Raw genomic sequence first — 57,671 nt, forward strand, 5'->3', positions numbered from 1 at the left:
CATCCACCCGGTGCAAGCACCAGGCTTCAGCGTTCGACTTGCATGTGTTAAGCACGCAGCCAGCGTTCGTCCTGAGCCAGGATCAAACTCTCCATAAAAAAATTATGTTACGAATGAATCCCGGCAAGACAGCCAACCAAGAATCACGGGGTGACCTCAGTTGACCAAAAAATCATGTCCACACACGCTGGCGTCACCACCCCGGCGAGGGGGTGGAGACATGTGTGTGAACATGTGATTGTCTTACCAGAAAAATAATGTTTCTGGCATCACTATCTGTTCAAACAAATACGCTATTGGATTCTCAAACCACACACACTCACCCGTCACCACACACCATCAAACATGGCGGTCTACACCGGGGGTGTCAGTTTCAATTTTCGTTGTCACCCACATCCAGTGAACGATCAACCCAAACTGTGTTTGTGCTGGTCATACCGGGTGAAAACTGTTCTCGAAGAGTTCGTTTTCTGCGGGGCAACGAGATACAACTCTAGACCAGGCCGGCTGGTGCGTGCAACTCGAAACCGGAAAACTTGGCGTGACGCCCGTCACCAGGGACGATGCGAGAGCCTCATCCCCCGAAAAACCGGGGATCGAGTGCTGCGCGAGGCCCTCAAGACAGTGCGCGGACGTTCAGGCTCCGCGGTATCCGGGCATGAGGGAGTCACTGTCGACGATCTCCTTGCCCAATGGCATGAGAGACACGGGGATGAGTTTGAGGTTCGCCCATCCCAGGGGAATGCCGATGATCGAGACGAAGAGCGGAATCGAGGTCACCACGTGCCCGATGGCCAGCCAGATGCCGGCGACGATCACCCAGATGATGTTGCCCAACGTCGTTGCGATACCCGCTGGCCTCGTTTCGATGACCTCGCGACCGAAGGGCCATAGCGCATAGTTGCCGATCCGGAAGGAGGCGATCCCCCAGGGGATGGTGACGATGAGTATGCAGCAGATGATGCCGGCGAGGTAGTAGCCGAGTGCCAGCCATAGTCCGCTGAAGATGAACCAGATGATGTTGAGCAGCGTGCGCATGTTCTCCTCGTTTCGACGATGTCCTCTTTCCAGTCTCGGTCACTGCCCGCGCTGATGCCATGAGGCTGTCCAGATATCTCACGAATGACATCCCCCAGAGCTTCGACCTCCCGAAGTCTCTACGCGCCAGTCCGAGTACCGATACAAGCGAACGACTTGTCATCGTCGACAACACGTCATTCGCTTGTACATTGCAGCTCGCCGTCGCTTACGGGGCTTTCAGTGTGCCGATGGTGAATACGACGACACCGTGCCCTCGAATTGATCAAGGACACGGTGTCGTCGGCATTCATGGAGCTCAGCTGATGATGTCAACTGCCCCCAGGGTCTTCTTTCCCCGACGCAGGAGGATCACTCCTCCGCCTTCGGTGGGGAGCACCTCGGCGAGGGTCAGGGTCTGGTCGTCACCGGTGACCTTGACGTTGTTGACGTAGGCGCCGCCGTCCTTGATGGCTCGGCGTGCCTCGCCCTTGGACTTCACGATGCCGGCAGTCACGAAGGCATCGGCAACGGGCATGCCCTCAGCCAGCTGCGTCGAGCTGACCTCACCTCGAGGCAGTTCGGATGTCGCGGCCCCCAAGGTGGAGGCGTCGAGACTGGCCAGCTCTCCCCCACCGAACAGGGCAGAGGCCGCTGCGATCGCCTGCTCGTACTTCTCCTTACCGTGGACCAAGGTCGTCACGTCCTCGGCCAGCACCTTCTGCGCTAGGCGCGTGTGTGGTGCCGCGGTGAACTCGGCCTCGATCTGCTCGATCTCCTCGAGGGACCGGAATGAGAACACCTTGAGGTACTTCACGACATCGCGGTCATCAGCATTGAGCCAGAACTGGCTGAACGCGTATGGGCTGGTGAGGCTTTCGTCCAACCACACGGTGCCGGATTCGGTCTTGCCGAACTTGGTGCCGTCGGCCTTGGTGATCAGCGGTGTGGCCAGGGCATGGACAGTGTGCTGTTCGACGCGACGGATGAGATCAACGCCCGAAGTCAGGTTCCCCCATTGGTCGGAGCCACCGGTCTGCAGGGAGCAGCCGTAGCGGCGGTGGAGTTCGAGGTAGTCGTTGCCCTGCAGTACCTGGTACGAGAACTCCGTGAAGGAGATTCCTGCTTCGCTGTTGAGGCGAGCCGAGACCGACTCCTTGGCCAGCATCCGGTTCATTGGGAAATGCTTGCCGATGTCGCGGAGGAAATCGATGGCCGACATCTCGGATGTCCAGTCGTAGTTGTTCACGACCTGGGCGGCGTTCGGGCCGCTGAAGTCGAGGAACTTCTCGACCTGTGCCCGGATCTTTTCCAACCATTCCTCGACGACCTCGCGCGGGTTGAGCGTGCGCTCTCCCGACATCCGGGGGTCACCGATGAGCCCGGTTGCTCCGCCGACGAGGGCCAGGGGGTTGTGTCCTGCCTTCTGCAGACGCGCGGCGGTGATGAGCTGGACCAGGTTGCCCATGTGCAGGCTGGGTGCGGTGGGATCGAAACCGACATAATAGGTCAGCGATTCCTCATTGAGAGCCTTCTGCAGGGCGGCTTCGTCGGTCGAAACCGAGACGAGGCCACGGGCCTTGAGTTCACTGAAGATGTCGGTCACAGTATTCCTTTCGAGTCTATTGTCAGCGTCGGCGCTGAGCCGACTCAGCCAATTCTACGGCGTGCTTCGTCCCGATCAGAACCGTTTCGGCCAACCGCTGGCCCGATGAGAACCCGGACTACGCCTCCGCTGGGTCGTGCCCTCGAAAGAAGTTTCCAACCCGATGTCGAAATCGTGAGATCGGATCCGATGTCACACTGGAAGGGCCGAGAGGCGGCCCTCCTTCGAAAGGCAGAACAATGAAGTACGTCCTCCTCATCCACTCGAACCCCGATCCATGGGGGCACCCGACCGGCGACTACCTCGCCGAGTTCCAGGCACTGTCACAGGAGCAGCAGGACAGAATCAATTCCGACTTCGAGACCATGCTCGGCGATCTCCAGGAGAAGGGAGAACTGCTGGGCGGAGAGGCTCTTGGAGATCCTGCCGCCTCCAAGCTCTATCGGTGGACCGCCGGGAAGCCGACGTCAAGTGACGGACCGTATGCAGAGACCAAGGAACATCTTGCGGGGTTCTTCATCATCGATGTCGAGTCGCAGACCCGCGCCGAGGAGATCGCCGGGGTATTCTCCGGCCCGGGCGAAACCGTTGAGCTGCGTCCCCTCATGTGAACGGTCAGCGGTGGAGACGAATGTCTGAGGGAAACAGCGAGGATGTGTGGCGTCGCGAGGCGCCGCACATCTTCGCTGCCCTGATGAGGCGATACGGTGACTTCGCTGCCTGCGAAGACGCCGTGCAGGAGGCACTGCTTGCAGCTTCCCAACAGTGGCCTGCGACAGGCGTGCCTGACAAGCCACGAGGCTGGCTGTTGCGAGTGGCTTCCCGTCGTCTCATCGACTCCTTGCGTCAGGAAGGGGCCCGACGCGAGCGCGAGCAACGGACATTCGGCGTCGGCTTCTGCGACTTCGCGAGGATTCCGGACCCGATCATCGAGGACCGGGACTCCTCGCTCGACGTCCTCGCATTGTGCTGCCATCCCGAACTCACCACAGAATCGCAGGTCACTCTGGTGCTGAGAACTCTTCTCGGCTTGAGCACCCAACAGATTGCGGCTGTGTTCCTCATTCCCGATGCGACCGCCGGACAGAGGATCAGCAGAGCGAAGGCGACGATCAATGACCACCACAGGCGATTCCCTGCCCCAGCCTCACTGGCCGACCGGCTGTCGGCCATGCTGCACGCGCTCTATCTCATGTTCACTGTCGGCCACAGCCGCCCATTCGGCGAAGAAGTGCTCGACCAGGAGGTCTCGGATGAGGCCATCCGTCTGGCGCGTCGACTCCATGCAGAACTTCCCGGGGAATCGGAGACGGCGGGCCTGCTTGCCCTCCTTCTGCTCAGCGACGCCCGTCGACCGGCCCGGACATCGGCGGACGGCGATCTCGTGAGGCTCGAAGATCAGGACCGCGGCCTGTGGGATCGGGCGGCGATCGGCGAAGGGATCGCGTTGCTCGAAAGTGCACTGCCGTTCGGCCCAGTCGGGGCCTACCAATTGCAGGCAGCGATCTCCGCCGTCCACGCCGAGGCGACGACCTGGGCAGAGACCGACTGGCCGCAGATCATCGAACTCTATTCGATGCTCGCGCGTATCGCTCCGTCGCCGACTGTCACCCTCAACTTTGCTGTGGCCGTCGCTGAGGTCAACGGTCCGCAGCCGGCGCTGACTATGGTGGAACCGCTCAGGTCTGACCCGCGGATGAGTCGCAGTCACCGCTTGCATGCGGTTCGGGCTCCGCTGTTGGAGGCACTCGGGGATCGTGAGGCTGCGCTCGAGGCCTACCGGAGCGCCGGCAGACTGTGCACGAACATTCCCGAACAGCGGTTTCTCAACACTCAGATCCTCCGCCTGAGCGCCCAGGACCCGACGAGCGAGCGCTGACGGCCGCCGGGGCCTGGCCCGAGGCGGACAAACGCCTGGGTACTCAGCCGCTCACACGCTCCGAGCCGAATCGGCGAACTCGCGCAGACGTGCAACCTCGGCCTTGGCGTTGGCCAGCTGCTGGTCCACGGCGGACCGGGCAGTTCCGCCCTTGGAGCTGCGGGAGTCGATCGACCCGAGCGTGGTGAGCACTTCGCGGACGTCTGGCGTCAGGTGTTCGGAGATGCCGGCGAATTCTTCGTCTGTGAGATCCCACAGCTCGGCATCCTTCGACTCGGCCACCTGCACGCATTCCCCGGAGAGTTCGTGAGCGATGCGGAAGGGCACGCCTTTGCGGACGAGCCATTCGGCGATGTCCGTGGCCAGGGCGAATCCGCGCGGTGCCAGGTAGGCCATGCGTTCGGTGTTGAACTTCAGCGTGGCGACCATGCCGGTGAAGGCCGGGAGCAGAAGTTCGAGGGTGTCGGTGGCGTCGAAGACCGGCTCTTTGTCTTCCTGCAGGTCGCGGTTGTAGGCCAGCGGCAGGGCTTTGAGCGTTGAGAGCAGCCCGGTGAGGTCCCCGATGAGGCGACCGGACTTTCCGCGGGTCAGCTCGGCGACGTCGGGGTTCTTCTTCTGCGGCATGATCGACGAGCCCGTTGAGTACGCATCGTGGAGGGTGACGAAGGAGAATTCCTTGGTCGCCCAGGCAATGACCTCTTCGGAAAGTCGGGAGAGGTTGATGCCGATCATCGTGGTGATGAACAGGTATTCGGCGAAGACGTCGCGACCCGCGGTGCCGTCGATCGAGTTCTCTGCCGAGTCGTTGAAGCCCAGATCTGCGGCCACAGCCTGTGGGTCGAGGCCCAAAGATGATCCGGCCAGGGCCCCCGAACCGTAGGCGGAGATGCCGGCGCGCTCATCGAAGTCGACGAACCGGGCGACGTCACGCAGCAACGGCCATGCGTGGGCCAGCAGGTGGTGGGCCAGGAGCACAGGCTGTGCGTGCTGCAGGTGGGTGCGACCGGGCATCGGCGCTTCGGGGTGCTCTTCAGCCTGGGCGATGAGGACGTCGACGGCGTCGAGGACCAGGCTGGCCAGATCACGAGCGTGATCGCGCAGGTACATGCGTCCCAGGGTCGCGATCTGGTCGTTGCGGGACCGGCCGGCACGCAGTTTTCCGCCAAGGTCGGGTCCGGCGATCTCGATGAGTCCGCGCTCGAGCGAGGAGTGGACGTCCTCGTCCGATTCGGCTGCGACGTATTCGCCCGTTTCGACGCGGCGGCCGAGTTCGTCAAGTGCGTCGGTCATGCCCTGCAGCTCGTCGTCGCTGAGCAGACCCGAGCGGTGCAGCACCTTTGCATGGGCCTTCGAACCGGCGATGTCGTAGTGGGCCAGGCGCCAGTCGAAGTCCGTCGACTTGCTCAGCGCGGCCAGTGCATCGGCCGGGCCGTCCGAGAATCGTCCGCCCCATAGGCTCAGTCGTTCGCTCACAAAAGGTCCTTCCCCACCGTTGTCGCTTTCACGTCACCGGTCCATTCGTCATCGTTCGTTGTCATTGTCTCAGGCTTCAGCCCTCGCCGAGGCCGCCGGCCGCGTATTCGAGGAACGTCTCCGCCAAGGCTTGTCCCCCGACTGTGGAGTCGGCAATGACGAGAACAGTGTCATCGCCGGCGATGGTGCCGAAGATCCCAGTCATCGAGGAGCGGTCGATCGCCGAGGCCAAATATTGGGCGGCTCCGGGCGGGGTGCGCAGAACGACCATGTCCTTCTGCGCTGCTGCGGAGACGAGGAGCTCCTCGAGCAGTCGTGGCAGCTTCGCATCCAGGCTGTCCCCCGTGGACTGCTGCAGGCTCCGGTCCCCGCCCTCACCGGGGACGGCGTAGACGGATCCGGCGGTGGACCGGATCTTCACGGCCCCCACCTCGGCGAGGTCGCGTGAGAGTGTCGCCTGGGTGACGGTGATGCCCATCGTTGACAGGTTCTCGGCCAGGTCAATCTGGGAGTGCACGGATTTGCGGGTGATGAGATCGATGATCTTCTGCTGCCGCGCAGTCTTCGTCAGCGGTGCCGAGTTCGTCGGTGATGTGGCGTTCTCGCTCATCGCTTCTCCAGCAGGAATGTCATAAGCGCCTTCTGCGCGTGCAGGCGGTTCTCTGCTTCATCGAAGACCACCGAGGCGGGGCCATCGATGACCTCGGCCGTGACCTCTTTGCCCCGGTAGGCCGGCAGGCAGTGGAGGAAGATCGGGTCGTTGCCCAGGTTCATGAGCTCCTGGGAGACCTGGTACTTCACGAAGGGTGAGGCTTCGTCATCGCGCCCGGTCGAATCCTGGCCCATGGACACCCAGGTGTCGGTGACGAGGACATCGGCTCCCTGGGCGGCAGCCACGGGGTCGTCGGTGACCGTGACGGATCCGCCGGTGGCCTGGGCGAGTTCGTTCGCCTCGGCGATGATGGCCTCGGCCGGCTGGTAGTCGGCGGGGGCGGCGATGCGCACGTGCATGCCGGCGTTGACTCCGCCGAGGACGTAGGAGTTGGCCATGTTGTTGGCCCCGTCGCCGTAGTAGGTCATGGTCTGACCGGTCACGTCGCCGCGGTGTTCGCGGATGGTGAGCAGGTCGGCCAGGATCTGGCAGGGATGGTAGTCATCGGAGAGTGAGTTGATGACTGGGACGCTGGAGTTCTGAGCCATCTCTTCCAGACCTGCTTGGGCGTAGGTGCGCCAGACGATGGCCGAGACCATGCGCGACATGACCTGGGCGGTGTCGGCGATGGATTCCTTGTGTCCCAGCTGCGCCTCACCGGGGTTGATGATGAGCGGCTGCCCGCCAAGCGCCGCGATCCCGGCGGCGAAGGACACGCGGGTCCTCGTTGAGGTCTTGTCGAAGATGACGGCCGCGGTCTGCGGTCCGGCCAGCGGGGTGCGCGAGTACGGGGCTGCCTTGAGCTCAACCGCGAGGTCGAGGACTTGCGACTGTTCGGCCGGGGTGAGGTCGGTGTCCTTGAGGAAATGCCGTGTCATGGTGTGTCCTTTGTCAGTCTGTGTGGGGCAACCGGGCTGTGAGGGTCGATGACCCGGTCGCCGAGGTGGCCGCTAGGTGGGCGGCGAACGTGTTCAGCCGTGCAGCAGTCCGGGCAGGGCGGTCAGGAACGGTGCGAGATCGTCTTTCGTGATGATCAGCGGTGGTGCCAGGCGCAGGCGTCCGGGTGCGACGGGGTTGATGATGAACCCGGCCTCGAGCGCGCGGGCGGCGGTCGCCTTCTCGTCGAGTCCCTCGGCCAGTTCGAGCCCGAGGAGGAGACCGGTGCCGGTGACCTTCTCGATGCCGTCGATTTCCAGCAGCTGTTCGGTGAGCCATTCGCCTGTGACCCGGGTGTGGGCGAGCAGCTTGTCGGTCTCGATGGTTTCGAGTACGGCTAGTCCGGCGGCGCAGGCGATGGGGTTTCCGCCGAAGGTGGTCCCGTGTTGTCCGGCTTCGAGGAGTTTGGTGTTGGCATCGCCGACGGTGATGGTGGCCCCGATCGGCATGCCCCCGCCCAGACCCTTCGCCGAGGTGATGATGTCGGGGACGACGCCTTCGCCGATCTCCGGGTCCTGGTGGGCGAACCACGATCCGGTCCGCGCCACACCGGACTGGACCTCGTCGAGGACGAGGAGTGCCCCGGCCTCGCGGGTGAGTTCACGAACCTTGGTGAGATAGCCAGCCGGGTGCTGCCGGACTCCGACCTCGCCCTGGATGGGTTCGATGAAGACGGCGGCAGTGGTGTCGTTGATGGCGGCGGCGAGCGCGTCGACGTCCCCGTAGGGAATATGGACGACGCCGGGCACTCCGGGTGCGAAGGGTTCACGGTAGGCGGCCTTGGCCGTCAGTGCGAGCGCGCCCATGGTGCGACCGTGGAAGGCACCCTCGATGGCGATGATGATCGGGCGTGATCCACCCCCAGCACGGCGGGCCATCTTGAAGGCGGCCTCATTGGCTTCGGTGCCGGAGTTCGAGAAGAACACGGCCGAACCGCTGGGCAGGTCGAGGACCTCGTGAAGTTTCTCAGCGAGTGCGATCTGCGATGGAGAGGTGAAGAAGTTCGAGATGTGGCCCAGGGTTGACGCCTGCTCGGTGATGGCTTTGACCCAGGCGGGGTGGCAGTGGCCGAGTGCGTTGACGGCGATGCCGGCGAGCAGGTCGAGGTACTTCTTGCCCGAGGCGTCCCACGCGTGCACGCCCGCTCCGCGGACGAGGTCGAGCTGGGGTGAGCCGAAAACCGGTGAGAGGACGCGGGAGAAGTCATCGCGCCAGGTCTGGGCCTGATCTGTCACAGCGTTTGTTTCATTCATCGTTCGTCTCCTCCGTACTTGTCTCGTGCCCCTCGCCCTTGTGTCCGTCACCCAGCGGTGCGGGTTCGACGACGGTGTCTTCGACCATGGTGCCGATGCCCTCGGAGGTGAAGACCTCGAGCAGCAGTGAGTGCGCCATCCGGCCGTCGATGATGTGGGCCTGCTGGACCCCGTGCTCGATGGCCTCGAGGGCCGCGGTCATCTTCGGGATCATGCCCGCGTCGAGGCTGGGCAGCAGTTCGCGCAGCTTCTTCGGTCCTATGCGTGAGATCAGGCTCGAGGTGTCGGGCCAGTTGGCGTAGAGGCCGGGCACATCGGTGAGCATGATCAGTTTGTCGGCGCGCAGGGCTTTCGCCACCGCCGAGGCGGCGAGGTCGGCGTTGATGTTCAGGGGCTTGCCTGCTTCACCGTCGATCTCCGAGGCGATCGAGCAGATGACGGGCACCCGCCCGGCGTCGAGGAGCTCGGTGAGCACGGTGGTGTTGACTTCGGCGATCTCACCCACCCGGCCGAGGTCGATGAGTTCACCGTCCACCTCGGCGTGGGTCTTGTGCGCCAGCAGCAGGTCTGCGTCTTCACCGGAGAGCCCGATGGCGGCGTTGCCGTTCTGGTTGATGCGGGAGACGATGTCGCGGTTGACCTGACCGGACAGCACCATGCGGATGACCTCGGCGGCTTCCTCACTCGTGACCCTCTGGCCGGCCTTGAACTCGCTTTCAATACCCAAGCGAGCCAGCATCGATGTGATCTGGGGGCCTCCCCCGTGGACGACGACGGGACGGATGCCGGCGAAGCGCAGGAACGCGATGTCGTCGGCGAAGGACTGCTGGAGCTCCGGGGAGATCATCGCGTTGCCGCCGTATTTGATGACGATGGTTGCGCCGGCGAAGGTTTTGATCCACGGCAGCGCCTCGGTCAGGGCTTCGGCCTTGACCTGGGCTGCGGCGAGCCGGGCGGCCGTGGACTTCGTGGACATGTCGTGTGGGTTGCTCATGTGGAGTAGGCGCTGTTCTCTTCGACGTAATCGTGGGTGAGGTCCGAGGTCCAGACCGTGGCGGTGTGGTCACCGGCGTGCAGGTCGATGACGACGTCGACGTTGCGCTCGAATTTGACCTTCTCCGGGTCCTCATACGGTCCCGACGCTCGGCACACCTCGGTGCCGTTGATGATCACGTCGATGGCCGTGGGGTCGAATGTCGCCGAGGTGGTCCCGACCTGGGCGACGACGCGTCCCCAGTTCGGGTCCTGACCGAAGATCGCTGCCTTGAACAGGGCCGATCGGGAGACCGATCGAGAGACCATGACAGCGTCGTTTTCGCTGGCCGCACCCTGGGTGGTGATGGCGATGTCGTGGTGGGCGCCCTCGGCATCGACGTGAAGCTGGTGCATGAGGTCGAGGCAGAGTTCCTGGACGAGCTGGCCGAATTCGGCCTCGTCGACAACCGCCTCGTGGGCCCCGGAGGACATGAGGATGACGGTGTCGTTCGTCGACATGCACCCGTCGGTGTCAAGGCGGTCGAAGCTCTGACTTGTCGAGGCCCGCAGAGCCTGATCGAGCACAGCCTGGTCGACCTTCGCGTCGGTGGTGATGACGACGAGCATGGTGGCCAGTCCGGGTGCGAGCATGCCCGCGCCCTTGGCCATGCCGCCGATCGTGTACCCACTGCTGCCCTCTCGGGTGGCGGTCTTGGCCACGGTGTCGGTGGTCATGATCGCCTCGGCGGCGTGCTCGCCTCCGGCCACCGTGTCCTCGGCTGCGGCCACGAGTGGCGGGAGGTTGTCGATGATGGTGTCGCGGAAGTCCTGACCGCCGACGCCGATGAGTCCTGTCGAGCAGACGAGAACGTCTTCGGCCGCTGTGGCGGTGCCGGCTTCGGTGAGGAGTTCGGCGGTGGTCTGGGCGGTCAGGGTGCTGGTCTCGTATCCGAAGTCACCGGTGTAGCAGTTGGCTCCCCCGGAGTTGAGGACGACGGCGCGGGCCTGGCCGTTCGCCGAGACCTTCTGGGACCAGAGGACGGGGTTGGCCTTGCAGCGGTTCGAGGTGTAGACGGCGGCGACGGCAGTGTCGGGGCCGGTGTTGATGACGAGCGAGAGGTCTTTGGTCCCGCTGGGTTTGAGTCCGGCGGTCAGGCCGGCGGCCGTGAAGCCAAGTGGTGAGGTCACGCTCATGGGGCGACTCCTTCAAACGGAAGTGCGGTGGTCTCGTCGAGACCAAGGGCCAGGTGAATGGACTGGAGGGCTTGGCCAGCGGTGCCGCGGACCAGGTTGTCCAGGGCCACGACGACGAGGATCCTCTCCGCACGTTCATCGACGGTGAACTGGATGTGCGCGAGGTTCGAACCGGTGGTCGACGAGGTGCGCGGCCACTGGCCTTCGGGCAGGACCCGGACGAAGGGTTCGTCGCCGTAGGCCTGGGCGAATGCCTGGCCAAGCTGGTCTTTCAGTGCAGCTGCGTCGAGGAGGCCCTCGGCGGTTTTCGGTGCGGACTCGACCGCGTCGGCGGTGATGGTGGCGAGGATTCCGCGGGCCATGGGCACGAGTGTCGGGGTGAAGGAGATTCGTGTCGGCCCCTCGGCAGCGTCAGCACCCAAGGCTGCGTTGAGGTTCTGCTCGATCTCGGGCACGTGCCGGTGGGTGCCGCCAGTGCCGTATGGAGAGGCATCGCCGAGCACCTCGCCTGCTGTCAGGTGCGGCTTGAGCGCCTTACCGGCCCCGGAGACTCCGTTGGCCAGGACTGCGTTGAGACCGGCAGGTGCGGCCAGCCCGGCCTGGATGAGCGGGGCAAGCCCGAGGGTCACGGCGGTGACATTGCAGCCGGGCACGGCGATGCGCTTCGTGTCCTTGAGTCCTTCGCGCTGCTTCGTGCCGTCAGCGGTCAGCAGCTCCGGCAGCCCGTAGGTCCAGGTGCCCTGGTGCTCCGAGCCGTAGAACTTCTGCCAGGCGGCGGTGCTGATGAGCCGGTGGTCGGCGGCGAGGTCGACGATGAGCGTCTCGGGGCTCGACTCTTCGAGCTCGGCGGCGATTGCTCCGGACTGTCCGTGCGGGAGAGCGAGGATGACGACATCGTGGCCGGCGAGCACCTCGGTGGTGGACTCCTTGACCACGAAATCGGAATATCGGGCAAGATGGGGTTGATGTCGGCCGAGCGTCTCGCCCACGGAGGAATGTCCGCACACCGTGGTGACGTTGAGATGAGGGTGAGTGCTCAGCAGCCGGAGGACCTCTCCCCCGGCGTATCCGGTGGCACCGGAGACGGCAACCGTAAGATCATTCATATGTATAACTATACCAGCACATTAAATTATATGCAGGAGGCGTGATGACCCAGGCTATTCAGGCGATGCGAGCAGGTGGACCCGAGGTTCTCGAATTCAACGAGATCGACACCCCTCGGCCCGGTCCTGGTGAGGTCCTCGTTGACGTCGCGGCCGCGGGCGTGAACTTCATCGACACCTACCGTCGCTCCGGCACGTATCCCATGAGCTACCCGCACATCGTCGGCTCTGAGGGCACCGGTCACATCGCCGAGGTCGGCGAAGGTGTCGAGAGCTTCTCCGTCGGCGATCGCGTCGCCTGGCACGAAGGCCCGGGATCGTACGCGACTCAGGTCGTCGTCAAGACCGATAACCTGCTGCGGGTGCCGGAGGGTGTAAGCACCGAGGTCGCTGCCGCGATGCCGCTGCAGGGACTGACCGCTCAGTACCTGGCCACAAGCTCACACGAGATCAAGCCCGGCCATACTGCACTCGTCCATGCCGGTGCCGGCGGAGTCGGACTGCTGCTCACCCAGATCATCAAACACTTGGGCGGCAACGTCATCTCGACCGTGAGCACCGAGGAGAAGGCAGAACTGTCCCGCAAGGCTGGAGCCGATGAGGTGTTCCTCTACGGCGAGGGCGTCGACATCACCGCGAAGGTCAAGGAGCTCACCGACGGTGAAGGAGTCGAGGTCGCCTACGACGGAGTCGGCAAGGACACCTTCGATGCCTCACTGGCCTCGCTGAAGCCACTGGGTTCGATGGTGCTCTTCGGTGGGGCCTCGGGCCAGGTGCCGCCATTCGACATCCAGCGCCTGAACGCCTCGGGTGGCATCTTCCTGTCGCGGCCGTCGCTGGCGTGGTTCGTCCGGTCCTCGGAGGAACTGGCAAAGCGTTCGTCCATGCTCTTCAACGGCATCGAGCACGGCTGGCTGAACTTCCGGGTTGGTGCGACATTTGCGCTGGCTGATGCCGCTGATGCGCACCGCGCGCTTGAGGGACGGGAGACTACGGGCAAGGTTGTGCTGACGGTGTAAGCGGCTAGGTCAGTCAGCGGGGCGATCGCCGTCAATGCAACTACGGCCGCCCAAGAGATATTGACCTAGCTGCATGACGGGTTGTATCCATACCGTTAGATCGGTGTATTTACGGACGCATACGAACTCGGTCAACCAAGAACGTACCGACAGTGTAGGTGATTGCGAAGTTCCATCTGGAGCTCCTTGTGAACTGCACAGGTGGCCTGTCGCCGAGGTCCACTCGACACCTCACACCAGAGACTACTTCTGCATATTCAGGATCACTACCAGTAGCATGAGGCTTGTCACTCCTTCACTCCCTTGATAGAAGCAGGCACATGCATGAGTAATCTCGGTCCTTTCGTCTGGTCAATCGCCGACCAGCTTCGCGGCGTGTACAAGCCGCATCAGTACGGCAGCATCGTTCTGCCATTCACGATTCTTCGTCGCCTGGACGCCCTGATGGCAACGAATCGAGACAAGATGCGAGACCTGGCCACGAAGCACACTGGCGGTGTTCTCGACGCACAGATGCGCAAGGCGACGGGGCTCTCGTTCTTTAACACAAGCCAGTATGATTTCGACCGACTGCTGAAGGACCCCGATCAGCTCCGAGAGAACCTGATCGAGTACGTCACGAGTTTCTCCTCCAACATCGACGTCTTCGAACAGTTCGGGTTCGAGCAGGTCATCAATACCCTCGAAGAGAGCAACCGCTTGTATCTCGTAGTGGAGAAGTTCGCAGGTGTGAACCTGCACCCCAAGGCCGTTTCCAACGCCGAGATGGGTGACCTGTATGAACACCTCATCTACAAGTTCGCAGAGGCCTCGAACGAGGAGGCAGGCGAGCACTACACGCCCCGTGATGCGATCCGTCTGATGGTCGACCTGCTCTTCGCTGAGGAGCAGGAGTCCCTCCTCGGAGAGGGCGTCGTGCGCACGGTTTACGACCCAACCGCGGGCACCGGCGGCATGCTCTCGGTCGCAGAGGAACGTCTGCATGAGCGCAATCCGAATGCGCGACTGTCCCTGTATGGGCAGGAAATCAATGGCCAATCATACGCGATCTGCAAGTCGGACATGATCTCCAAGGGCCAGGACATTGGCAACATCCGACGCGGAGACACCCTCATCGATGACCACTTCTATCGGCGCACCTTCGATTTCTGCCTCTCAAACCCTCCGTACGGCGTCGACTGGAAAGCCGCCGAGAGCTTCGTGAAAGAAGAGCACCGCACCGGTGGTATCGGCCGGTTCAATGCCGGTCTCCCCAATGTTGGTGACGGACAGATGCTGTTCCTCCAGCACCTGGTCAGCAAGATGCGACCGCCCCATGAGGGCGGCGGCCGCGCCGGCATCGTCTTGAACGGTTCGCCGCTGTTCACCGGGGCCGCCGAGTCCGGACCGAGCAAGATCCGTCAGTGGCTGCTCGAGTCCGACCTCGTGGATGCCATCGTCGCGTTGCCGACCGACATGTTCTTCAACACCGGCATTGCCACATATATCTGGGTGCTCGACAACGCTAAGAAACCTGAGCGTCAAGGCACCGTTCAACTGGTTGATGCGACGGGCATGTGGACCAAGATGCGCAAGGGCATGGGCTCGAAGCGCCGCGAAATCCCCGCGGCGCACCGCGACGAGATCGTGTCGCTCTACGACGCCCACGAAGATGGCGAGGCCTCGAAGATCCTGTCCACGAACGAGTTCGGCTACTGGACGATCACCGTTGAGCGCCCCCTGCTCGACGACGACGGTGAGATCGTGCGTGACCGCAAAGGCAAGCCGAAGCCCGACGCCAAGAAGCGCGACACCGAGAACGTGCCGTTCACCTACGGCGACAACACCGAGGGTGCCGACGGCAAGGACGCCACCATCGAGGCGTACTTCGCCGCCGAGGTCGCGCCTCACGTCCCCGATTCCTGGATCGACGAGAAGAAGACGAAGGTCGGCTACGAGATCCCCTTCACGCGGATCTTCTACAAGTACGTGCCACCACGTCCTCTCGAGGAGATCGACAAGGACCTCGAGGCGAAGATTGCCAGGATCCTCACCATGCTGAAGACGGTCGAATCATGATGACAGTTGAGCCATATCAGCTTGCACTTCCTGAACGCTGGGAGACTGTACCCCTAAAGTTTCTAGCCACAGTCGAGACTGGCACAGGAGATACACAAGACGCGGATCCTGATGGGACGTTTCCTTTCATCGTTCGTTCACCTGATCCGCTCGTGAGCTCTTCCTACTCCTACGACACCGAAGCTGTATTAACTGCAGGCGATGGGAATGTCGGGGAGATATTTCATCACATGCGAGGCAAGTTTCACGCACATCAACGCGTGTATATCTTGCATGATTTCTACCGCATCGTCCCCCGATATTTCTACTACTTCTTCTCGACCTTCTTCCAGTACATGGCGAAGGGGGGCGAAGCCCGGACAACCGTAGATTCGGTTCGACGGTGGATGCTTACTGACATGCCGTTCGCAGTACCCCCTCTCGACGAGCAGCAGGCGATCGCTGACTACCTCGACCGCGAGACGAAGCGGATCGACGAGCTGATCGCCGAGCAGCGCGGCCTCATCGAAACACTGCGTGAACGACGTGATGCTGGGTGGGCTTCGCTGTACGAGGCGGCAATGTCTGCCGGACGCATGGTTCAGATTCGCCGGGTTCTCGAGTCTATCGTGGACGGTCCGTTTGGGTCGTCCCTAACAAGCGCACACTATTCGGACGAAGGTGCCCGCGTTATTCGTCTCGGCAATATCGGAGTGAACAAGTTTCGCGACGAGGATCAGGCGTTCATTCCGCTAGATTATGCTGCGAAGCTTAGCTATCACGCAGCACAACCTGGAGACGTGGTAATTGCGGGACTCGGTGACGAGAAATGGCCTTTGGGTCGCGCAACGGTGTTACCCGATATAGGTCCGGCCATCGTGAAAGCCGACTGTTATCGGGTGCGCCCGAACGGTTCGGTAACCGCGGGCTACCTTGCTTGGGCACTTTCGGCTCCGGCGTCAAGGCGACAGATTTCGCTTGTGGCGCGGGGGGCCACTCGAGCAAGATTGAACACCTCCGTGGTGCGCGAAATTACTATTCCGGTTCCAAGTGTCGAAGAGCAAGTGAGAATCGTAAAAAAGGGAAAGGAGGAGGACTCCAGTATCGACGCCCTCATCGCAGGGTCGGAGGACCTCATCGCCTTCTCGCAGGAGAGGCGTGCAGCGCTGATCACGGCGGCGGTCACCGGCCAGATCGACGTGAGGACGGCTGTCTGATGGCACAGCACAACGAGATCGAGTTCGAGCGCGAGCTATGCGAGCACCTCGGCGCTAACGGCTGGCTGTACTCCGAGAATGACGACCTCTACGACGTGGAGCGCGCGCTCGTTCCGGCAGACGTCTTCGCGTGGCTTCAGGAGACGCAAACAGCTGCGTTCGAGAAGTTCGTGAAGCCCGGCTCGCCGGATGAGGACAAGCGCCGGCGCATGCTGCTGGACCGTCTTGTTGCCAGCCTCGACAAGCCGATGACGGACCGTGAGGGTGCGCTGCGCACCCTCCGTAAGGGCTTCAACGTCGCGGGAATGGGCGCTGGATCCGCGAAGTTCGACATGATGCAGGCGCGCCCGGAGACAACGCTGAACCCGGCCACGCTGGCTCGCTACGATGCGAATCGTCTGCGGGTGATGCGCCAGGTGCACTACGGCGACGCCAACAAGTCGATTGACCTGGTGTTCTTCCTCAACGGCGTCCCAGTGGCCACAGCCGAGGTCAAGACGGAGAACACACAGACCGTCGAGAACGCGAAGTCCCAGTACAAGGCCCGTTCCCTTGGCGCGAAGGGGACGAAGCCCTATGCGTTGCTCGGCAACGGCACCCGTGCGTTGGTGCACTTCGCAGTGTCCGAGGACGAGGTTTGGATGACTACGAAGCTCGACGGGCCGAGGACTCGGTTCCTGCCGTTTAACCGTGGCACTGAAGACGGCGGTGCCGGCAACGCGCTGAACCCGGATGGGCAGAGGACAGCGTACTTCTGGGAGCAAGTTCTGCAGCGCGATGCGTGGCTTGCGATCTTGTCACGTTACATCTGGATCTCCGAGTCCCGCACCAAGAACCAGTCCGGCCGGCAGAAGCGTTCCTACACGCTGATCTTTCCCCGGTTCCACCAATGGGACGTCGTGGAGAAGCTCGAGCGTGCAGTCACAGCCCCTGAGCCGGACCGCCGATTCCTCATCCAGCACTCTGCCGGGTCGGGCAAGACCAACTCCATCGCGTGGACCGCACACCGTCTGGCGCGGCTACAGGTCGACAACAAGAAGCTCTTCGACTCGGTCATTGTCGTCACCGACCGCAATGTCCTCGATGCGCAACTGCAGGAAGCCATTCGGCAGATCGATACCGACAACCAGTCGATCGTCGCCACGATCGACGACAAGACCATCCGTGACTCCGGCACGGGGTCCAAGTCCGGCGCACTCGCCCAGGCGCTCGAGTCGGGCAAACTGATCGTCGTCGTCACGATCCAGACCTTCCCCTTCATCCTCGACCAGCTCCAAAGCGCCGATGCGTTCACGGGTAAGAAGTTCGCCGTCATCGCCGACGAGGCGCACTCCTCCCAGTCGGGCCAGACAGCAGCGAAGCTCAAGAGCGTCCTAACCACTGAGCAGCAGGAAGAACTCGCTGAGACCGGTGAAGTCGAAGTCGATGCAGAACAAATGATGATCAACCGCATGCTGTCGAACGAGCTCAGAGCTCGAGCAAGCCATGAGGGAATCTCGTTCTTCGCCTTTACCGCAACGCCGAAGAAGAAGACGCTCGAGCTCTTCGGCCATCGTGACAACGACGAGACCGAGCCCAAGCCGTTCCACCTGTACTCGATGAAGCAGGCGATCGAGGAGGAGTTCATCCTCGACGTGCTCCGCGGGTACCGCACGTACAAGATGTACTTCGACCTGGGCGAGAAGGTCCGAGGCTCACTCGACATCGAGGTTGAAGAGTCGAAGGCGAAGAAAGTCGTCATGCAGTGGGTACGGGTCAACCCCACAACTATCGCGCAGAAGGCGGCAATCATTGTCGAGCACTTCCGTGACAACGTTGCCCACCTGCTCGACGGGACTGCCAAGGCAATGGTCGTTTCCCCCAGCCGGCTTGGCGCGGTCCGCTACAAGCGCGAGATCGACCGGTACATCAAGGCGCAAGGTCTGGGCTACGGGACTCTCGTGGCCTTCTCCGGCACCGTAGAAGATGCCGAAACCAGTGCTGAGCTCGGACTGGAGACTCTGACGGAAGGCACCATGAACGGTGCTGCGCGAGACTTGCGGATGGAGTTCAAGAGTGACCAGTACCGGGTGATGATCGTCGCGAACAAGTTCCAGACAGGCTTTGACCAGCCGCTGTTGTGTGCGATGTACGTCGACAAAAAGTTGTCTGGCATTACGGCTGTGCAGACCTTGTCTAGGTTGAACCGCACCCATACGACGTCGAAAGGCACGAAGAAGACCGCGTTGACCACGCAAGTCGTGGACTTCGTGAACGATCCTGCTGAGATCCAGGAGGCGTTTGAGCCCTACTTCATCGACGCACAGATCGATGAGTCAACTGACCCGAACTTGATCTGGGACATCATCTCCAAACTCGATGGCGCAAATATCTACGAATTCGAAGAGGTCGAGCAGGTCGCAAGTGCCTTCCTCCTCGAAGGTACCGGAAAAGGGTCGAAGGTCAACGGCAAGATTGCTGCCGGTTTGGGTCCAGCGAAGAAGCGCTACCGGAATCGGTCAAGGCATGCCGAAATGCAAGACGACCGGATCGAATTGGACGAGCTCGAGCTGTTCCGCAAGAACACGACCGCATTCCTGAGCTTCTACGACTTCATGACCCAAGTCATCGACTACGAAGATCTCGATTTGGCGAAGAAAGCCATCTACCTGCGACTGCTTGCACCGCATCTGAAAGACACCGAAGTGTCGGAGACTATCGATCTCACCGACGTTGAGCTAACACGGCTCCAGCTTGTCGAGGAGCAGCCCGTCGACATCGACATCTCCGCCGGCGGTACTGTCACTGGGGCATCAGCGGTCGCGAGTGCGGAACCACGGGACCCAAACATGGTCGCGCTCCTCGAGGTCGTGCGTGAGCTCTCGACGATGATCGGCGAGTCAGAGGAGACCACTCAGGGTGCGGTGGCGACCATCCTCGCCAAGCTTGGGGAAGATGAGATACTCGTACAGCAGGCACAGTCGAACAGCGAGTCACAGTTCGAGGAAAGCCCAGACCTCCAGGCAGGCACCGATGAAGCGGTGCTCGGTGCCGGAGACGTGCTGAGCAGGGTCAGCGAGATCATCTTCGCTGGTGATGCTCACGCAGAGCGTGCACGCCAGCTCATCGGCCGGGCGTTCTACAAATCTCAACGTTTCGATCTACATCCAACAGACATCACGTTCGACGACCACGCATCGTTCGAAGGAAATAACATATCAAAGCCCGCGACCAACGCGGCCCGAAAGTAATTGTCGCTCCCTGCCGTCGCTTAGCTTATAGCGGATCATTCAATCCACAATCAGCTACCTCCAGTCCCCAACTTACTGTCGCGCAGAGAATCATCGAAGGGCACATCGAAGTCGAAACAAGCACGTCTGATGCAGTCGAGGTGGTCGGAGAGTTTCTTCGTCGAAACCGGCAACGGCAGGAAAACCCCCGATGAGCGAAAACCCAGAAGAATCGACTTCAACGGTCACGAACTCGTCACAGACAATGGACTTCAGGCGGGATGAGTAATCTATGACAGTGGCCGACCCTATACTGATATCATCCCCCGTTACATTCATTGTCAAGCAGCAGCCGGGGTCTTCTGTTCATAGAGGGCCCCGTGCTTGACCATCGCCAACAGAACATTGAGTCGACGACGAGCCAGGAACATAACAGCCGCGTTATGGCGTTTGCCCTCGGCCCGTTTCCGGTCGTAGTAGGCCTTCGACAAGGGATCATGACACGACGCCACCCAGGCTGAGTGAAACAACGCGTTCTTCAACCGTTTATTTCCTGCCCTGGACGGGAACTCGCCCCGGATCGAGGTCCCCGATCGGCGGGTGACCGGAGCAATCCCGGCATACGCTGCTAAATGACCGAGAGTCCTAAACGAAGAGAAATCACCGGCTGCCAGGAGGATCTGTGCCGCAGTCTTAACGCCGACTCCCGGCATGGACGTTAAGACCTGAGTTGCACAGGTTAAGTTACCCTGGCGGGAGTCAACGTGATTGGGCGGTCGGTAGCGCGTCGAGGATTTGCCGCGCCGCCGGCTGGATATCTGGGGCGAACGTGATCTCCTGATCACCAATGACGCCCGTGAACTCCCGCAACGGACGCAACGTCGTGGTGATCTTCTTCAACGACACCCCTGACGCGTCTTGCATAAACCTCGCTACACCCAAAGCAGTGAACACGACCGTCAGGTGAGCCTCGATCGCGTCCCGGGTCCGGTGAAACATCGGCCTGGCATCGAGATCTGTCTTCGACATCCGAAACGACTGCTCGACATGCCAGAGGTCGTGATAGCTGCCGATGACCTCCCCTGCCGGCATGATGGTCCTTGGAATATTGGTGACGTATCCCTTGAACCCGGACAGCTTCATCGCCCGGGCGTAAGCCTTCTCATCAAAGACTTTCTCCGCTCCCTTGGTTTTGACGAACCTCGCTGATTTCGGTTGCGTGTCTCCCTCGATGATGCTGATAGCACGGTTGCGCTGCAGATTCAGAGTCTGTTCGTCACGCATCGCTCACTTGCGTCGGTACTGCCACACAGCCCGCCACGCATCGGGAAATGCCTTTGCGTCCCAGATAGGTTCCGACCTTGTTTTTGTTCGGTCAGAGTCGAGTCGTCTCTGGCCGCGAGGAGTGATCGTATCGATGACGGTCTGGTCATCGGCCCATTCGCCGTTCCAGTGGAAATACGTTGCCAGGTCGTGTGGGGGCCTTGACCTGCTTGGAACCAACAATGAACCGCAGGCCTGCGTCATCGAGTTCTTTCAAATTCTTCGACAAAAGCATTCCGGCATCGGCAGCCACGACCATATCCGATACTTGGTGGCGGTCCTGGAAGCGTTTGATCACAGGGATGATCGTGTGGGTCTCTGCTTTGTTGCCTTCGAAGCACCCGATCTCTAACGGGGACCCTGTTCGATCAACGAGGAGGCCGACAACGATCTGCGGATCGACTCGGCGTTCTTTAGAGTATCCGACCTTGCGCAGACTATCCTCTTTCTCTGCCTCAAAATATAAGGTGGTGACGTCGTAGAGGAGGAGACTGATCCCCGTCGTAGCCACTGAGTAGTCGAAGCACTTGCCTGCGATCTGGTCGCGATAGTTGTGGTCGCGGGCGCGTTTGAGACACGTCAGGAACGTGTTGCGGTGGGCAGTATCGACGCCGAGTTCGGACAGGACTCTCACGCTGTTGGATTTCGAGGTGGGTTCGATCAGGCGGGCGAGGACGAGTTGGAAGAAGGCTTCGTCATCAACAGTATTGAAACCCAAATGTTGGTAGGCGGTACGGATCGTATCGACGATGACTTGTGAACGGCTCGACTTCACGACCGCGGGTGCTGTGGCTGGTTTGTCAGTGTGGTCGAAGTCGAGGATTCCTTGGCCGGGGTGGAGTTTGTCGCGGCCGATGGCCATGAGTGCTGCGAGTTCTTCGGGAGTTTGGGCTGAGGCGAGGTGCTCGACGATGCGGTAGCGTCCACCTGTTTTGTCCGCGATCTGCACGGCGGTCGCCCCCGAAGCTGTGGGGACTTTACGCACGAATGGGCTCATGGACCCACTTTAGTGTCGATTCTAGTTACCCAAAAACGCGAGCTATAACTCGCTTACCAGGACAAACATTCCACGAGACCGTGAAATCAGCGGTCACCTGTGCAAGTCAGGCGCCATTGTCGGCGCCACCAAAGTGGCTCTCGCCCCTGCAATGCAAAATCTGTCCGAAGCAACTTCACAGCAGTCCGGCGAAGTCTTCAATAATCTCGTCTGTCGCTTCAGCGATGCTTTCGAAGGCATGGGACAATCCCAGGCAACTGCAATGCGGTCCGCTTCCGAGGAGCTGGTCGATTCGGTCTCATCGTTCAGTGGCCAGATAGGCGAGGCGCTCGAACGCATCGAATATTGTATAGAAGCAGTGTTCGGTAGCGCACGTGTAACAACCCGGTAGCATCGATGCGCGATCGGTAGCAGCAAATAGGCTTGACGAAATGAGTCTCTGCTTGCGTCGGCCCGTTCCGCCGTCGGTGGTGTTTGCAGGGTGGTGAACGGCCCGGGATCGCAGCTTCTCGGTGATACATGCCGACGGGGACTCATGCAGTGTTGATGGGACCCTCGCAAATGTTTAAAGCGGTCAACACCGTCGGGTTTACCAGTGGCTCTATCAGGCCGTTCTGACGACGAGCCACTGCGAGATGCACTCGGCCTGTGCAAGAACTGTCGCGAGGATCGCGGCACAGTGGGATGTAGTCAAGAGAGGTTGAGCCGAGAGCGCTGCCCTCTTTATTACAGCGTGACTTGTTTCAGTCGTGCCGATTTTCGTGGGTATTTGTGCACTATCCACTCCGCGCATGTTTGCTACCAGTTCGTTACACATGCGCTACCCGAAGGCCCGTCTATACACGAATATTCAAACAACCACGAGCAATGCGGACGCGACAAGCTCGAGTATCAGCCAGATGCTAGCTGCAGCACAGGAACAAGCCGCACAAGATCGCGAAATTCACTCGATCGCTTCAGCTGCGGCCAGGGACCAGGCGCAAGCTGACCGGCTTGCCCACGCTGAGGCGTTTGCTCAGCTGCCTACAACCTCGGCGGATTCACTGGCGCGCTTCAAGACGGAGGCCAGCGAACAAACAGATGTGCTTCAACGCCAGCTAGGAGAATTGGCGGACGCTGCAGATGACCAGCAGAAGTCTCTTGAGCCGAACATTGGACAAGGGACTGATCCAAGGATCGGTGACAATTTGGGTGTCACGCTGCGAGTGCAGGTGACTCACTAATCACTTCGCGCTCGATCGGTGTCACTACCACGTGCCGCGAGTCGAAACAATAATGATGGAATTACGCATTAAATCGAAACCCTCGGCAAAACAAACAAGGACTCCGAGGATCATTATTAGCAGCTAACCCCTAAGCCAACTAATAAACCAACGAAAGGTCAGTCTCAAGCGAATCCAACTCACTCCGCAGCTCCCGGAAAAAATGGTAATCAATTTCGGTTTCCGACATGGAGGTCAGTTGACTATCCGAGTACCGGAAGATCAGTTTCAAAGTCCTCTGGCGCTCCTCGGAAGTATACCGGTCAAAATCGGCTACGTATCCAGATTTATCTCTCTTTAACGAGACGGCCTTTCGATAACTCGAGATAAAATACTTAGCAGATATCTTACGATAAAGACCAGCAGTCTTCAAGCGCCCCCTCACAAAATGATCTAATCTTCGCAGTAGCGAAAAATCATCTATCAGCGAAAAATAGTGAACCCAACCACGTCGCTGTCCGTCTAGAACGCAGCCGGATATTGAAATATTCAAATACCACTCTAAACGCGAATTGCATTCACCCTCCCAGACAGAGCTGCTCACGCCCTTAGGTCGACTAGCCACGTCCCGACCGTGTGCCAGAATCGACATCGCGATCCTTGACTTCAGGCGATTGACAGTCTCATCACGAACGCTCACTCTGGAAGTTGAAAGCGAATAACCCAAAAAATCAACGGGACTCGACAGTTGCCCCCAAGTGCTCTTTGAATCGTCACGCTCAAGATCGTGCGTCCGCAAGCCCCTAGCCATCAATGCCGAAGAGATTTGACGGTATATCTTTCGGTGCATTTGTCGTTCGGTGAGCACAAATATGTCGTCGATGTAGCGAAAGTATCGAATTCCGTCCTCACCGCCAAACATACGGTCGACTTCCGAAAGCACCATTTCAGCCAAAACGTTAGAAACTGAAAGTCCTTGCGGGACGCCACATACATTAACGGCGCCACGGGACTTTGCTTGCATACCCAAAGTCGGAGTAGTCACCGCCGCACGAAGGATCTTACGAGCTGGTTCTACTTCGACATATCGGTCTAATGCGGAAAAAAGCGCAGTATGACCTATTGACGGATAGAAATTCCGGACGTCTATCCGGACAAAATGGCGAAATCTGCCCAAGCGTATGCAGTCGGCCACCTCACGCACCTTGTCCTGCGAAGGTTTACCGCGCGAATCCGATACGGTCTCACGAATAAATCTACTCAGACTCTTTAATGGCGCACGATCACGGGCAGACGGCACCGAGATTACTCGCGGCTCCCTTAACGCACCACGAGACTTCAGTATTTGCTTATATGCAATGAAATTCCAGTTGCCACTTAACAATCTCTGACTGGTGCGCAACGCCTCAGCAGGAGCAATTTGAAAAAATTGCTGAGGCGACAACCCGTCGCGGCCCCTGACGGTGCTCCTATGCGCCTCAAGTTCCCAAGTCTCCAACAGCTTGTCCGGAGAGACCAGGTTCCGATACAGATGCGTTGGATCAACCTTACTCATCTAAGCAACCATGCAATCATAGGTATCAGCAATCCCAGAAACAGGACTGATAGCCCTATGGGTAGATACGAGAATCCACCACTGATCAGTACGTGGAGTCGTGCAGAAAAATCCAGCTTATAAGCACCTCGGTGCTGATCCTTGTTGTTATCGACTACTTCCTGTTGCGCCAGTTTCTCTTTTTGCAGTATTTCCATTTTTGCTTTTTGATAATCAGCGTCACTATGGTTCGGAAGTTCATTGAGTATTTGCTGATATCGATCTTCTAATTCTTTGACTTCAGGTTTCATTTCCTCTTTTGCGTGATCTATTTCATTCCAAAGAGTCTGAAGATCGCGGTATCCTCGAAAATACATCTCAGATTTTGCCGCATAATTAGAACTAGTCACCAATAGTGATGCCGAAAGTGTACCTATGCCGACGATCACAAGCATGACCTGACCTTTGTGACCGAAGGCATTTGAATCTTCGAGGAGAACTATCGATACCATCGACGTAATAATTGAAGAAACCACCAGGAAGGTATTCCACGTAAGCGCTCTTCTTTGCATTCTCTTAGCCGTTTCGAGCCTTGAGTAGAACGTGTATTTCACCCGGTGATTCAGTCCATCAAGCATTCGTTGCGAGTCTATGCCCAGCCGCCCCCGACCATCGTCGGTTTGGGGACCTATGCCACCACTATTCATTGCTGCTCCTTCTAGGAGCCCTGGTCGCACCTAGTACGACTGCGTCTCCGCGGAAAATACTCAAGCTACACAACTCGGCTTCGCTAGACGGCTGAGCTTGATTATTGTAACAGACTTCGTCGGCAGTATAAGACAGTACGCCCCGTCGTGCGCAGATTGAAGTAGGCTGTTTTCTTTTATCACCCGTTCGCTTGAAGCCGCAATCTGACCGACGGCTTGAGCGGGTAGCTCGCAAGCTCGGCGTCGTTTTGTATTGCCAATGGTTCGATTCTGCCACTCCTCCAATTGATCGATGGCGGGTGAGCGTTTGATGCTCACTCGAGCCCCTGGGATGGGGTGATGGAGCACATTAGTTTTGAACGCCGGATTTTGAGTATGCAAGTAGCCGCTGACAGTACATTGCGTGATTTTCGCTTCGCGGACTGACACTGGGTAACGGGTGGAGGTGCGGTGACCTCCACAGCTAAGAATCATACTTTTGACTAAATTTGCGCTATTTGCTCGTATGCATCTGAATGCGGCCCCTAGGAATCTATTCAACTTTCAAGCTGACCAGCGATGGCTCTAATCTCCATCCAGCTTTGTCGCTCGAAGCATTATGCGCCGAGGGTAAGCTGCATCTTCGGTGGTGTAGGTCTGGCTCATCACCGTGAACCACGTCAACGCGGTGGCTCGGATCAGGTTTCGACTTCGTTAGCTGGATCTACGGTCTCCGGTCGATGCTCTACTCCGAGTTGAATGATTTCTTGACCGCAGCTTTGCTGGTTCGTGGTTCCACTATTTGAGCTTTCTGGATTCTCGCGTGCTCATTCCTTCACTCTCTCAACCTTCCCAACAAGGAACACGTACGACAGCACACCGACAACGGTGATCGCAGCCATGTAAACGAATGCAGGAGCGAAGTCGATGTCGGTGACGAGGAAGCCGATGACGATCGGGGTGGCGATCGATGACAAGTTCCCGATGAAGTTGAACATGCCTCCGGTCAGACCCAGTAATCTCTCAGGCGCCAGAGCGGACACGAGCGACCATGTGATTGAGGCGAAACCGTTGCCGAAGAACGCGATCGACATGAACACGATGACCAGCGCAGTCGAATCCGTATAGTTCGCGCCGAGCATGAACACTGTCATCGCAAGACCTATGATGATCGGCAGCTTGCGGGCAGTGCCAAGTGTCAGTTCCTTCTTGACCATGAGGTCCGAGACCCACCCGGACAGCAGCACACCGACGAGCGCGGCGATGAACGGCAGGGAGGCCATAAAGCCCGACTCGATGTAATCCATGCCGCGATAGTCGACGAGGTAGGTGGGGAACCAGGTGAGGAAGAACCACAGGGTCGAGGTCAGGCAGAACTGGCCGATGTAGATGCCCCACAGCTTTCGCCGGGAGAGCACCACCTTCACATCCGACCATTTGAGCTTCGGCTTAGTCTCCTTCGTCGCACCTGATTCAATGTCGACCAGTCCCCCGCCGTCGGTGATGAGGTCGATCTCGGCTTGGTTGACTCCCGACTTGTCACGCGGCTCGCGATAGACGAACCACCAAATCGAAGCCCAAACGACGCCGACGACACCGGTAAGGATGAACACCCAGTGCCATGTGAGCACTGTCTGCAGCCACGACAGCACGGGGGTGAGCAGCGCGAGGCCAATGAACTGCCCCGAGGTGTAGAAGGCGATGACCCGCCCGCGCTCACGCTCCGGGAACCATGCCGTGGCCACTTTGTTGTTGATCGGGTATGCCGGAGCTTCGAACCCGCCGACCAAGAGCCGGAGGATGATGAGAGCGACGAACCCGCCGGACATACCCATGAACAGTGTGGCCAGGGACCACAGCGCGAGGCAGGAGGCATAGAGCACCCGCGGCCTCACCCGGTCGACGAGCCACCCACCGGGCAGCTGCATCGCGGCGTAGGTCCACCCGAATGCAGAGAGCAGTAGCCCCTGCTGGCCCGTGGTGAGATCGAACTCTTGGGAAAGTGCCGGCATCGCAATGGACAGGTTGGCACGGTCCATGTAGTTGATGACGACGGTGATGAAGAGCAGGAGCGCGATGATGTAGCGCATCCGTGTCGGCCGCGTGGCCGTGTGCTCAGCGAGTTTCGTCATGAGCTGGTGTCTCCGATCTCTGTGGCCGCGCTGTCTACCCGAATCGGGGCACGCAGCAGGAGCAGATAGGCAATCCCCGCGATCACCGCGACAACGGCGCCGAGGACGAATGGAATGAGGTAGGAGCCCGTTGTCGTCACCAGCACGCCGGTGAGCCAGGGCGAGAGCGAGCCGGCGAAGTAGCCGCCGAAGTTCTGGATGGACCCCAACGATGCGACACGACTTCCGGTCACGACATCAGCGGGAATCGACCACCCCACGGCACTTAGTGCTCCGCAGAAGAACAGAGCCAGGCTCATCGCTGTCAGCTGCAAAGCGAAGTGGCCGTTGGTGACTCCGACGAGAATCGAACAGATAGCGAGCGCCCCACCGTAGACGGCAGCAATCCGCCGCTTGCAGGCAAGAGGCGTCAGATGAGACCGCATCCTCGAGTACTTCGTGGTGAACCATCCGCCGAGGATTCCGCCGATGCCGCCGACCGCGAACGGAATTGCCGTGTACCAACCCAATGCCTCATCAGCGACGGAATAGATGTCGTTGAGCATCAGCGGGAGGAAAGTCACGAAGATGTTGAGGGTCCACACCACAGCGACGAATCCCAGCACCATCGCCCAGGTCTGTGGCTTGGTGAAGAGACGCAGCCAGGGGATGTGGCCTGTCGGAGCGTTGTTGTCTTCTTCTCTCGCTCGGATGTGTTCGAGTTCAGCTGCTGAGACCCTGCGGTCGTGTTCCGGGGAACGATAGAAGACCCAAAAGCCGATCGCCACGATGATGCCGAGCACACCGAGGATGACGAACATGGCACGCCACCCGAACCCGAGGATGAGGAAGGTGAGAATCGGTGGTGCCACTGCCGGGCCCCATTTGCTTCCTGAGTCGTAGACTCCGACTGCCGCTCCGCGTTCCCTCGGCGGGAACCATTCGGAGACGATCTTCGCCGAGGTGGGTGAGACCGGAGCTTCGAAGACGCCGAGCAGGACGCGTGCGATCATGAAGTGCCACAGGTGGTGGCCGAATGCCATGAGTGAGGTCGCGATCGACCAGAAGCCCAGGGCAATGACGTAGACCGGCTTTGCACCGAGGCGGTCGGTCAGCCATCCGCCGGGCAGCTGGAAGAACGCGTACGTCAGAGAGAACGCGGTACCCAGCAACCCGATGTCGGCAGCGGTCAGCCCCAGTTCGTCGATCATGTGCGGGGCCGCGATCGACAGCGATGATCTATCCATGTAGTTGATCATCATGGCTGCCAGCAGCCAGCCGAGGATCCACCACCGGGCTCGCCCCGGCGAGGCAGCACGACGTTGCTTTGTCACTGCAGTCTGTGAGTTCATCCTTGAACGTCCTTCTCTCTTACCGAATACGCCTCCTCACCATTCCGCGAAGGAGCCGTCGCTGTGACGCCAGATGGGGTTGCGCCACCGGTGTCCTTCGGCCGAGCGTTCGATGACGTACTCCTCATTGACCTCAATGCCGAGCCCGGGTCCCGCGGGAATGTCAATCATGCCGTCGTCGTAGTTGAACACGGAGGGGACGGTGACGTAGTCGAGCAGGTCGTTGCTCGTGTTGTAGTGGATGCCCAGGCTCTGTTCCTGGATGAACGCGTTGTAGCTTCCGGCATCGATCTGCAGGCAGGAGGCGAGCGCGATCGGGCCCAAAGGGCAATGCAGCGCGAGCGCGACATCGTAGGCTTCGGCCATCATCGCGATCTTCCGCGTCTCGGTGATGCCGCCTGCGTGGGAGACGTCGGGCTGGATGATGTCGACGGCACCGGAGGCGATCACCTCGCGGAAGTCCCAGCGGGAGAACAGTCGCTCCCCCAGTGCTATCGGCGTCGGCGTGTTCGCCATGACGTCACGCAGCGAGCCGAAATGTTCGGAGAGCACAGGTTCTTCGATGAAGAGAAGTCGATAGTGTTCGAGTTCCTTGATTAGGACCTTGGCCATCGGCTTGTGTACACGTCCATGGAAGTCGATGCCGATACCGAAATCGTCGCCGGTGGCTTCCCGTACAGCCTGTACGTTTTCGATGACCTGGTCGACCTTGGTATAGGAGTCGATGAACTGCAGCTCTTCGGTCGCGTTCATCTTCACGGCGGTGAACCCGCGATTCTTCGTCTCCAGTGCTGCCGCCGCTGTGTCGCCGGGGCGGTCTCCGCCGATCCATGAGTAGGTGCGGATCCGATCCCGGACCTTCCCGCCGAGCAGCTGGTGCACCGGCTGTCCGAGCGCCTTGCCCTTGATGTCCCACAGCGCTTGGTCGATGCCTGAGATCGCGCTCATGAGGATCGGCCCACCGCGATAGAAGCCGCCGCGGTACATGATCGTCCACAGATCCTCGATATTCGCGGGGTCCTTGCCGATGAGAAGGTCGGAGAGTTCATCGACGGCGGCGGCCACTGTGGCGGCTTTGCCTTCGATGATCGGCTCGCCCCAGCCGACGATCCCTTCATCCGTCTCGATCTTGAGGAACAGCCACCTCGGCGGCACGGTGTACGTCGTCATCGACGTGATCTTCATTGGTCTGGCCTTTCGTCTGGTGTAGTCATTGGCTTGTCGTCGTTGGGGTCAGTGGGCCTGTGCCCACGCCGAGGCGATCGCCTCGGCCCGGCTATGTACGTCTTCGGGGCGGTCGCCTCGGCGATAGAGCGAGGAACCGAGGCCCAGGCCGGCAGCACCGGCGTTGCGCCATTCGGCAGCGTTGTCGGCTCCCACTCCTCCGACGGGAAAGAGTTCGGTGCCGGCAGGAAGGACCTCGCTCCACGCTTTCATACCGCTGATCCCGACCGCCGAGGATGGGAAGAGTTTGATCTTGGTGGCGCCTGCCTTGATGGCAGCGAACGCCTCGGTCGGGGTCGTGGCTCCCGGGTACGGGGTGAGCCCCATCCCGAGCGCGGTCTGGATGACTTTGGTATCGGTGTCGGGTGCGACGATGATGCGGGCACCGGCTCGCTTGCAGTCGCGGACCTGCCGTGCGGTCAGCACAGTGCCAGCACCGATCTCCACCTCATCACCGAAGCGGTTAACCAATGCCTCGATCGAAGCCAAGGGTTCCGGTGAGTTGAGCGGAACTTCGATGGCGGAGAATCCGGCGGCGACGATGCCCTCGGCGATGTCGAGGATCTCGTGCGAGTGGACCCCGCGGAGGATGGCGATGAGGCCGGTGGGAACTGTGTCAGTCATTGGTGGTCTCCTTGGTCGGCACGAGGCCGGATTGTTCGGCGATGCGGAAGAGTCCGGTGGCAGCGGCGCGCGGGTCCGCTTCTGTCGTCTGTCGTCCGTGTCGGCGGAGGGCGCGTGAGTATCGCATTGTCAGGTCTTCGGTTCCGCAGACGATGAAGGGGGTGGCAGAGTCGGCTGTTGTTGTGAGCTGGCCGGCTACCTCGGCGCCGAGGAGCATTCCCGAGAGATAGTCGTTGATTTCCTTGGCGTGCAGTCGTCCGTCGAGGGCCCAGGTGCGTGCGGAGAAGATCGAGGAGGTGAGCGCGGCTGGGTCGTCAGCGCCGACGCTCAGTCCCCAGTCGAAGGCGTCGGGGTGGAAGTCATCGGTGGGTTCGGCCAGGCGGCTGAGGATCGACGAGGTGCTCAGGAGGCCGAACATCTCTCCGCTCATCGAGGTGGAGAAGTCAGTCACGCGCTGGCCCTGGCACTTCACCCATTTGGTGTGCGTGCCGGGAAGCATCACCGTGGTCGCGTCGACCTGCTCTGTATCGAGCAGGCCGAGCAGTTGGGTCTCCTCTCCACGGATGACATCGGGGGCAGTGACTTCGGTCGATGTCTTCTGCAGCCCGGGGACGATGTGGAGTTCGCCTATGGACAGTTCGACCGACGTCAGATGCCTGCCCAGGGCAGAAAGTTCGGAGGGTAGATCGAGGTATCCAGCCTCGGCGACTCCCTGGGTCGAACCGATCATTCCGCAGGCGAGGAGAGGGAGGTGGCCGTGATCGCTGAGCCAGTCGCCGATGGCGGCGTGAGCGATTCGGGAGAAGTCGCCTTTGAGGTCGCCGGTGTCCGGACCGACGGCCATAATCCCGTCTGATCCGTTGCGTTCAGCGAGGACGCCTCCGTCGTTGCCGATGAGGAAGGCTCGCAGTGAGCTCGTCCCCCAATCGAGGCCAATCATCTGCGGGGCCTCGGGTGGTGCCAGTTTTGCCATAAGAGCCACTATGGGCAGGCGTTCCACCATGCGCCACCAGTGTCCCTATATGTGGGATAGGTGACATACTGGGGCGATGATCGAAGATTCTGGAACCGTTGTCAGCGATGCGATTCCCCAGGGCACTCAGACATTGGCCAGAGGGTTGCAGATCGTCAGCTCCGTCGCCCATGGGTCCACCACGTTGAAGTCCGTTGTCGACACCACCGGAATCGGTCGGTCAAGTGCGCACAGGATGATCCAGCTGCTGGTGCACATGGGTTATCTGCGGCACGGTTCACCGGGAGAGTTTCGTCTGGGACCCACTCTCATCGAGTTCGGCTTCACCGCGCTCAATCAGGATCCATTGCCTGTCGTCGCTCGGGAGAATCTTGAGGCTCTGGCAGCCCGGACACAGGACACGATTCATCTCTCCGTCGAGGATGGCGAGTCGGTGCTCTATCTCCACAAGATTCCGGGCACCCGTGGGGCCGAGATGCGCTCTCGCATCGGCCACCGAATGCCGATGACTCGCACCGGTGTGGGGAAGGCACTGCTCTTAGGTCAGGAAGATCGGTGGGAACGGATGTTCACAGCCGAGAATCCGGGGACAGACGCCTCGGCGGTGGAGGCGTTCGTCAATCGAATGCACGGGTATACCCACGACGGTGCCTCACTCGACCTCGAGGAGAACGAACCAGGAATCCGGTGCGTGGCCGCCCCGATCCGGGACGGCAGCGGAAGCATTGTCGCAGGAGTCTCGCTGTCGGCCACTCGTCCCTACATGCCGAAGGAACGGATGCAAGCGCTGGTACCGGTGATGAAGTCTGCAGCGAGGGAGATCTCTCTGAGGCTGGGGTATACCGGTGATCGCATTCGGGAATGACGTTCAAGCACACGGTGATTGCAAGACACTTTCGCTCTACATTCTGCCTGAACCACAACCTCGTGTCAGAAGTCAGCTGTAGTGTTAGGAATAATCACTTACTCAAAGAACGGATCGAAACATGACAGTCACCGACGCCGAGGTCAATGCCCTGGTCGAATACTGCGAGGCACACCTCGGCGATCCGAATCTGTGGACAACTCCGGTGGGTTACCCGAACAGTCTGGCGTTATGCATCATCGATTCAATTTACTCAACAGGGTCCCACTACTCGTCTGTGGTCAACGTGATCGAACGCTACACGGCTTTGCGCGGGACACGAGACGGGGCAAAAACGCTCGCGCAATCCATTCAGCATGCTGGAGGTGCGCGCGAGTGGGCGACGTCAATTGCCCACAACCTCAAACCTGCACACACGGGACCCGGAGCGCCGCTGAAGGCCGAGATTATCGAGCAGGCCGCCGAGCTTATGAGCAAACTCGGAATCGACACGGTTCCCGACCTCGTCTCTCAAGTGAACGACAGCCCGCTCGACAACGAAGTTCTTCGTGGATGGAAACGCCTCCCCAGCCAAAGCTCTGGGGTGACCTACAATTACTTGCTTATCCTAGCGGGCTTGCCCTCCGTCAAGCCTGACCGGATGGTTCTCCGATTCCTCGCACAAGCTCTAGGTGAGGAATCGGAGCTGGACGGTGCCCGTGCAGTTATGCTCATTACAGAAACAGCAAAGTCAATGAACGTTGATCCGCGCGCTCTTGACCACATAGCGTGGAGAGCAGCTTCCGGTCGCGAACTCATTGACTGAGAGCATTGCCAGCTCAAGCAAGAACGCCTTTTCGATCCAAGTTCTAAAGCTGATAAGCGTGACTCACGAAGTCCCAATCAGCACACAGACTGAGTCCAAAGCTCAGCCCAGACGAGCACAGACGAACTTCCTCAAAGAGATGATGAGACATGTCCGACCCCCAAGAAGTCAACACAGTCGAGCACAACCTCCGTCGGCGTTGGCATAATGCCCACATCGCGCGATTCGAAGCTGAGCATGATCTGCGTGAGCAATCGTGGAGAGAACGCCGTATCACTCCGCATGCTGACGAGGCCAGACCTCACCTCGATGCTCTTCGCCGCACACGTGATCTCAGCGCGTTCCAACTAGCGACAGACCGATGGGTTCGCAGTTTTGATTCCGGGTACTCAGGAACAGGGGGACAGATGGTCATCAACCAAATCAACAAGATGGCTCCTGACCCTGACGAGGCTGTGGATGTGTTGCTTGAAGCTCTCTCGACCCCCACCGATCTCCAAGGCGCGATAGACAAGATTCAACTTCTTGCGGACTACATCCAGACAATTCAAGTTGGTTCACATCCCGGCCCCAAGCGGGCACCTTTTGTCGCATCCTACTATTGGGCACTAGATACTCCTGAGGCATGGCCTGTGGCTTGGCCAAAGTCGTCGGGGTACCTGGAGTATTGCACTGGCATTTCCCAGTATGTCGATGAGGGCAGCAGGTACGCGGCTCTTCATGGATTCGCGTTCGCCGTTGACGGTGACCCTTTGCGGCTCGAACAGGTCGCAGCCTGGTGGGCCGATGAACGACCGATAGTCATTAATGACGTCCTTTGTGATCGCGCGAATCTTCGCGAAAAAGCCGATAAGCAGCAAGATGACCCTAACTACTACCTCAATAACGCTCATGCCCTCCTCGCTGTTGCGCAACACATCGGGCCGACTCTCGAACGTAGTGTCTCAGAAACTTGCGAGCGAACATTAAAAGCTCGTAAGCCTTCCTTGAGGTGGGACCAGATTTGGCCGCGTGGCGACTTATGGGTCGATTGGAGGGTCCCTGGCTCGTATGGTCTCAGCGTACGAGTGTGGCTCAACAGTCGCGGTATCGCTATCGGGCTGCGTCCCTATCTTGATGCAGACTCCGGCGCAACCGAACGGTCAACGAAATTGATCAACGCCCATCCGATTCCTGGCTACAGAATTTTGGCAGGCGGGGCATCCAAACTTGGAGAGGACGTAGGATTCCACGGAGGAGGAACCGGCGAGGTCATATATGCACGATGGATTAATCGCGACCAGTTCGTCGACACTGATTTTGAACAGGAGATCCTGACCGCCGCGCAAGATGTCTCTCCACTTATCGCGGAGTTGAGTGGCGATTCGGTCAAGGACGACTCTTCCGATGATATTGCCGTCTGGGTATCAGAATTTAAAGAAAATACTGGATACCCAACGCCAGGCCACGAACAGGACACTGCGGATCGTCGAGATTTTGCCAGACTACTTGATCCTGAAGAACTGGCAATTGGAGATCGTACCGACCTGCGCAGAATCTGGAGCTCGGGACGCTACGGAAGTACCGGCCCGATGTCTGCGTTGAACAAAAGCATTCGAGACGCGGACGAAACCGAATATCGGCGAATTCTCGAGACAATCACATATCTATGCTGGGGAGACGATTCTCCGGCCAAAAGGATCGATAAGATCCTCACTGAACCAGCACTTCGAGTCCGAGGGCTTGGCGAATCGGCGATGATGAAGATGCTCGCAATCACCCACCCAGAGCAGTTCATTACTATTTACACATTTACCGGCCCAAAGGGAAAACTGAAGATGCTGAAGCTTCTCGGGATCCCCGCTCCAAACTCCAACTCGCCGGGTGAGAATCAGGTTATCTCAAACGATGCCCTGCGGTCCCGTCTAGACCGCTATTTTCCAGGTGATGCTTTAGGCATCGGAGTCTTCCTCTATTGGCTTGCAGAGAAGGACAACGAACCAGAATTCGAGCGTGCAGGCGATCCGCTAGACGAACTGGCTGAAGAGCTACTCGTCGACCGCTCATTCGTCGAAGACATCACCCAGCTAATCGAGGATAAGAAACAAGTCGTATTCTACGGCCCGCCTGGAACTGGTAAGACTTATTTCGCCAGGAAGCTTGCCGAAGTCCTGGTGCCTGATGCTGAACGACGCTCTGTCGTTCAGTTCCACCCGTCCACATCGTACGAAGATTTCTTCGAGGGCTACCGACCTGACACCGATGCCGACGGAAGCATGGTTTATCGCCTGCAGCAGGGTCCGCTCGCCCAGCTCGCAGCCCGAGCGCACGGGGCACCCGGTCGAAGACATCTAATGATTATCGACGAGATCAACAGGGCCAATTTGCCTAAGGTGCTTGGCGAACTACTGTTCCTTTTCGAGTACAGAGACACACCGGTGCGTACCCTCTACCGTCCTGATGAACCATTCGAGCTTTCAAAGGACATTTGTTTCATCGGCACAATGAATACCGCGGATCGCTCAATCGCATTGATCGATGCAGCGCTACGACGACGATTCCACTTCATCCCCTTCTTCCCCAATCAGGGACCGATGTCGGGGCTTCTCGACAGGTGGCTTCAACGGGAGGGAGAACCAGCCTGGGTTGGAGAACTAGTCGCCCAAGTTAATGACGAACTGAGTGTCGAACTGGGCGGTCCCCACCTCCAACTCGGGCCTAGCCATTTCATGAAGAAGGGTCTCGATGAAAAGGTCGTTCAACGTATTTGGCAATACGATATCGAACCGTTCGTCGAGGACCAGTTCTTTGGCGATGCCGCTCGGATCAACTATTTCCAATTTTCGCAAGTATGGTCGCGATTCAGCAACCTAGCTTCGGAGTCCATAACCGAGGATGTTGACAGTGATGAAAGCAGTCTTTGACGAACATGACTGTGGTGCACGAGTACGAGTCCCGGGAAATGAGTCTGACACGAAATCAAGCTCTTGGCCTTCAACAAACAGGCTTCGTCGAGGTCGCTCCTTCTTCTGGCGATCGCTGGAAAGTGACTGCCACTGCATACGTCGGGTCGCTGGTTGTGGACGGTTTCAAACTCTTGGTTCGTCCCAAGATCAATCCCGAAAATCTCTTCCTTCTTTTAGAGCCAGGGCTACCGCCTAAGGCATGGAGACAGGAAGCATTCGACTACGATGCCAGTTCAGACCTCCTGCCGGCGGTAGTCTCATTCTTTGCGCGCACAGTCGAGACCACGCTTCGCCGTGGAGTCCTCCGATCCTATGAACCCCGGGAAGAATCGCTTGTTGCTCTGCGCGGTCGTCTGAATACGTCCAGTCTGTTCAATCAAGCAGGTCTGCTGACACCTGTCCCTTGTTCATATGACGACTTCTCCGAGGACGTGTTCGAGAATCGTGTTCTCAAAGCAGCCATTCGTTTGGCGTTGAAAGTGCCTCGATTGGCTTCAGCCGTACGGCAGAGACTCATGCGACAAATCATTGCCCTCGAACTGGTCTCCGATGTCATCGTCAGACCTGAGAACGTTGACTCCATTCATTTCTCCAGACTCAATGAGCACTACAAACCTGCGCTGGGGCTTGCACGACTGCTTCTTGCCAATCTCACTCTGACCGACGGACACGGCACTAACAATGCATCATCGTTCATGGTCAACATGAACGACTTGTTTCAGCGATTCGTCACAGAAAGACTAAGAATTGCCCTCCGTGGACACCTTTCCGTCGTCGACGAACCGACTGTTCATTTGGGTCTCGCAAAGCAAGTACCGATGCAACCCGACCTCGAATTCCGCAACTTGAGCAATCAGTTAAGCTACGTGGGCGATATCAAGTACAAGATCTCCAATGACGCCCGAGGAAGGAGCAGCGACTATTACCAACTTCTCGCTTACACGACTGCCATGGACCTTCCCGAAGGAGTTCTGATCTATTGCCGACGGAAAGGAAGCAAAGAACAACGCACAGTAACTGTCAGGAATAACAGCAAACGGCTGGTGTTGCGTTCGGTCGACCTGACTGGGAGCTCTCAAGAAGTCGATCATGCAATGCAAGAGACCGCAGAGGCGATAGTCATCGCGGCTCGTCGATGACTGCGTCGCAAACACACTGTTTATTCGTCGGCGCTTCAGGTTCAGCGCTACAGATTGCTCACGTGCATCTTCAGCTACAAGTCCAAAGGCCGGATTGGCACGAAAGATTGCGCGTCTATCTGGGCCTAAGACGATCTGCTCGTGTCCACTGAGGTCCGAAAATTATCGACTACGAGTCGATCCTTTCTCAAACACCGCATCACACACCGACGAACTCCCGAACCGCCGGCAGCTCGCGACGTGACTGCGACAGCCCCATACGATGAGCCGCGGCGAGACGCGAGAGGCCGCGGGTGCCGTTGTCGACCGGCATCCGTTCCGGAGCAAAGACGTGACCCCGCCCCTCGGCTTCGAGAGCGAAGATGCGGTCACGCGTTTCGTTGTAGCGCTCCCACCGAGTCAGCAACGCCTCGCCCACCGCCGGGTACCGACGAAAGATGCTTCGGTAGATGGCGGGAAACCGCTGCGGTGCCTTCCGGTATGAGCGCTCCTGAGTGAGGACGATGACGAACTTCTCGAAACCTTCGCGCTGGGCCTGGCTCAGCGCGATTCCACCGTCCTCGCCCATCGCCCCGTCGACGTAGAAGTGTCCGTCCAAGTGGACCGGCGGCATGAGACCCGGCATCGTCGAGGAGGCACGGACGCGAACCATGAGATCTTCGATGTGCGGTGTGTCCTTCCGCGTCCACACATCCTCGTCGCCGAACTCCGCGTCGAATACGATGTCGCTGGGTTCGACCGGAATGACTCCCAGGTGAATGACAGCGCCTCCTCGGGGGCGACCCGCCTTCTGACACAAATCTTCAGCGTCGTCGAAACCGCTCCGGACTGATTGCATGAGGGTCGACTCCAGATGGTGTCCCAGGTTGCCCCTGCAACTGGGCATGGACAATCGCCGAAGTAATGGGGGCAAGGACCAAACCTTGCTGACCGTGGCCGGTTGCTACCGACAGTCCAGGGTCGCGGGTCCGTCCAACAGCAGGAAGACCATCGGCAATGCATGGGCGAAGTCCCGCCCAAGTTTCCAGGACCGTGCGAGAGGAGAGACCAGGGAACACGCTTTCGCCCGCTACGATCATCGCGCCGACGCGTCGATCGTCGACAGAGTCGTCAGATCCGGTCAGCTCCATAACACCGGCGAGCCTGAGGCGATCGGGATAGGGGGTGGCGACGATCATCTCGTCTTTGATGCCGATAGGGAATTCCGGGTCGCTCGAGTTCTTGGCCAGATCAACGACATAGCCTTTTCCATTGATCATCGGCAGGTTCAGACCAATCGGTCTGAGCAAACGCTTCGATGGTTCGGCTGCCGCTACGACCGTATGATCCGCGTGCAGGTCACCGGCAGCGGTGCTCGCTCCTCGTGTGACAGAGCTGCGGCGGATCAGAGACCGTACGGTGGCATTGAAGTAGAACTCGACTCCGAGGTCGGCTGCGCGTTCGGCAACCGCATGGACATATCGGTATCCGTCACAGTGCGCATCATCTGTGGTGAAAACTCCAGCTTCCAGACCGGTCGCCGTCGGAACCTCCTCTTTAATCTGTGCTGCGTTCAGAAAGGAAAATGCAGGGCGCAGCGGGTGATTGTCGAGATCGTCAGTCGTCGCCTGTGCGGCCGCGAGGTTCCGGTAGACGTCAAGCAACCCGTTCTGTCGAAAGCCTGTGTCGAGCCCCGACCTGGCCATAAAACGGTGCATCGCGGTGCTCGCCCCGCTCAGTCGCCGTTGAGTGTCGATCGCGTTGTCGTGCACCCGCGGCAGAGAAGCAAGCAGAAGGCGAGGTATCCAGCCGATATTCTCTGCACTAGGCTCGAGCTTGAAGGGACCGTAGGGGTTTGCGATATTTCGCAGTCCGGCCCTCACATTGTCGAGCCCTGTCAGCGGATGTGCGTGGCTGGGGGCGAGGAGTCCGGCATTGGCGTAGGAACAACCTGTCCCAGGTTTGGAACGTGCTTCCACGACCGCTGTCAACAGGCCCCTCTCGGCTGCTTCCATGGCGATTGTGACGCCGATAGCACCCGCTCCGATGACGATGACATCGTACTCCGGGGATCGCTCACTCATCGCCTGGACTCTCAACGCCGGCAGTCTCCGCGAGCTCGATTTCGGAGTATCTGAAGAGCATGTTCCAACAGAACCGGAGACCGAGGGTCCCAACATAGGCCACCCAAATAATAATGACGATAGGAATGACGATGAATGCTGCTGCGAGGACGATCATGATGTGACCACCTTTCCAACCTCGGTCTGCATTTTCTTCGGCCTGTCGATGAGCATGTATGTGCAAGCCAATACAGCGATGTTCACCGGCAGAGCCACGATTATGGCGTTGATGTCGTTCGGTGTGCCGAGTACGAAGGTCCACACGATCGCGACTGTGACTCCTGCCAGCATCGAGGCGACAATTGCGACGGGTGCTCGGCGCTTCGACATGACGGCGAAGACGAATGGTGCGACAACGGTCGGGCCCCACAACCCGTAAGTGAGCATTAGCGCATCGACGATGGACTCTGCGTTGAGAGCGAAGAGCAGAGCGCCGAAACCGATAAGGAAGTTACTGGACCTTTCGACCCACAGAAGCTGCCGTCCACCGATGTTCGGTGCGATGAAGCCTTTGACGAGATCGTTGGATAGGATCACCGACGCTGAGTTGAGCAGCGAATCAGCCGTCGACATGATGACAGCTATGAGCGAGGCGGCGACGAGGCCAGCGATGCCGATGGGAAGCATATCGATGATGATCGTCGGGATCGCATCGTCGGGCCTGATATTCGGATAAAGGACGAGGGCCACGACGCCGAGGCTGGCGCTGACGAAGTAGAAGACCAGCCCAAAGGCACCGGCCCGCGCGTAGCCGTTTCTGGCCGACAGCGGGTTCTGCGCCGCCAGCGCCCGCTGTGCATAGGGCGGAATGAGAGCCTCTCCGAGGGCGAAGGCGATGAAGATGGCCGCGAACTCCCAAAAGCTATATGTGCCGAAAAAGTCCAGATGGGTGTCCGGAATCCTCTCGATGAGGCCAATCGGACCGCCGGCATGGAAGACGCCGATGAGCAGTGCCACGGGCAGAAACAGTCCAAGGAGCACGAATTGGAACACGTCGGTCTGCACATCTGCCCACATGCCGCTGGCAGTCGAGTAAACGAGAACGACTCCCATGCCGATGACGATCCCTACGGTGGAATCGATGCCGAAGACAACCTGGAAAATCGATCCCAGGGCGAGCCCCTGAGCCCCAAGGATACCGATTGTGACCAGCAGTCCGAGGACGCCGACGATAAGCCGAGCGAGTTTTCCCGAGTGCAGGGCGAACACATCGCCGATCGTCACAGACTTGGTGTAGCTGTTGAGTCGCGGAGCGATGAACCAGCCGGTGATCACTGTTTGCAAAGGGAACGCGATGGCAGCGACCATGAACGCATATCCGACTTCATAAGATTCGCCGGCACGTCCGAGTGTGGCTCCGCCGCCGAGGAAGGTCGCTGCCAGGGTCGTGAAGACGACCGGCCAGATCAGGCGGCGACCGGCGACCGAGAAGTCATCGGCATTCTTGATGCGGCGTGCAGTCTGAAATCCGATGAAGAGTATGACGAGGAAATAGAGTCCGACGATGATCAGGTCGAGGGGCGAGAGGTTCATATGTCGCCTTTCTTGCAACGCTGGAAGATTCGACTTGCTCACTACTCTCGAACGGCGACTACGATAAGTCCAATACCGTTACTCGATGATTCTCATAGGAGAGAGTTATGTCGGAGCTGACCCTCAAGCGCCTTGAATACTTCTCGACCGTCGCTGACGAAGGGAATGTCACTCGTGCTGCGCGGCGTCTGCACATCTCACAACCAGCTTTGAGTCTGCAGCTTAAGACGCTTGAGGATGCGATCGGTCGACGCTTGATGACGCGCACCCCAAGAGGAATCGTTCTCACATCGGCGGGGTCCGCGCTCAAGAGTGAAGCGGAGATCATGCTCCGTCAGGCCCAGCTTCTGCGAAGCAAGGTGAATACCGCTGGGGAGCGGGGACGCGGAACCCTGACGATCGGAGCGAGCCCGGTGACATGTGAGAGGTTCCTTCCCTTTGTCCTCGGACGTTTTCGGCGCAGGTTTCCAGGTATTGATGTGCGTATTTTAGAAGGTGATGCGGCCACTCTCGCTGACCATCTCGACGCAAAGACGATCGACGTCGCACTGACAAGGCAACGTCACGAGATCGTGGGAGAGAAATACGACTCCGATCTCGAGACGACCGTGCTGCTCGAAGAGAAGCTCATCCTCGCCGTGCCTCAGAACAATCCACTGGCAGGCCAGCGATGTGTGGTGCTTGCTGATCTGACCCACGAACGGTTGATCATGTACGCGCGCAGGAGAGGTGCTCGGTACTTCGATGCTCTGGTGACGGCCTGCCGTGACAGGGGAGGCTTTGATCCCACGGATATCGTTGAGGCTGATTCGATTGGGGCTCAGGTCGCTCTCATCGCCGCGGGCTACGGCGTAGGGTTCGTCACTGACCTCAGCGCCCTTCGAACTGGCGAAGATGTGTCTTTCATCGACTGTCAGGATCTCAATATCGAATCGCCGACCGTGATGATCTCTCGCGGAACAGTAGCGACAGCGAATGCCTTCAGCGGGGTCGCCCTTGGCGCATCATCAGACTTCACCGACGCATTCGGGACACAATTGATCAGCAATCCCTGACAGACTCGATGCCACGAAGCCCGACTGGTTGAGGCAGAGTTAACAGAGAACAACCTTGCGGTGTGACTTCCAATTGGATCTGACTCTGCGGGTCGAGACGAAAGGCACCCGACCACGCATCTATTCTGCCCGCCAAATGCGGCGCGTGCCCGTCGTCGAGAACACGGCATCCTGCTCCCAACAGCACACCGAATCCAGCAGGAAACAGAACGGAGTGCCGGAAATTCCGACCGTTTCCGAGATCGCGCACATCGGTAGTCTCGCAAGCCAAGCATCCTTTGTTCGCCATCGTTCTGGTGTCCTATAGTCAACAGAACAGTTACGCCAGATGCGGAACGATTCAGGTCGAAGGAGACTGTATGCGATACGTCGTCGGCATCACCATGGACAATCGTGGGCGCGACGCGGTTTCGCTCGCTCTCACTCTTGCCCAGTCGACGCTTGCGCATCAACACATCGAGCTCGACTTGGTCCACGTACTCCGTGGTGTCCCGCCTGAACAGGCCGGGTCGAAACCGGAATGCGAGTATCAGAAACTCTGCCTCGAAGAGGCTGAGCAATGGATGGCCAAAACGTACGATCTCGTCCCGAAGACCATCCGGTCCACGACAAGTGTCCATTTCGCTGATTCCATGGCCGCGGGTCTGATCGACAAAGCCACGTCATGTCCCTGCGACCTCATCATCGTCGGCGCGGCAAGCCACGGCCCGTTGAGACGCTTCACCATCGGGTCGGTGGCCAACGCCCTCCTCCATTCCTCTCCCGTTCCGGTCGCTTTGGCTCCCTCGGGCTATCTGCCGCCCAGCCGTCTGACGCGTCTGAGCTGTGCTCTTGGCATGCGCCCCGGCGCCGAGGTGGCACTCAACGTCGCGACCCAGTCCTCAGTGCTCCATGACGTACCCCTGCGGTTGATATCTCTCATCGCTCTGGACTCCCGCACCGAGGACGTAGAGGGGACCGACGCTGCCCGCGACCATGCGAAGAAGCTGCTCCTGCGAGCTTCCCAGTCCGTCGAAGACGCCACGGAAGTCATGGTCGATGTCGCGCTTGGCCGATCCATCGAGTCGGCCATCGAGAAATTGACCTGGGATGATGGCGAGATCGTCCTCATCGGTTCGAGCAGATTGGCCAAGAACCGCTCGATCTTCATGGGAACGACAGCCAATAAGATGCTTCGGAGTCTGCCGGTTCCGATGGTCGTGGTGCCCCGGTATCACGCGGCCGATTTCATCTCAGACAATGGAATCTCCATCTGAGTTGCTGCAGACATGACAACCTACGACGAGCTTCCAGACTCTGCGCACAGCCCACCAGCCCTATCTCCGATCGAGATCTCGTTGGAGTCGGATGAGCCGCTCTACCGCCAGTTGCGTCGGGCGCTTGAGCATCAGATTCTCTCCGGTGTGCTCAACCCGGATGTCGCCCTCCCTTCATCTCGCGCCCTGTCGCACGAACTCGGGCTCTCACGCAATACGGTCAATGCCGCAATCCAAGAGCTCGTCGCCACCGGCCTCATCGAGGCTCGCCCTCGCAGTGGACATTTCATCAACACCACCCTGCTCAACAACGGATCGAAGAAGCTCGACAGGGCTCGACTCTCCGATGGGTCCATCGATTGGGAGTCCAAGATCCGTGCGATTCCGGATAGGAATCTTCCGGAGATCACCAAGACGAAGAACTGGCAGTCCTACCCCTACCCATTCGTCGCCGGCCAGGTCGATCCGGATGAATTCCCCAGGCTTGCCTGGTCCCGAGCCCTGCGCACTGCTATGGATCCCGAGCACCTGCCGTTCTCAGTCCGCGATGCCATCGATGAGGACGACCCGCTGCTTACAGAACTGCTGTGCCATCGCGTGCTGCCGAGCCGCGGCATCCATGTCAGCCCCGAGAATGTGCTCATCACCGCGGGATCCCAACAGGGACTCGACCTTCTGGCCCAACTGCTCGTCGGCCCCGACACCACCGTCGGCGTCGAGGACCCAGGCTACGTCGATGCCAAACACGCCTTCACCCGCGTCGGCGGCCAACTGGTCCCCCTGTCGGTCGACGCTCAGGGAATGGTTCCACCCTGGAAACCGCTCGACATCGTCTACGTCACTCCCAGCCATCACAGCCCCACCAATGTCACGCTCGATCCATCACGCAGACTGCAGCTGCTGACACGCATGCACGAGACCAACTCACTCATCATCGAAGACGATTACGACTCCGAGTTCCGGTACAGGGGCAAACCCACCCCTGCGCTCAAGGCGCTCCCCCATTCCGACCACGTCATCTACCTAGGATCCTTCAGTAAGTTCCTCGCCCCCGGGCTCCGGCTGGGCTACATCGTTGCGGAGCCGGAGCTCATCGAACGTATGCGGACCCATCGGCGCTATTCCATCCGCCACGTCCCGGGCCATACTCAGCGAGCCATGGCGCTGCTCATCGATTCCGGACAGTTCCATCGCACGATCTCACGCCGACGAACCCAGCTGCGGAAGAAATGGGAAACGCTGACCAGCGCGCTCGAGGAGCATCTGCCTTGGGCCGTGCCGTTCCCCGCCGGAGGCGTCAGCGTGTGGATCCAGGCACCGCCGCAGCTCAACTGCCGCGAACTGGCTGAAGAATGTCTGCGCCGAGGCGTCGTCATCGAACCCGGAGATCCCTTCTTCCTCTCACCCGAGGACAATCTCAACTTCTTCCGCCTCGGTTTCGCCGCCATCGACCTCGACTCCATCGAGCCCGGAGTCCTTCTCCTCAGCGAGGCCATCGCTTCCCTCCTCGACCACGACTGAATGCTCGAACCTTCTGGTACCAAAGAACTCGCAACGGACTGGGACTTCAATGGGAGCCAGATTGCCGAGAGAGTGATGACAAGCACACCAAAGACGGAGTGCCGGAGTCGGGACGCCTCGACGTACCCGACCCGAAAGTGAGAATGGAGGGTTCGCGTGACGATCTCGGACTATGCAAATCGTGCCCAGCAGCATCTTTTCCCCCACTTCACCACTGGGAAGGTGTGGAATGACGAAAGTCTTCCGATCATCGTCGAGGGCAACGGGAGTTATCTCACCGACGAACGAGGCGATCAGTACCTCGATGGGCTGGCCGGACTGTTCTGCGTGAACATCGGCCACGGACGCCAGGACATCCCCCAGGCCGCCTACGAGCAGATGAGCAAACTGGCGTACTGGACAAACTGGGGCTCAGCCCACCCTGCGGCCGTGGATGCCGCAACTCTCATCGCCAGCCATGCCCCCGGCGACCTCGACACGGTGTTCTTCGTGAACTCCGGGTCGGAAGCCGTGGAATCGGCTGTCAAGTTCGCCCGCCAGTACCACCGCTCCCAGGGACAGCCCGAACGCACGAAGATCATCGCCCGCAACATGGCCTACCACGGCACCACTCTCGGTGCTCTCGCAGTCACCGGCATCCCGGCGTACAAGGAGCCCTTCGGCGACCTCATGCCGGGAGTCTTCCATGTACCCAACACGCTCGACGAAGAAGTCCCGGCAGGAGGCACCGCTGCTGATCTGCCCTCAATCCAGGCCATCAGGGAACTCATCGAACGCGAAGGTGGCGACACCTTCGCAGCTCTGTTCGCCGAACCTGTTCAGAACTCGCGCGGTGCCCTCGTCCCACCGGCCGGCTACTGGCAGGAGCTGCGGAAGATCTGTGACGAACACGGAATCCTCCTCGTCGCAGACGAAGTGATCACCGGCTTCGGACGCCTCGGCGAATGGTTCGGGTCGATCAAGTTCGATGTCATCCCCGATCTCATCACCTTCGCCAAGGGATCCACCTCGGGCTACCTGCCCCTCGGTGGGGTCATCATCCGCAAACCGCTGGCCGATGCGCTGCTCGACTCCCCCGATGCCGGGGCGTTCACCCATGGTGCCACCTGGGGCGGCCATCCCGTCGCGACTGCGGTCGCGACAGCAAACCTCACGGCTCTCGCCGATGAGAACGTGCCGGGCAATGTCCGCAGCCTCGAACCCTATTTCCAGAACGGGCTCGATCGGATCACCGACTCCTATCGATGCATCAAGGAATACCGCGGCGCCGGGTTCTTCTACGCCATCGAAATGATGGCCGACCGCGACACGGGAACCGAACTGAGTCCCGAAGCCGCCCAGTCGGTGCTCACCGAGGTGATCCCGAAGGCGATGAAGGAAGTTGGTCTCATCACCCGCCCGGACAATCGCGGTGCGACGATGCTCGTCCTCTCACCGCCGCTGGTTGCCGACCAGGCCGTTCTCGACGACCTGCTCGACAAGGTCGATCACGTCATGGGAGCCGTCGACAAGCGCGTCGGCGTCTCGGCGCTGTCTGCGGCCGTCTGAGGATCGCACCATGTTGAAGACACCGGCAGCACGCAGTCGAACGGACCCCGTCACGGCACTTCCCGAACCCGACCCGGATGAGGTCGAGATCGACCCCATGCTGCTCGAGCGGGTGCTCGGTCTGTGCGAAAACGGAACCCGCCCGACAGTGGTTCTCGCGGAATCCCACGATGACCGCATTCTCCGTGCTGCCGGTGTCCTCGCCGAGGCGGGGCTGCGGCCCGTGCTCATCGGCGACCGGGACGACGTTCTGCGTCGCGGAGAAAGGCTCGGCGTCGCGAGAGTCGACGAGTGGAGGGTCGACGATCCCGCAGATCTTGCGGCCGGAGCCCCTGGAGCTCGGATTCGGCGCAGTGCGGCGAGCAAACACCGCGATCTGACCGAAAAGTGGCTGCACGACCCCGTGTTCCTCGCGGCCGCCGCGGTCGCAGAGGGTGCTGCCGACGCGGCTGTCGCCGGCGCGGATCGTCCGACCGCCGAAGTCATCAGGGCCGGGCTGGCCATAGTCGGGCTCGCTGCGGATTCGACTGTGCTCAGTTCGTCATTCCTCATGAAGCTGGCCGATGGACGGTATCTGGGGTTCGGCGACTGTGCCGTCATTCCCGTGCCCGATGACGAACAGCTCGCCGCGATCGCCGTCGCCACCGCTCGAACCTTCGCCGCGATCACCGGAGCCTCACCCTCTGTGGCGATGCTCTCCTTCTCCACGGCCGGCTCTGCCCAACACACCGACATCGACAGAGTCCGTTTGGCCACACAGCGGATCCGCAGCACATTTCCCGAACTCGATGTTGATGGCGAACTGCAATTCGATGCAGCGATCGTCGAATCGGTGGCGAAGTCGAAGGCTCCGGACTCCTTGGTCGCGGGACATGCAAATGTGCTTGTCTTCCCGAATCTGGCCGCCGGCAACATCGGTTACAAGATCGCCGAGCGCCTCGCCGGGGCGCACGCCTTCGGGCCGCTGCTTCAAGGTCTGGCGGCTCCGATCAACGACCTCTCCCGCGGGGCGAGCGTGTCCGACGTCGTCAATGTCGGCCTCATCACGTGCCTGCAGGCACTCACCCCGGCCGCAGCGACTCAGCCACCGGGCTGAGAACCCACCACGGAACCCACGTTCACAGAGTAGTGACGAAAGTTAGGTGCCATGTCGAAATCAATAGAGAACCCCAGTCCGAACATCACGACCACACCGTCTGGTCCCGGTGACGGCGAGCAACCCGAGAGAATGGCGAAGACGCTCAAACCGCGTTGGGTCTTCGCCATCGCGCTCGGCTCCGCAGTCGGCTGGGGTGCCTTCATCCTCCCGACCGACTGGTTGGCGATGGGAGGCCCATTGGGAACCCTACTCGGATTCTCCATCGGCGCGGGGCTGATGCTCATCATCGCCGTCAGCTACGGATTCCTCATCCGCACCTTCCCTGTCTCCGGAGGCGAACTGGCCTATGCCCTCATCGGCTATGGACGTGTCCATGCGTTCTTCGCCGGGTGGTTCCTCACACTCGGCTACGTCTGCATCGTCGCGCTCAACGCTTCGGCGCTGGCACTGCTGTTCCGCAAGATCATGCCTTCGGTCATCGAACAGGGCTATCTCTACACCGTGGCAGGCTGGGACGTCTATCTTCCGGAGATCCTCATCTCCATCACAGCGCTCGTCGTCTTCGCAATCCTCAACATCCGCGGTACCGCTCTGTCGGGCCGGATCCAATTCTGGGCCTGCGTAATCATGATCATCGCGGTCGCGGCGATCATCATTTCGGTCATCGCCAGCCCGACGACGCACTTCGGCAATATGTCACCGGCTCTGCCAGACGGAGTCAACCCGATAGCTGCCATCATTGCGATCGTCGCCATCGCCCCCTGGGCTTTCATCGGCTTCGACAACGTCCCACAGGCTGCCGAGGAGTTCGACTTCTCCCCTGCCAAAGCTCTGCGCCTCATCGTCCTAGCGATCGTCAGCGCCGCCGCTCTCTATATGGCGATGATCGTGGCGGTGTCGATGGCCGAACCGTGGCAGGCACTTGCGAGTTCTGGATCCGCATGGGGCACGGCCGATGCGGTCACCGGCGTCATCGGCGGCTCGGGGCTCCTCCTCCTCGCTATTGCGATCACCATGGGCGTGAGCACGGGTCTCAACGGCTTCTACGTCTCAGCAAGTCGAATCCTGCTGGCCATGGGCAGAGCCCAGATGATTCCACCAGTATTTGCCCGACTGCACTCGAAGCACAAGACCCCACATGTCGGCATCATCGCCGTGCTGCTCGTCTGCCTCATCAGCCCGTGGTTCGGACGTGCGGCACTGACCTGGGTCGTCGACATGTCCTCGATCGGTGTCACCATCGCCTACCTCTACACCTGCCTGTGCGCCTTCAGGATCTTCCGGCCCACCCGCGAAGCGCAGGACCCCGAGGCTCTGCCGGGCATGTACTCGACGACGAAGAAGGTTCTGTCCGGTGTGGGCGCGGTGATTGCGATCATCTTCATGCTCCTTCTGCTCGTTCCAGGCTCTCCAGGTGCGCTGGGCAAGGAATCGCTCATCGCCCTGGCTGTGTGGATCGCCATCGGCATCGTCTTCTTCCTCTCACGCATTCGCCACAACAGGAAGCTCACCGATCACCAAGTCGATCGCCTCGTCCTCGGTGACGACCGTCCATCTGTCACCCGCTTCAGCGAGCGCGCCGAGATGCGTCGCCATGGGGCGCTGACAACGGAGAACGGAATCGCATAGGGGGAAAATTCCCACGCGATGAGATCGGCCCGCTGTTCACGGCAGCGGGCCGATCATCGATGTGTGCACTGGAGCCGATCATCGTCATGTGCAGCAGTCGGGGTCTCACCGACTGAAGCGTCAACGCTCAGCGTCTGAGAACTGCGCGGAGGGCGTCAACGATTGCACGTACTGATGCGGCATTCCCCACATCCTCGGCGTCAACTTCGACGCCCACGGGATAGAAAAGACTCGGATCCGTGCCGACGCCGAGTCCGATGACTCCGATATCACCGGCTCGACGAAGACGGGCCACTGTCGCCTCGAGGTCCCGGGCCAGGAAGTGCTCGTCGTTGGCCTCTCCGGTGGCCGAATCGGCAGGCAACCCGTCGCTGATGACGACCACAGCGGACTTCGCAGCCTGCTGGCTGCGCAGTCGGTCGACGGCCCACCGCAGGCCCTCGGGATCGATTCCTTCGCGGAATAACGAGGTTTTGAGGATCCCACCCAGGTGGGTCCGTGAGCGGCGCCATGAGGAATGTGCTGCCTTGAGCACGATGTGATGAACCTCGTTGAGACGGCCGGGATCGGCGGGAGATCCCGCCTTCTTCCAGTCGCGTCGCAGGCGGCCGCCGCTCCACGCATTCGTGGTGAATCCGAGGATCTCCGTACTCACGTCCAGCCGGTCGAGGGCGGTGACGATGACATCGAGGAGCGCACCGAGCCGCGCCGCATGCGGTTTCATCGACCCCGAGAGGTCGAGCAGGAAGGTCACGGCGCAGTCTGTCTCGGGCCGTTGAGAGCGTCCGCGGAACACACGGGGGTCTCCGGGAGAGGTCAGCAGCCGGGTCAGCCGTGAGGAATCCAGGATGCCTTCGTCGGCATCGACTGCCTCGTGGACATCTGTGACATCGTCGATGACACTGTGCAGGCGGCTGACGACGGAAGCCAGCGGCACCGCGAGCCGGGCAGCCTCCTCCGCGATCGTGCGACGACCGCTGCGCAGACTCTCGGCCCTGACCAGATCGGTGATGTGGGATGTCCTGTCGAAGCTCGTGTCCCAGATGCGATACCCGTGAGCGACATGAAGGCGACCGCCGGTCGAATCCGGGGCAGGGGCGAACAGCTCCTCACTGACGTCGAAGACGAGGGGCAGGTTCACCTTCGCTCGACGTTCGCGCGCTCCGGTCAGTGTGCTCTCCCGATCTTCGAGGGCGATGATCCGACCGGCGATCGTGCGGGCCAGGTCACGGGCCACCTGGGCGAAGGCATGCTGGTCGTGGCGTGTCGCTTTCAAAGATGGCAGAAACGGACCAAGATCAGCCGAGAGCTCGAATCGGGCCTCTTCGATGAGGTCGGACTCGACTGGTGTGATCGGTTCGCGAGTCAGGGCGGCCCGAGTGATGAGGATGACCGTGAACAGCAGCATACCCAGATGGGTCTCATGGAGTCGGCTGCGCAAGTACTCACTTCGCCAGTCGGCATGGCGCAGCGACAGATTTGCCCGGACTCCCGACTGCACCGCCAAGGACTCGCACCGACACTGTTCGAGGATTTCGACTAAGAGACGTTCCTCTCTGGCATCGGGCAGCAGTGCCCGGTGCACCTCCAGGTCGCTGAACCTACGACGCATGGCCATCGCATCCGTGGCTCCTCGCAGCGAACCTAGACCGGACGTGCGCGGATTCGGGTAGAGATGAGGGGCGTTCATCGGCAGCGTCCCTCGGAAGTCGACCGGGCGATGCGCCCACAGATCGACTCCGGGATCGCCACTCAGCGCCCTGAATACTGAGGCCATCCGTTTCTCCAGCATGGCCTCTTCGCGGTGGGAACGACCCTCGGACGACAGCGATCCGAACTCGGTCATCAGCTTGCCGCAGCGACATCGCTGACACGCAGCTCATCGCCGAAGCAGCGCTGATAATATTCCGCGACGAGTGGGTACTCTGAGGGATCACAGCGGTTGAGGAAGGAGAACCTGAAGGCGAGTTCCACGTCGCCGAAGATCACCGAGTTCTGGGCCCAGGAGATGACTGTGCGCGGCGACATCAGTGCGGAGACGTCCCCCGCGGCGAATCCGCTCCGTGTCAGGGCCGCCACCTCGATCATCATCCGCACTCCATCGGTGCCGACAGCTTCCGCGGCTTCGGGCACCTGTCCGGTGACGACGAGGAACTCCTCGACAGGGTCGAGGTAGTCGAGTGAGGCGATGATATTCCAGCGGTCGAGTTGGGCCTGATTGAGTCGGTTGACTCCGTGGTAGAGACCGTTGATGTTGCCCAGGCCGACGGTGTTGGCCGTGGCGAAGAGGCGGAAGTCCGGATGCGGGCGGATCACTCGGTTCTGCTCCGTAAGGGTGAACAACCCGTCGCGTTCGAGCAGGCGCTGGATGATGAACATGACCTCAGGTCGGCCCGCATCGTATTCGTCGAAGACGAGAGCCATGGGCCGGGTCAGTGCATAGGGGATGACTCCCTCTTCGAAGGCCGTGCGCGGCTGACCGTCTTCGATGACGACCTGATCCTTGCCCACGAGGTCGGCGCGCGATATCTGTCCGTCAAGGTTGACGCGCATGAGCGGCCAGTTCAGACGCGCCGCGATCTGCTCGATGTGAGTCGACTTCCCCGTCCCATGCAGGCCTTGGACCAGCACTCGTGAGCCATGGGCGAACCCGGCGAGGACGGCTCGGGTGACCTGCGGATCGAACCGGTAGTTCTCATCGATGTCCGGAACCAGGTCATTGTCGTCGTCGAGAACGGGCACCGGCATGTCTGCATCGATGCCGAACATGTCTCGAATCGTTGAATCGTCGGCCATAGTATGCGCCGTCCTTTCGCAGTCCGTGAGTATCTGAGGTTCAGGCCGAGGATGCGGTCGCATCGTCGCGATCGATCTCGTTGAGAACGGCCATGCGTTTTGCTGCGGCACGAACCACAGGCAGGAGTTCGACGAGGTCGTCGATCGACTTGCGGATCACGGGAGCCTGGATCGCCAGAGCCTGATTCGAGCGTCCGATATCTGTGGGGATGAGCACCGCCAAGCAGACGAGTCCCTCAAGGTACTCCTGCCGGTCGAGGGCATAGCCGAGCTGACGGACCGAGCCGAGTTCCTCATCCAGCACGTCGGGGTCCGTGACGGTGTTCGCGGTGAAGGCCCTCAGCTGCGCACTGGTGAGAAGCCTGCGACGTGGGGTGTCTCCGTATTGCGAGGTGATCATCTTCCCACTCGCCGAGGCATGGATGGGCACCCGGCTGCCGGCCTCGAGATGCACCCGCAGCGGGTGGGAGGTCTCCACACGATCGAGGTAGATGACGTCATTGCCGGAGACTGCAGTGAGGTTGCAGCTCTCACCGACCTCTTCGGCCAGTTGAGTCAGAATCATCCTCCTCGCGCCCTGCCGAGAATCGTTGAGAAGAACGTCCTCTGCCATCCGTCTGAGCCGGGCGCCAGTGCCGTAGTGGCGTCCATCGCTGTGCCGAGCGAGCAGCCCTGCACCCTCGAGCTGCTGGAGCATGCGATGCAGAGTGGGCTTGGGCAGGCCCGTCTGCACGACCAGGGCCTGCAGTGTGAAGATCTGGTCCCGGGTGGAGATGAACTCCAGCAGGGACACCAGCCTCAGCGCAGGAGTCTCACCCGCAAGCGAGAGCCCCTCGTCGATCGTCGGCTCTGCTGTGTCATCCATGCTCGTCCTCCCATCCCCTTCGGAATTGCGTTGTTCCGAATTATCATACCAAACGAAATCTTTTTCGGAACTCTGTTGACACGGCAGATACCGAACACTAACGTCAAACATGTTCCGCTTTTCGAAGTGATATGAACACAAATCCGAGACCACAAGGCAGTGGTCCGACGACGAACAGGAGACGTTGCGATGACGGAACTGGCCGATCGAACCGACAAGGCAGCACTCAGCGAAGCTGCGAAACCACAGAAGATCACATCGTCCGAAGCATTCGTCGAAACGATGGTGGCCAATGGCGTCACCGACGTCTTCGGCATTATGGGCTCAGCGTTCATGGACGCGATGGACATCTTCGCTCCCGCGGGCATCGATTTCATCCCCGTGGTCCACGAACAGGGCGCGGCACACATGGCGGACGGCTACGCCCGTGCTTCGGGCCGACATGGCGTCGTCACCGGGCAGAACGGGCCAGGCATCTCGAACTGCGTGACGGCCATCGCTGCCGCCTACTGGGCGCACTCCCCGGTGGTCATCGTCACTCCGGAGGCGGGAACGAATTCGATCGGTCTCGGCGGATTCCAAGAGGCCAATCAGCTGCCGATGTTCCAGGAGTTCACGAAGTACCAAGGACATGTCAGCAATGCGACCCGCATGTCGGAATTCACGGCCCGCTGCTTTGATCGGGCGAAGTCGGAGATGGGCCCGGCCCAGCTGAACATCCCCCGCGACTACTTCTACGGCGAATGCTCGGCTGAAATTCCCCAGCCGCAGAAGATCGATCGCGGCGCAGGCGGGGCCGAAAGCCTCGAGGAAGCTGCTGCGCTGCTCGCCTCGGCGAAGAATCCGGTCATCGTCTCCGGCGGCGGCGTTGTCATGGCCGATGGGGTCGATGAGTGCATCGCCTTGGCGCAGCGCCTCGGCTCCCCAGTGGTCAACAGCTATCAGCACAACGACTCGTTCCCGGCCAGCCATCCGCTGTGGGCAGGTCCGCTGGGCTATCAGGGGTCGAAGGCCGGGATGACCTTGATCAATCAGGCCGATGTGGTCCTCGCACTCGGCACCCGCCTCGGACCGTTCGGCACACTGCCCCAGTACGAATTCGACTACTGGCCCACGAATGCCAAGATCATCCAGGTCGACGCCGATCAGAAGATGCTCGGTCTGGTCAAGAAGATCGATGTCGGCATCTGCGGCGATGCCAAGGCCGTCGCCGAGGAGCTCCTCGCCCGGCTCAACGATCGCGACGTCGCCAGCGATGCCACGAAGGAGCAGCGAGCAGAGCTCATCCGTGCCGAGAAGGAGGCCTGGGAGGCCGAACTCGATTCGTGGACCCATGAGCGCGACGAGTTCTCCCTCGACACCATCGACGAGGCAGAGAAGGAAGAGGGCACCTGGCTCCATCCGCGACAGGTTCTCCGCGAACTCGAGAAGGCGATGCCCGCCGATGTCATGGTCTCGACCGATATCGGCAACATCAACTCGGTCGCACACAGCTATCTGAGGTTCGAACGCCCTCGCAGCTTCTTCGCCCCGATGAGCTTCGGCAACTGCGGCTATGCTCTGCCGACGATGATCGGAGCCAAGCGCGCCGCTCCGGAGCGTCCCGCCATCGCCTACGCCGGCGACGGTGCTTGGGCCATGAGCATGGTGGAGATCCTCACCGCAGTCCGGCATGACATCCCGGTCACCGCCGTCGTCTTCCGCAACCGGCAGTGGGGAGCGGAGAAGAAGAACCAGGTGGAGTTCTACGGCCGTCGATTCATCGCAGGTGAACTGGACAACGGTGAGAGCTTCGCTGCGATGGCCGAATCGATGGGCGCCGAGGGAGTCGTCGTCGACCAGCTCGACGATGTCGGGCCTGCCCTGCAGAAGGCTGTGGAGGCACAGATGAACGAGGGCAAGACCACCGTCATCGAGGTCATGTGCACCAAGGAACTGGGAGATCCCTTCCGCCGCGACGCTCTGCGCAAGCCGGTTCGCACGCTCGACAAGTACAAGGACTTCGTGTGAGGGTCTGACCCTTCAGGAGTCTAGCCTGTGGAGATGTTCGGGCACCGACGACGCTAGAGTTTCGGTGACCGAACACCTCCCGGGACACTCGACATCCTGTCCCCCGGATCACAAGGTGTCCCCGATTGAGCTGCCACCACCTCTGCCAGCCTCGGCAACCGCACATCGTGACCGATTCTTCTGACCCAGCCTCATCAGTGCATTGATGTCGAGGCTTCCCCGTTTCTACTCTCGCTGTCCCGTCTCGGTGGTGGGATGAGTGCCGGAGGCGTTCCTAGACCAAGCCGAAGCAGTCGGCCAGAGTCGTAACGATCCGCAGTGCAAAGCTGCAACTCAGAACGATGAACGGCGTCGACTCCCCGCACTGCTCCATCTCGAATTGGAGAACGTGATATGCAACAGGAACCAGCAACTGACGCTGGCGGCCTCCGCCAGACTGAAATGACCGACGACACTCACCGCGTGTCCAAGAAAGACGTTCGGACAGCGGTGTCATCGTCGACAATCGGCACGACCATCGAATGGTACGACTTCTTCCTCTACGGCACGGCTGCAGGTCTAGTATTCGACCGTCTGTACTTCCCGACCGGTGACAGCACTATCGGGCTGCTGCTATCTTACGGAACTTTCGCTGTGGGCTTCTTGGCCCGCCCGTTGGGGGGATTGGTCTTCGGCCACCTGGGCGACCGGATAGGGCGCAAGAGGACTCTAGTAACGACCATGTACATTATGGGCATCGCTACGTTCCTGATCGGCGCGATTCCCACGTACGAGCAGATCGGAATTTGGGCGCCCATCACGCTCATCCTCTTGCGGATCGCTCAAGGAATCGCGATCGGCGGCGAGTGGGGAGGCGCAGTGCTGTTGAGCGTTGAGTACGCGCCTAAGACCAGACGAGGATTCTTCGGCAGTTTTCCTCAGATGGGTCTCGCCTTTGGCCTCTTGTTGGGCACAGGCGCGTTCACACTCCTTAACGTGTTTATGTCGGATGAAGCATTCCTCGCGTGGGGGTGGCGCATTGCCTTCTTCGTCAGCATTCTGCTGGTCGTTGTGGGAGTCTATCTTCGTTCGAAAATTGCAGAGACTCCCAGTTTCCGTGCCGCGCAGAAAAAAGTGGATAGCGTAGAACGCAAAATCCCTCTTGCCGAGTTGCTCAAAGACCGACTGTCGCGTCGGCATTTGCTGCTAGGAATGGGGACTCGCTACGCCGAGGGTGTCGCATATAATCTTTTGGCAGTATTCATTATTGCATTCGCGACAGGCACTGTCGGTTTTTCGCAACTTGAGGTTTTGTTATCTCTCATGATCTCAGCAGTCATTTTGGCGATCTTTATACCTGTGTGGGGTCGAGTTTCGGACGCAATTCCGCGTCGTGTGGTTTTCGGCAGCGGAGCATTGGCACTTGTCGCGATCGTATATCCGGCCTTCTGGGCTATTCAAACGGGTTCATGGCTGGCGCTTACCGCAGTGCTAGTCGTTGCTCTTGGCGTTGTCTATCCACTGATGTATGGTCCGATGGCGGCATTCTATGCCGAGCTTTTCCCACCCGCGACCCGGTACACGGGGATTTCAATTGTCTATCAGGTTTCTGGAATCATCGCTTCCGGCATGACCCCATTTATCCTTACATGGTTCGTTGGTGGATTTGGCCTCAATGCTGCATTGGCCTATGTAGTCTTCTCCTGTGCCGTAACTCTCGCCTGTACATGGTTGATCCGCGACCGTGATATTCGTGCCGTCGGTGTTACGGAAAATGATGTGACAGTCGATGAATCGAGACAAGAATCGAATCTGGACGGCGGCAGGGGACACGCTGGATGAGTAATTGTGATGCGGTGACAGATAGCCACACGCATTGTACTTACTGTCTACTCTCTACTGGGCACAGGGGCGCCGACAGATCAACCAGTGATCTGTATGAGTTTGAGAACGGTAACGGTGCTTAGGCAAAAATCGATACAGGATCTAACGAAAAGCGACCCTAGCGAGAATGGAATGGAACCAATGTCTGAACTCAAATGTAACCGACTATTTGCGGGATTCCGAGCGCCACGAGAGATCATCTTCGGTACAGGTCAGCGCCATAGTCTTCCAAAAATCCTCAATACTCTCGGGACCCGAGTCTTCTTCTGCGTTGATCCTTCGATGGTCACGCACCCGGAAGTGAGCACACTGATGAACAACGTTGCCGACAGCGGCATTGAAGTAGAGGTATTCAGTGACGTCTCACCCGAGCTGCCAATAGAAGACATCGCTGCTGCTGTGTCGGCCGCCAAGAGGCATTCGACAGATGCGGTAGTGGCAATTGGCGGAGGTTCGAGTATTGACCTGGCGAAACTTGTCTCGTGTCTGCTCGCCCACCCAGGGGACGTCAAACAGTACTTCGGAGAGTTCGCAGTCCCAGGACCTATTCTCCCGATCGTGGCTATTCCAACGACAGCCGGAACAGGTTCAGAGGTCACCCCTGTCGCTGTGCTGACAGACACAGAGCAAGGCGTGAAGGCAGGAGTTTCGAGTCCCTATCTAATTCCTACAGTGGCACTCTGCGACCCCGAACTGACACTCACCTGTCCGCCCTCGGTAACCGCGGCTTCCGATGCCGATGCACTCACCCACTGCATAGAGTCATACACCGCCATCAGGAGAGACAGCCATCCCGATCTCTTGGCAAGCCGCGTAGCTATAGGGCAAAGCAAGCTCACAAACTCTTTGGCCCTTGAAGGAATTCAGTCCATCAGCGACGGGCTCCTGGGAGCTTATCGGGAACCGGATTCGCTGCATGCGCGCACACAAGTGATGTACGGCGCGCTCCTAGGTGGACTGGCTTTTGGCACTGCGGGCAACGCCGCCGCTCATGCTCTTCAGTACCCCGTCGGAGCTGCGACACGCACACCACACGGGGTC

General features: G+C 59.8%; 42 protein-coding genes, 1 rRNA gene and 3 pseudogenes (1 of these 46 running past the window's edge). 20 read left to right on the plus strand and 26 right to left on the minus strand.

What is annotated here, in order from left to right:
- The 3 genes from ACE03M_RS00005 to tyrS form a co-directional block, all read right to left on the minus strand.
- A 16S ribosomal RNA gene (locus tag ACE03M_RS00005) occupies positions 1-98 on the minus strand; the annotation flags it as partial.
- Positions 99-636: 538 nt separating this feature from the next.
- A complete protein-coding gene (locus ACE03M_RS00010) occupies positions 637-1,038 on the minus strand; it encodes a YccF domain-containing protein (protein ID WP_143922636.1) in 402 nt (133 codons plus the stop codon).
- A 298-nt stretch (positions 1,039-1,336) separates the two neighbouring features.
- Entirely contained in the window at positions 1,337-2,623 is a 1,287-nt protein-coding gene (gene tyrS, locus ACE03M_RS00015) for a tyrosine--tRNA ligase (protein ID WP_485931977.1), read from the minus strand.
- A gap of 239 nt (positions 2,624-2,862) precedes the next feature.
- Here tyrS and ACE03M_RS00020 point away from each other — a divergent pair, with 239 nt between their 5' ends.
- On the plus strand, positions 2,863-3,234 hold the full coding sequence (locus tag ACE03M_RS00020; protein WP_485931979.1) for a YciI family protein: 372 nt from the start codon (positions 2,863-2,865) through the stop codon (positions 3,232-3,234).
- Positions 3,235-3,254: 20 nt separating this feature from the next.
- Complete coding sequence (locus tag ACE03M_RS00025; protein ID WP_485931981.1) at positions 3,255-4,502, plus strand: RNA polymerase sigma factor; 1,248 nt, start codon at positions 3,255-3,257, stop codon at positions 4,500-4,502.
- A 51-nt stretch (positions 4,503-4,553) separates the two neighbouring features.
- Here the strand turns inward: ACE03M_RS00025 and argH are convergent, their stop codons facing one another.
- From argH to argC, 7 genes are all read right to left on the minus strand, one after another.
- On the minus strand, positions 4,554-5,975 hold the full coding sequence (gene argH, locus ACE03M_RS00030) for an argininosuccinate lyase (protein ID WP_485931983.1): 1,422 nt from the start codon (positions 5,973-5,975) through the stop codon (positions 4,554-4,556).
- Positions 5,976-6,051: 76 nt separating this feature from the next.
- Entirely contained in the window at positions 6,052-6,585 is a 534-nt protein-coding gene (locus ACE03M_RS00035; RefSeq protein ID WP_485931985.1) for an arginine repressor, read from the minus strand.
- Positions 6,582-7,505, minus strand: a complete 924-nt coding sequence (gene argF / locus ACE03M_RS00040) for an ornithine carbamoyltransferase (RefSeq protein ID WP_485931986.1) — start codon at positions 7,503-7,505, stop codon at positions 6,582-6,584. Before argF ends, ACE03M_RS00035 begins: the two co-directional genes overlap by 4 nt.
- Positions 7,506-7,598: 93 nt before the next feature.
- Complete coding sequence (locus ACE03M_RS00045) at positions 7,599-8,816, minus strand: acetylornithine transaminase (RefSeq protein ID WP_485931988.1); 1,218 nt, start codon at positions 8,814-8,816, stop codon at positions 7,599-7,601.
- Positions 8,809-9,810 carry an acetylglutamate kinase gene (gene argB / locus ACE03M_RS00050; protein ID WP_485931990.1) on the minus strand — a complete coding sequence of 334 codons (1,002 nt, stop codon included), beginning with the start codon at positions 9,808-9,810 and terminating at the stop codon, positions 8,809-8,811. The genes ACE03M_RS00045 and argB overlap by 8 nt, the downstream gene beginning before the upstream one ends.
- Entirely contained in the window at positions 9,807-10,985 is a 1,179-nt protein-coding gene (argJ, locus tag ACE03M_RS00055) for a bifunctional glutamate N-acetyltransferase/amino-acid acetyltransferase ArgJ (RefSeq protein WP_485931992.1), read from the minus strand. Before argJ ends, argB begins: the two co-directional genes overlap by 4 nt.
- Positions 10,982-12,091 (minus strand): N-acetyl-gamma-glutamyl-phosphate reductase, encoded by a 1,110-nt coding sequence (gene argC, locus ACE03M_RS00060; RefSeq protein ID WP_485931994.1) that lies wholly within the window; start codon positions 12,089-12,091, stop codon positions 10,982-10,984. Before argC ends, argJ begins: the two co-directional genes overlap by 4 nt.
- 44 nt (positions 12,092-12,135) lie before the next feature.
- Here argC and ACE03M_RS00065 point away from each other — a divergent pair, with 44 nt between their 5' ends.
- From ACE03M_RS00065 to ACE03M_RS00080, 4 genes are all read left to right on the plus strand, one after another.
- Positions 12,136-13,110, plus strand: coding sequence for a quinone oxidoreductase family protein (locus ACE03M_RS00065; RefSeq protein ID WP_485931996.1), 975 nt, complete (start codon positions 12,136-12,138; stop codon positions 13,108-13,110).
- A 324-nt stretch (positions 13,111-13,434) separates the two neighbouring features.
- Positions 13,435-15,168 (plus strand): type I restriction-modification system subunit M, encoded by a 1,734-nt coding sequence (locus ACE03M_RS00070; protein ID WP_485931997.1) that lies wholly within the window; start codon positions 13,435-13,437, stop codon positions 15,166-15,168.
- The gene (locus tag ACE03M_RS00075) at positions 15,165-16,364 is read left to right on the plus strand and encodes a restriction endonuclease subunit S (protein ID WP_485931999.1); all 1,200 of its coding nucleotides are present in this window, start codon (positions 15,165-15,167) and stop codon (positions 16,362-16,364) included. Before ACE03M_RS00070 ends, ACE03M_RS00075 begins: the two co-directional genes overlap by 4 nt.
- On the plus strand, positions 16,364-19,594 hold the full coding sequence (locus ACE03M_RS00080) for a type I restriction endonuclease subunit R (RefSeq protein ID WP_485932000.1): 3,231 nt from the start codon (positions 16,364-16,366) through the stop codon (positions 19,592-19,594). Before ACE03M_RS00075 ends, ACE03M_RS00080 begins: the two co-directional genes overlap by 1 nt.
- Before the next feature lie 320 nt (positions 19,595-19,914).
- On the opposite strand, the pseudogene ACE03M_RS00085 reads toward ACE03M_RS00080, so the two are convergent.
- Positions 19,915-20,298, minus strand: a pseudogene (locus ACE03M_RS00085) (transposase); the annotation flags it as partial.
- A 34-nt stretch (positions 20,299-20,332) separates the two neighbouring features.
- Positions 20,333-21,893: pseudogene (locus tag ACE03M_RS00090) on the minus strand (IS1634 family transposase).
- Positions 21,894-22,684: 791 nt separating this feature from the next.
- On the opposite strand from ACE03M_RS00090, the gene ACE03M_RS00095 reads away from it, so the two are divergent.
- The gene (locus ACE03M_RS00095; RefSeq protein ID WP_485932002.1) at positions 22,685-23,116 is read left to right on the plus strand and encodes a hypothetical protein; all 432 of its coding nucleotides are present in this window, start codon (positions 22,685-22,687) and stop codon (positions 23,114-23,116) included.
- A gap of 139 nt (positions 23,117-23,255) precedes the next feature.
- Here the strand turns inward: ACE03M_RS00095 and ACE03M_RS00100 are convergent, their stop codons facing one another.
- The 7 genes and pseudogenes from ACE03M_RS00100 to ACE03M_RS00130 form a co-directional block, all read right to left on the minus strand.
- Positions 23,256-24,650, minus strand: a complete 1,395-nt coding sequence (locus ACE03M_RS00100; RefSeq protein WP_485932004.1) for an RNA-directed DNA polymerase — start codon at positions 24,648-24,650, stop codon at positions 23,256-23,258.
- Positions 24,647-25,336, minus strand: a complete 690-nt coding sequence (locus ACE03M_RS00105) for an SLATT domain-containing protein (RefSeq protein ID WP_485932006.1) — start codon at positions 25,334-25,336, stop codon at positions 24,647-24,649. Before ACE03M_RS00105 ends, ACE03M_RS00100 begins: the two co-directional genes overlap by 4 nt.
- A gap of 806 nt (positions 25,337-26,142) precedes the next feature.
- A complete protein-coding gene (locus ACE03M_RS00110; RefSeq protein ID WP_485932008.1) occupies positions 26,143-27,447 on the minus strand; it encodes an MFS transporter in 1,305 nt (434 codons plus the stop codon).
- Positions 27,444-28,778, minus strand: coding sequence for an MFS transporter (locus ACE03M_RS00115; RefSeq protein WP_485932010.1), 1,335 nt, complete (start codon positions 28,776-28,778; stop codon positions 27,444-27,446). Before ACE03M_RS00115 ends, ACE03M_RS00110 begins: the two co-directional genes overlap by 4 nt.
- Positions 28,779-28,814: 36 nt before the next feature.
- Positions 28,815-29,966: pseudogene (gene dgoD / locus ACE03M_RS00120) on the minus strand (galactonate dehydratase); the annotation flags it as partial.
- A gap of 45 nt (positions 29,967-30,011) precedes the next feature.
- On the minus strand, positions 30,012-30,626 hold the full coding sequence (locus tag ACE03M_RS00125; protein WP_485932011.1) for a 2-dehydro-3-deoxy-6-phosphogalactonate aldolase: 615 nt from the start codon (positions 30,624-30,626) through the stop codon (positions 30,012-30,014).
- Positions 30,619-31,599, minus strand: coding sequence for a 2-dehydro-3-deoxygalactonokinase (locus ACE03M_RS00130; RefSeq protein WP_485932013.1), 981 nt, complete (start codon positions 31,597-31,599; stop codon positions 30,619-30,621). Before ACE03M_RS00130 ends, ACE03M_RS00125 begins: the two co-directional genes overlap by 8 nt.
- 76 nt (positions 31,600-31,675) lie before the next feature.
- Here ACE03M_RS00130 and ACE03M_RS00135 point away from each other — a divergent pair, with 76 nt between their 5' ends.
- From ACE03M_RS00135 to ACE03M_RS00150, 4 genes are all read left to right on the plus strand, one after another.
- On the plus strand, positions 31,676-32,464 hold the full coding sequence (locus ACE03M_RS00135) for an IclR family transcriptional regulator (RefSeq protein WP_485932015.1): 789 nt from the start codon (positions 31,676-31,678) through the stop codon (positions 32,462-32,464).
- Between the two features lie 121 nt (positions 32,465-32,585).
- Positions 32,586-33,269, plus strand: a complete 684-nt coding sequence (locus ACE03M_RS00140; RefSeq protein WP_485932017.1) for a hypothetical protein — start codon at positions 32,586-32,588, stop codon at positions 33,267-33,269.
- A gap of 407 nt (positions 33,270-33,676) precedes the next feature.
- The gene (locus tag ACE03M_RS00145) at positions 33,677-36,172 is read left to right on the plus strand and encodes an McrB family protein (protein WP_485932019.1); all 2,496 of its coding nucleotides are present in this window, start codon (positions 33,677-33,679) and stop codon (positions 36,170-36,172) included.
- A gap of 5 nt (positions 36,173-36,177) precedes the next feature.
- The gene (locus tag ACE03M_RS00150; protein WP_485932020.1) at positions 36,178-37,353 is read left to right on the plus strand and encodes an McrC family protein; all 1,176 of its coding nucleotides are present in this window, start codon (positions 36,178-36,180) and stop codon (positions 37,351-37,353) included.
- Between the two features lie 199 nt (positions 37,354-37,552).
- Here the strand turns inward: ACE03M_RS00150 and ACE03M_RS00155 are convergent, their stop codons facing one another.
- The 4 genes from ACE03M_RS00155 to ACE03M_RS00170 are packed head-to-tail and all read right to left on the minus strand — an operon-like array spanning position 37,553 to position 40,988.
- Positions 37,553-38,152: a DUF6363 domain-containing protein gene (locus ACE03M_RS00155; protein WP_485932022.1), complete on the minus strand. Its 600-nt coding sequence runs from the start codon at positions 38,150-38,152 to the stop codon at positions 37,553-37,555.
- Positions 38,153-38,156: 4 nt separating this feature from the next.
- Positions 38,157-39,416, minus strand: coding sequence for an NAD(P)/FAD-dependent oxidoreductase (locus ACE03M_RS00160; protein WP_485932023.1), 1,260 nt, complete (start codon positions 39,414-39,416; stop codon positions 38,157-38,159).
- Complete coding sequence (locus ACE03M_RS00165; RefSeq protein WP_485932025.1) at positions 39,409-39,639, minus strand: DUF7977 family protein; 231 nt, start codon at positions 39,637-39,639, stop codon at positions 39,409-39,411. The genes ACE03M_RS00160 and ACE03M_RS00165 overlap by 8 nt, the downstream gene beginning before the upstream one ends.
- Positions 39,570-40,988 carry a sodium:solute symporter family protein gene (locus tag ACE03M_RS00170; RefSeq protein WP_485932026.1) on the minus strand — a complete coding sequence of 473 codons (1,419 nt, stop codon included), beginning with the start codon at positions 40,986-40,988 and terminating at the stop codon, positions 39,570-39,572. The genes ACE03M_RS00165 and ACE03M_RS00170 overlap by 70 nt, the downstream gene beginning before the upstream one ends.
- A 107-nt stretch (positions 40,989-41,095) precedes the next feature.
- Between ACE03M_RS00170 and ACE03M_RS00175 the strand changes: the two genes are divergently transcribed.
- From ACE03M_RS00175 to ACE03M_RS00200, 6 genes are all read left to right on the plus strand, one after another.
- Positions 41,096-42,043, plus strand: a complete 948-nt coding sequence (locus tag ACE03M_RS00175; protein ID WP_485932028.1) for a LysR family transcriptional regulator — start codon at positions 41,096-41,098, stop codon at positions 42,041-42,043.
- A 359-nt stretch (positions 42,044-42,402) separates the two neighbouring features.
- A complete protein-coding gene (locus ACE03M_RS00180) occupies positions 42,403-43,299 on the plus strand; it encodes a universal stress protein (protein WP_485932030.1) in 897 nt (298 codons plus the stop codon).
- A 12-nt stretch (positions 43,300-43,311) separates the two neighbouring features.
- The gene (pdxR, locus tag ACE03M_RS00185; RefSeq protein ID WP_485932031.1) at positions 43,312-44,820 is read left to right on the plus strand and encodes a MocR-like pyridoxine biosynthesis transcription factor PdxR; all 1,509 of its coding nucleotides are present in this window, start codon (positions 43,312-43,314) and stop codon (positions 44,818-44,820) included.
- 156 nt (positions 44,821-44,976) lie between these two features.
- Positions 44,977-46,368, plus strand: coding sequence for an aspartate aminotransferase family protein (locus ACE03M_RS00190; protein WP_485932033.1), 1,392 nt, complete (start codon positions 44,977-44,979; stop codon positions 46,366-46,368).
- A gap of 10 nt (positions 46,369-46,378) precedes the next feature.
- Positions 46,379-47,464, plus strand: coding sequence for a phosphotransacetylase (locus ACE03M_RS00195; protein ID WP_485932035.1), 1,086 nt, complete (start codon positions 46,379-46,381; stop codon positions 47,462-47,464).
- A 51-nt stretch (positions 47,465-47,515) separates the two neighbouring features.
- Positions 47,516-49,096 (plus strand): APC family permease, encoded by a 1,581-nt coding sequence (locus ACE03M_RS00200; RefSeq protein ID WP_485932037.1) that lies wholly within the window; start codon positions 47,516-47,518, stop codon positions 49,094-49,096.
- 127 nt (positions 49,097-49,223) lie between these two features.
- On the opposite strand, the gene ACE03M_RS00205 is transcribed toward ACE03M_RS00200, so the two are convergent.
- The 3 genes from ACE03M_RS00205 to ACE03M_RS00215 all read right to left on the minus strand — a co-directional run bounded on the left by ACE03M_RS00205 (position 49,224) and on the right by ACE03M_RS00215 (position 52,757).
- Positions 49,224-50,873 carry a cobaltochelatase CobT-related protein gene (locus ACE03M_RS00205; RefSeq protein ID WP_485932039.1) on the minus strand — a complete coding sequence of 550 codons (1,650 nt, stop codon included), beginning with the start codon at positions 50,871-50,873 and terminating at the stop codon, positions 49,224-49,226.
- A 68-nt stretch (positions 50,874-50,941) separates the two neighbouring features.
- Positions 50,942-51,892, minus strand: coding sequence for an AAA family ATPase (locus ACE03M_RS00210; protein ID WP_485932042.1), 951 nt, complete (start codon positions 51,890-51,892; stop codon positions 50,942-50,944).
- Between the two features lie 40 nt (positions 51,893-51,932).
- Positions 51,933-52,757 carry an IclR family transcriptional regulator gene (locus ACE03M_RS00215; protein ID WP_485932044.1) on the minus strand — a complete coding sequence of 275 codons (825 nt, stop codon included), beginning with the start codon at positions 52,755-52,757 and terminating at the stop codon, positions 51,933-51,935.
- A gap of 189 nt (positions 52,758-52,946) precedes the next feature.
- On the opposite strand from ACE03M_RS00215, the gene xsc reads away from it, so the two are divergent.
- The 3 genes from xsc to ACE03M_RS00230 form a co-directional block, all read left to right on the plus strand.
- Positions 52,947-54,767, plus strand: a complete 1,821-nt coding sequence (xsc, locus tag ACE03M_RS00220; RefSeq protein ID WP_485932046.1) for a sulfoacetaldehyde acetyltransferase — start codon at positions 52,947-52,949, stop codon at positions 54,765-54,767.
- Positions 54,768-55,229: 462 nt separating this feature from the next.
- Positions 55,230-56,588 (plus strand): MFS transporter, encoded by a 1,359-nt coding sequence (locus ACE03M_RS00225; protein ID WP_222103605.1) that lies wholly within the window; start codon positions 55,230-55,232, stop codon positions 56,586-56,588.
- A 183-nt stretch (positions 56,589-56,771) separates the two neighbouring features.
- On the plus strand, positions 56,772-57,671 hold the 5' portion of the coding sequence (locus ACE03M_RS00230) for an iron-containing alcohol dehydrogenase (RefSeq protein WP_485932049.1). 420 nt of this gene lie beyond the right edge of the window; 900 of the gene's 1,320 nt are visible here — the first part of the coding sequence; the start codon lies at positions 56,772-56,774; its stop codon lies off the right edge, out of view.

The sequence above is a fragment of the Brevibacterium sp. AGC70 genome (genome assembly GCF_057334195.1).

What these genes read in the sequence shown, in the direction of transcription:
- argJ (WP_485931992.1), bottom strand. Translation starts at nt 10,985, where the DNA reads ATGAGCGTGACCTCACCACTTGGCTTCACGGCCGCCGGCCTGACCGCC.
- argC (WP_485931994.1), bottom strand. Translation starts at nt 12,091, where the DNA reads ATGAATGATCTTACGGTTGCCGTCTCCGGTGCCACCGGATACGCCGGG.
- ACE03M_RS00105 (WP_485932006.1), bottom strand. Translation starts at nt 25,336, where the DNA reads ATGAATAGTGGTGGCATAGGTCCCCAAACCGACGATGGTCGGGGGCGG.
- ACE03M_RS00160 (WP_485932023.1), bottom strand. Translation starts at nt 39,416, where the DNA reads ATGAGTGAGCGATCCCCGGAGTACGATGTCATCGTCATCGGAGCGGGT.
- ACE03M_RS00180 (WP_485932030.1), top strand. Translation starts at nt 42,403, where the DNA reads ATGCGATACGTCGTCGGCATCACCATGGACAATCGTGGGCGCGACGCG.
- ACE03M_RS00020 (WP_485931979.1), top strand. Translation starts at nt 2,863, where the DNA reads ATGAAGTACGTCCTCCTCATCCACTCGAACCCCGATCCATGGGGGCAC.
- argB (WP_485931990.1), bottom strand. Translation starts at nt 9,810, where the DNA reads ATGAGCAACCCACACGACATGTCCACGAAGTCCACGGCCGCCCGGCTC.
- pdxR (WP_485932031.1), top strand. Translation starts at nt 43,312, where the DNA reads ATGACAACCTACGACGAGCTTCCAGACTCTGCGCACAGCCCACCAGCC.
- ACE03M_RS00210 (WP_485932042.1), bottom strand. Translation starts at nt 51,892, where the DNA reads ATGGCCGACGATTCAACGATTCGAGACATGTTCGGCATCGATGCAGAC.
- ACE03M_RS00095 (WP_485932002.1), top strand. Translation starts at nt 22,685, where the DNA reads ATGTTTGCTACCAGTTCGTTACACATGCGCTACCCGAAGGCCCGTCTA.
- ACE03M_RS00070 (WP_485931997.1), top strand. Translation starts at nt 13,435, where the DNA reads ATGAGTAATCTCGGTCCTTTCGTCTGGTCAATCGCCGACCAGCTTCGC.
- argF (WP_485931986.1), bottom strand. Translation starts at nt 7,505, where the DNA reads ATGACACGGCATTTCCTCAAGGACACCGACCTCACCCCGGCCGAACAG.
- ACE03M_RS00140 (WP_485932017.1), top strand. Translation starts at nt 32,586, where the DNA reads ATGACAGTCACCGACGCCGAGGTCAATGCCCTGGTCGAATACTGCGAG.
- ACE03M_RS00045 (WP_485931988.1), bottom strand. Translation starts at nt 8,816, where the DNA reads ATGAATGAAACAAACGCTGTGACAGATCAGGCCCAGACCTGGCGCGAT.
- ACE03M_RS00175 (WP_485932028.1), top strand. Translation starts at nt 41,096, where the DNA reads ATGTCGGAGCTGACCCTCAAGCGCCTTGAATACTTCTCGACCGTCGCT.
- ACE03M_RS00170 (WP_485932026.1), bottom strand. Translation starts at nt 40,988, where the DNA reads ATGAACCTCTCGCCCCTCGACCTGATCATCGTCGGACTCTATTTCCTC.
- ACE03M_RS00065 (WP_485931996.1), top strand. Translation starts at nt 12,136, where the DNA reads ATGACCCAGGCTATTCAGGCGATGCGAGCAGGTGGACCCGAGGTTCTC.
- ACE03M_RS00205 (WP_485932039.1), bottom strand. Translation starts at nt 50,873, where the DNA reads ATGGCCTCAGTATTCAGGGCGCTGAGTGGCGATCCCGGAGTCGATCTG.
- ACE03M_RS00135 (WP_485932015.1), top strand. Translation starts at nt 31,676, where the DNA reads ATGATCGAAGATTCTGGAACCGTTGTCAGCGATGCGATTCCCCAGGGC.
- ACE03M_RS00010 (WP_143922636.1), bottom strand. Translation starts at nt 1,038, where the DNA reads ATGCGCACGCTGCTCAACATCATCTGGTTCATCTTCAGCGGACTATGG.
- ACE03M_RS00115 (WP_485932010.1), bottom strand. Translation starts at nt 28,778, where the DNA reads ATGAACTCACAGACTGCAGTGACAAAGCAACGTCGTGCTGCCTCGCCG.
- ACE03M_RS00075 (WP_485931999.1), top strand. Translation starts at nt 15,165, where the DNA reads ATGATGACAGTTGAGCCATATCAGCTTGCACTTCCTGAACGCTGGGAG.
- ACE03M_RS00025 (WP_485931981.1), top strand. Translation starts at nt 3,255, where the DNA reads ATGTCTGAGGGAAACAGCGAGGATGTGTGGCGTCGCGAGGCGCCGCAC.
- ACE03M_RS00145 (WP_485932019.1), top strand. Translation starts at nt 33,677, where the DNA reads ATGGTCATCAACCAAATCAACAAGATGGCTCCTGACCCTGACGAGGCT.
- ACE03M_RS00035 (WP_485931985.1), bottom strand. Translation starts at nt 6,585, where the DNA reads ATGAGCGAGAACGCCACATCACCGACGAACTCGGCACCGCTGACGAAG.
- ACE03M_RS00110 (WP_485932008.1), bottom strand. Translation starts at nt 27,447, where the DNA reads ATGACGAAACTCGCTGAGCACACGGCCACGCGGCCGACACGGATGCGC.
- ACE03M_RS00200 (WP_485932037.1), top strand. Translation starts at nt 47,516, where the DNA reads ATGTCGAAATCAATAGAGAACCCCAGTCCGAACATCACGACCACACCG.
- xsc (WP_485932046.1), top strand. Translation starts at nt 52,947, where the DNA reads ATGACGGAACTGGCCGATCGAACCGACAAGGCAGCACTCAGCGAAGCT.
- ACE03M_RS00195 (WP_485932035.1), top strand. Translation starts at nt 46,379, where the DNA reads ATGTTGAAGACACCGGCAGCACGCAGTCGAACGGACCCCGTCACGGCA.
- ACE03M_RS00100 (WP_485932004.1), bottom strand. Translation starts at nt 24,650, where the DNA reads ATGAGTAAGGTTGATCCAACGCATCTGTATCGGAACCTGGTCTCTCCG.
- ACE03M_RS00125 (WP_485932011.1), bottom strand. Translation starts at nt 30,626, where the DNA reads ATGACTGACACAGTTCCCACCGGCCTCATCGCCATCCTCCGCGGGGTC.
- ACE03M_RS00080 (WP_485932000.1), top strand. Translation starts at nt 16,364, where the DNA reads ATGGCACAGCACAACGAGATCGAGTTCGAGCGCGAGCTATGCGAGCAC.
- ACE03M_RS00150 (WP_485932020.1), top strand. Translation starts at nt 36,178, where the DNA reads ATGACTGTGGTGCACGAGTACGAGTCCCGGGAAATGAGTCTGACACGA.
- ACE03M_RS00215 (WP_485932044.1), bottom strand. Translation starts at nt 52,757, where the DNA reads ATGGATGACACAGCAGAGCCGACGATCGACGAGGGGCTCTCGCTTGCG.
- ACE03M_RS00130 (WP_485932013.1), bottom strand. Translation starts at nt 31,599, where the DNA reads ATGGCAAAACTGGCACCACCCGAGGCCCCGCAGATGATTGGCCTCGAT.